This is a genomic window from Rhodococcus sp. T7 (assembly GCF_009872365.1).
Lineage (GTDB): Bacteria > Actinomycetota > Actinomycetes > Mycobacteriales > Mycobacteriaceae > Rhodococcus_F.
Genome location: NZ_WXYH01000033.1, coordinates 1 through 57,504 on the forward strand (window position 1 = coordinate 1; position 57,504 = coordinate 57,504).

A 57,504-nucleotide genomic window follows, 5' to 3' on the forward strand; every position below is an offset into this window, starting at 1 on the left:
ATCACTCACGGCGATGATCTATCTCAATCTCGGCGGAATCGAGGTAAAACTGCCCACACAAACGTAAGGAGGGGCACGGGCGTTCGACATCCTCATCTGGCGCTCCCAGGAGACCAACACCCGGCTCCGCATCCTCGCGGAACTACTCGTCGCCGGATTCGGGCAGTGCGACTCCGGCGCGAGTTTGCGCATCCAGTTCGATCATCTGTTGCTCACCGCCCACGAGGGCGCCCTGTCCCCGCAGTAGGCGGCCGCGCTGGAGGTTGGTCCCTCAGTGCGGTGGAATTCGTTGTCGGCCTGGCATCATAGCGACACGCCACCCACCCAGGCCCGACACGACGGTGCGGTGCCATGCACCTCGGTACCGGGTAACTTCACCCGACGTGACCCGCATCGTCGAGCAGACCAGCAGCAGAGCCGAGCGCACCGCGAGCCTGGTCGGTCACCACTACCGGGTCACCGACTTCTACGAGGTCGGCCGCGAAAAGGTCCGCGAGTTCGCCAGATCGCTGCAGGACCGGCATCCGGCGCACTGGAGCGAAGACGCCGCGAAGGGGCACGGCTACGACGGCCTGATCGCCCCGCTGACCTTCGGCTCCGTCATCGCCATGATCGCCCAACAGCACCTGTTCGACGAGATCGTCACCGGCTACGACCCCCGCGAGATCCTGCACACCGACCAGCGCCTAATCTTCCACCGCCCCATCGCCGTCGGCGACCGGCTGATCTGCGATGTCTACCTCGACTCCTACCGGCAGGCCGCGGGCAACGACATCCTGGTGACGAAAACGATCATGCTCGACCAGAACGACGCCCCGGTGCAGACCATGTGGACGACGCTGGTCGCCTACGCCCGCTGAACCCAACACCCCTGGATCCGGCCCGGGCCCAATTCAGGGCGAGTCCGGCGCGGGGCCTGTTCCGGGGTTCGTCAGTAAGTGATCGTGGGCGGCTTGGTCAGGAACGGGCGCAGCTCGAGCCATTCGTGGATCGGCTTCCCACCCGCACCCGGCGCCGCGGACAGCTCGCCGGCCAGTTCGAGCGCCCGCTCGTAGGTCTCGACGTCGATCACCATCCAGCCGGCGATCAGGTCCTTGGTCTCCGCGAACGGGCCGTCCGTGACCGGCGGCCGCCCCTCGCCGTCATAACGGACGAACGTCCCCTCCGGAGCAAGCGCCTGACCGTCGACGAACTCCCCGGTCCCCTCCAGCTTGGTCGCGAAATCCTGCATGTACTGCACGTGGGCCGAGATCTCCTCCGGCGTCCACTCGGTCATCGGGACGTCGTTGACCGCCGCCGGTGCGCCGCGGTAGTGCTTGAGCAGCAGGTACTTGGCCATCATGTTCTCCTCGGTACGGGTGCGACCCATTCTGGCCGCATTCACCACAGGGACGGAGCCGATCACCGGTTCTCGCGGGGTCGCGCCGTCACCCGAACAACTCGCTGAGCAGGTCTTCGGCGGCCGCGGGGGCGGATAGTCACGGTGAGCCGATCCACCGTCAGCTGCATCGTGAAGTCGAAGAAGGTGCAACAGCTCTGCTCCGCGGCGGCCAGGCGCGCCACCTCGGCGACCAAATCGGGGTCGGACGGGAACCACACCCGCAGGCCGCCGTCGATCTCCTCACGGCCTGTCGCCGCGGACAAAACCTGCCGCCACTGCCGGGCGCGTTCGTCGTACTCGCCACTGCCCAGGGTGCAGACCACCGGCGCGTTGCGCCAAGCCTGCTCCGGCGGCCGGGTCGGCCGGCTGCGTTCGAGAGGCACCGGCACCGGTGTCGCCGTGGTGGCGGTGAGACAGCCACAGTCCGGGCCGCAGGCCCCGGCCGGGGCCGATCCGGTCAGCTCCTCCCGGACACCCGCCAGCCGCGCCGCGAAGGCCGAGAGTTCCGCGATCCTGTTGTCGGCGTGGGCAATCCGGTCGGTGACCATCGGAAGCATCCGCTGCCGGACCTGCGCACAGACACCCCGCTCCCAGACCTCGAGCAGATCCCGGATCTCCTCCAACGGCAACCCGAGATGTTTGGCCGAGGAGATGAACGACAACCGTTCCACCGCCTCCTCGCCGTACACCCGCCGCGAGATCTCCGCCAGCTGCGAGATCCGATAAGCGCTCATGACACGACGGTAAACCTTCGAGTCGACTCCAAGGTCAAGCACGGAGAGACGAGTACCGAGGCTCCCTCGGCCAATCCTGACGATCACACCGTCGACGGTGTACCCGACCGTGGCTCCGAAACCTCGGACGCGCCCTGTGAACGTCCGCTGGGTCACGCTGTCTCAGATCAATCGGTATCTGCGGCGCGCACAGGCGAAACCCGTGACTGCCCCGAGGACGGCGCTGACGACCAGATCTACTGATTCTTGGCCACTGCCCCGATTCGTCGGAACGTCTGAGGCACAGCGGTCCATGAACGACACCGCAGCGCAACCCGCACACCGCGGCCCGAGTCGATATTTCGATGATTCAGCCCTACCCGTCGAACTTTCACGACTGTGGCACAAACGATTCAGTTGTACTGCCACGTTTCACGGGGCAGTTGCGGGGCGGAGATCGAGTCGGTCCTCGCCGATCGACAAGGTCCACGGCTGCACCGACTTTTCCTCAACGATGAGGTGCGCGTGGAACGGGTCGTACGTCCCACACTGAAAACTCGATGTCAGTTGACCTGACGTCCGTGCCCGTCCCAGTACGGGCTCCGCAGCTTGAATTTCTGCAGTTTCCCGGTTGCGGTGCGGGCCAACTCATCCCGGAACTCGACTGAGGTCGGTGCCTTGTATCCGGCCAGGTGCTGTTTGCACCAGCCGATCAGCTCGGCCTCGGTACTGTCGCCAGGTTCTACATCCGGGTGTAGTACCACCAGCGCCTTGATCGTCTCCCCCCACTTCTCGCTCGGCACGGCGATCACGGCCACCTCGGACACGGCCGGGTGGGAGAACAGGCAGTCCTCGACCTCGATCGAGGACACGTTCTCACCGCCGGTGATGATCACGTCCTTCTTCCGGTCGGCGATGGTCAGATACCCGTCGTCGCCGATCGCGCCGCCGTCGCCGGTGTGGAACCAGCCACCGTCCAGCGCGGTCTCGGTTTCCTCGGGCTTGTTCCAGTAGCCGTCCATCACCACGTTGGAGCGGGCCAGCACCTCCCCCGCGCCTTCCTCGGCCTCCTCGATCTGCAGCCGGACACCGAGTGCCGGGGCGCCGGCCCGGATCAGTTTCGCCGCGCGGGCTTCGGGGTCGAGGTCGTCCCATTCGGCGCGGGTGCGGTTGACGGTCAGCAGCGGGGAGGTTTCGGTGAGGCCGTAGATCTGGATGAATTCCCAGCCAAGCTCTTCCTCGACCCGGACGACGGTCTTCGTCGGCGGCGGCGCACCGGCCATGATGATCCGCACCCGGTCCCGGCCGGGGATTTCCCCTTCCCAGGTCTGCGCGGCCTCGAGGACCGCGGACGCGACCGCCGGCGCCGCACAGAGCACCGTGACCCCGTGGTCGCGGATCCGGCGCAGGATCTCGGCGCCGTCGACCTTGCGCAGGATGATGTGCTGGGCGCCGACGCCGGTCAGCGCGAACGGTTGACCCCAGCCGTTGCAATGGAACATCGGCAGCGTGTGCAGGTACACGTCCCGGTCACCGATCCCGGCGTGCAGCCCGAAGGTGACCGCGTTGACCCAGATGTTGCGGTGGGTGATCTGCACACCTTTCGGGCGGGCGGTGGTCCCGGAGGTGTAGTTGATGGTGGCGGTGGCGGATTCGTCGGGCTCCCACGGATGCGGGACCGCTCCGGGGGCGGCGTAGAGGTCGGTGTCCGAGCCGAGGACGAACTTGTGCTCACAGTCGACGTCCTCGAACGAATCCTCGAGTTCGGGGTCGACGTAGAGGACGCGGGCACCGGAGTTCTCGACGATGTAGCGGACCTCGTCGGGGCGCAGCCGGAAGTTGACCGGGACCAACACCCTCCCCGATCCGCTGACCCCGAAGAACGAGGTCATCAGCCGGCTCGAGTTGTGGCTGACGATCGCGACCCGCTCACCGGCGCCGATGCCGAGTTCGTCGAGCTTGGCGGCCTGGCGGCGGGCCAGGTCGGCGATCTCGGCGTAGGTCAGCGCCCCCTGAGACGGGGCGGGTTGGTCAGGTTCGTCGACCACACCGATCCGATCCCCGTACACGGTCGCCGCGCGGTCGAGAAAATCGTTGACACTGAACGGAACAAACACAACTCCTCCTACGGGTTCCTCTTACGCATTCGATGACCAGTGTCGACCTGTGGTGTCGGAGACTTACTGCATCCCTGCCGGGGTTTGTGGCCCGGCTCGGGCCGGGTACGGGCGCTGCCGCAAGGGTCGGGCACGCCGACGACGCCGCGGACTTCGCATCTTCGGCATGTGTCCTCCTCCCACGAGGTCATTACATCTTGGCCTGTGCCGAGTTCTGCGTCGAGATGCGACTGTGTCGATGAACAACGCGGGCGCCGTCACCCCGGTGAGGAATTCATGACCGTCGCTCTGCGACTTCCTCGCCATCTGCGTTCTACGATCGAGACGACCACCGAAGGGTACGGGGCATGATCGACTCACCACGTCCGGATCTATTGGCCGCCTGTTGGACTTCCGCCGGCGATGTGATGCCGGCGCGAGGCTCGGACCTGAGCCCGGTCCCGATCCGCGAGCGCATCGAGGCCGTCGCCCGAACCGGCTACACCGGGTTCGGATTGACCCGCCCCGACCTGGTCGCCGCGAGAGAAACGGTGGGGCTCGGCGAGGTCGCGACAATGCTCGCCGACAACGGCATCACCCACGTGCAGCTCGAGTGGATCACCAACTGGTGGACCACCGGCGGCGCCCGCGCAGCCTCCGAGCAGTTCGTCCAGGACCTGTTCGACGCCGCCCCCGTCCTCGGTGTCGACAACATCAAGGTCGGCGCGGACGACGACGGCGTCCGGGTCTCCCGCGACCTGCTCTGTGAGCAGTTCGACGCCCTGGCGACCGACGGTGCGGCTGCGGGCGTCAAGATCGCGTTCGAGAACACCCCTTTCTCGCACCACGTCAAGACGACCGAGCAGGCGGCGCAGTTCGTCCAGGACGTCGACAACCCCAACGGCGGACTCATCCTCGACATCTGGCACGCCTTCCGCGGCGGCACCGACTACGACATTCTGCCGCAGCTCGTTCCATCGCGGTTCGTCTTCGGAGTCGAACTCGACGACGGCTGGTCCACTGTCCGGGGAACCGACCTCGAGGACACCTTCGACAACCGAGTTCCCTGCGGTGAAGGAGAATTCGACGTCCCGAAATTCATCCACGCGGTCCGCCGGATCGGCTTCGACGGACCGTGGGGAGTCGAGCACATGTCGCAGGAGTTCCGGCAGCTGCCCGTCGTCGACGCCCTCACCCGGGCACGGGACGGTGTTCTGCAATGCTTCGCGCGCGCCGACGGGTTGGCCGCGAATCGGGACAACATCGGATCTCCCGTCGCCATCCCGCCCGCGGCGATGAGGCGAAAATGATGGAAATACCGTCTTGATTGAGGCCTGTGTCACAACAAGACTTACAAGGGCACACAGACAGCAACCGCCGACGCTGTCGATACGCGGACCGGACGTGTGCATGACCGACCCACCGGCACTGATGTCGGTAGGGACAGATCGAAAGGAATCCAGTGGCCACCCTGTTGGAGGGGAAAGTCGTTCTGATCAGCGGAGGGACGCAAGGTGTCGGCGCAGGCGTCGTGCGAGCCGCGGCCCGTGAAGGCGCGAAGGTCGTGTTCACCGGCCGCCGCGCCGAGGCCGGTAAGACCCTCGCCGCCGAACTCGAATCCGAGGGCGCGCAGGTCCGGTTCGTGCAAGCCGACCTCGCCGACCCGGCCGAGGCGAAAAACTCGGTGACGCGGACCATCGAGGAGTTCGGCCGCATCGACGCACTCTGCAACGCGGCCGGCCTGACCACCCGCGGCACCCTACTCGACACCACGCCGGAGTTGTTCGACCAGCACATGGCTGTCAACCTGCGGGCCCCGTTCTTCACCATGCAGGCCGCCGTCGCGGACATGGTGGCGCGGAAAGCGCCGGGAACGATCGTCAACATCATCTCCATCGCGCAGCACGGCGGGCAGTCCTACCTGGCCCCGTACGTGTCGGCGAAGGCCGGGCTGGCGGGGTTGACCCGCAACGCCGCCTACGCGCACCGCTTCGACCGGATCCGGATCAACGGCCTCAACATCGGCTGGACCGAGACCGAGGGCGAGACCGCCATCCAGCAGCGCTTCCACGGCGCCGACGACAACTGGGCCGCCGAGGCCGCGGCGCAGGTGCCGATGGGCAAGCTCGGGCAGGTCGACGAGATCGCCGACATGGTGGTGTTCCTGCTCTCGGATCGCAGCGGCGTCGTCACCGGCTCGGTCATCGACTGGGACCAGACCATTATCGGAGGGCAGGACTGATGGGATCGACACTCGGCGTGATCGGCCTCGGCCGGATCGGCGCATTCCACACCGACACCCTGGCTCAGTTGCCGGGGGTGGACGGCCTCGTCGTCACCGACGAGCGTCCGGACGTCACCGCGTCCGTGGCCGCCAAGTTCGGGGCGCGCGCGGTCGAGGACGCCGCCGCGGTCTTCACCTCGGGCGTGGACGGGGTGGTGATCGCGGCCGCCACCCCGGCGCATGCGCCGCTGATCCTGGCCGCCGTCGATGCCGGGATTCCGGTGTTCTGCGAGAAGCCGGTCGCGTTCACCGCCGACGAGAGCTATCAGGTCGTCGAGCGGCTGAAGACCTCGACGGTGCCGGTGCAGATCGGGTACAACCGCCGGTTCGATCCCGCGTTCGTCGCGGCCCGCAACGCCGTCGTCGGCGGGGAACTCGGCTGGCTGCACACGGTGCGCTCGACCACCCTCGACCCGGCGCCGCCGCCGGCGGAGTACGTGGCCGCGTCCGGCGGGATCTTCCGCGACTGCAGCGTCCACGACTTCGACATCGTCCGCTGGGTCGTCGGACACGAGGTGACCGAGGTGTATGCCGCCGGCACCAACCAGGGCGACTCGATCTTCGCCGACCACGGCGACGTCGACACCGCCACCACCACCCTGACCTTCGAGAACGGCACGCTGGGCGTCGTCTCCAACACCCGCTACAACGCCCGCGGCTACGACTGCCGCCTCGAGGTCCACGGCTCCGAGGACAGCGTCGTCGCCGGCTGGGACGCGAACGCCCCGGTGCGCAACCTCGAACCCGGCCTCACCTTCCCCGACGGCCCACCGCATCAGTTCTTCATGGACCGCTTCACCTCCGCCTACCGCGCCGAACTCGGCGCGTTCCTCGACGTGATCGCCGGCACCGCACCCTCACCGTGCACCGCCGCCGACGCCCTCGAGGTGGCGTGGATCGCCGAGGCGGCCACGCTGTCCCTCTCCCACCACCGACCCGTCCAGATGAGTGAGGTTCGACGATGATTCGTATTGCAGGAGCACCTATTTCGTGGGGTGTCTGTGAAGTTCCCGGCTGGGGTCACCAGCTCGGCCCCGAACGGGTGCTCTCGGAGATGCGCGACGCCGGCCTCGAAGCCGCCGAGATCGGCCCCGACGGATTCCTGCCCGCCGACCCGCAGGAACTGGCCGCCACCCTGGCCTCCTACGACCTGAAGGCCGTCGGCGGTTTCACCCCGGTGCTGCTGCACGACGCCGGCCACGACCCGGTCCCCGACATCACCGGCACCCTGGCCGCGTTCACCGCCGCCGGCGCCGAGGTGCTGGTGCTGGCCGCGATCACCGGCACCGACGGCTACGATTCGCGGCCCGACCTCGACGACGCCGGCTGGAAAACCTTGCTGTCGAACCTGGACCGGCTGCACGACGTCGCCGCCGAGCAGGGCATCCACGCGGTCCTGCACCCGCACGTGGGCACCATGATCGAGCAGAGCATCGAGGTCCAGCGGGTCCTCGACGGTTCCTCGATCCCGCTGTGCCTGGACACCGGGCACCTGCTGATCGGCGGCACCGACCCGCTCGAGCTGGCCCGCGCCGCCGCGGACCGGATCACCCACACGCACCTCAAGGACGTCGACGCCGAATTCGCCGCCCGCGTGCAGGCCGGCGAGCTGAGCTACACCCAGGCCGTCGCCCAAGGCATGTACACCCCGCTCGGCACCGGTGACGTCGACGTCGCAGGCGTGGTCCGGCACCTCGTGGGCTCCGGCTTCGACGGCTGGTTCACCCTCGAGCAGGACACCATCCTCGCCGGCGAACCCGAGGGTGAGGGACCGGTCGCGGACGTCAAGACCAGCGCTGCATTCCTGCGGAGCCTCGAGCTGTGAGCGAGCTGCGGATCGGCATCCTCGGCGCCTCCCGGATCGCGGAGCAGGCGATCGTGAAGCCGGCCCAGATCCTCGGGCACCGGCTGGTCGCGGTCGCCGCCCGCGACCGTGGCCGCGCCGAGACGTTCGCGCAGACGCACGGCGTCGAGCGGGTCGTCGACTCGTACGCCGAGCTGATCGCCGACCCCGAAGTCGACGTGATCTACAACCCCCTCGCCAACGCCTTCCACGCCGAATGGAATCTGAAGGCGATCGAGGCCGGCAAGGCGGTGCTGACCGAGAAGCCGTTCGCCCGCAACGCCGCCGAAGCAGATCAGGTCCGCCGCGCGGCCCGCGAACGGGGTGTGCCGATCATGGAAGGGTTCCACTACCTCTTCCACCCGATCGTCGGGCGGATGTTCGAGCTGCTCGAGGACGGCACCCTCGGCACCCTGCAGCGGGTCGAAGTGGTCATGCGGATGCCCGAACCCAAACCCGACGACCTGCGGTGGAACCTCGAACTCGCCGGCGGGTCGGTGATGGACCTCGGCTGCTACGGCCTGCACGTGCACCGCCAGTTGGGCCGTTTCGCCGGCGGCGAACCCACCGTGGTCGCGGCCCGCGCCGTCGAACGCACCCGGGGAGTCGACGAGGCCTGCGACATCGAGCTCGTCTTCCCCAGCGGCGCAACGGGATCGAACACGAACTCGATGACCTGGGATCGGTTCGAGATGACCCTGCGCCTCGTCGGGGACCGCGGTGAAGCCCTCGCGCACGACTACATGCTCCAGTCCGGCGACGACCGGATCACCGTCACCACCGACGCCGGGACCGCCGTCGAGCACCTCGGCACCCGTTCGACGTACACCTATCAGCTCGACACCTTCGCTCGACACCTTGCCGACGGGACCACGTTCCCGATCGACGCCGACGACGCGGTCGCCACCATGGAGCTCATCGACTCCGCGTACCGCGCAGCGGATCTACCTCTGCGGTAGTCCCATTCACCCCGCCGGGCCGTGAAAACCGTCTTCGGACGTCCGGCCCGGCGGGCCTCCACACCCTTGCCTCACCGTGTTACCCCCTCCCCCGCTGCGTCGCCATGCCTGCATGGTTGCCGCTTCCCGAAAGGTCCACGACATGGACACACACCGGCCCGAACGCCTCACTGCCGCCGACGACCACCCGCCGGACAATGACCCTGACACTGGGCGTCGCCGCGGCCGTGCTGCTCGCGGGTTGTTCGAGCTCCGGCGGGAAACCCGAATCGACCGGTAGCGGAATGGCATCAACTCGGTGATGTACTACGGGACCCAGCTACTCGCGGACGCCGGTTTCTCCTCCAGCGCCGCCATCATCGCCAACACCCTCAACGGTCTGGTCAGCGTTCTCGGTATCACCATCGCGCTGAAGGTGATGAACGAGGTCAACCGTCGCACCTTGCTGTTCGTCGGTTTCGCACTCATCACCGTCTTTCACCTGCTGATCGGTCTCTCGGCGGTCCTGCTGCCGGATGGCACCGTCAAGGCCTACTGCATCCTCGTATTCGTCGTCCTGTTCGTGTTCTCCATGCAGGGCACGATTGGACCACTGGCCTGGCTCATGCTCGCGGAGATCTTCCCACTGAAGATCCGCAGCTTTGCCATCGGTGTCTGCATCTTCGTCCTCTGGATCGCCAACGCCCTCGTGGCGCTGCTCTTCCCGCCGGTCGTCGCCGCGATCGGCATCGCGATGACCTTCTTCATCTTCGCCGGACTCGGCCTTCTCGCACTGATCTTCACCACCCAGGTTCCCGAAACCCGCGGACGTTCCCTCAAAGAACTCGAAGACCATTTCCGCGCGAAGTACTCATGACAACGCTTCGTCCAGAAGGATCTGGTCATGACAGTGCTCGTCGTGGTAACCGACACCCCCGAGGGTTCTCGAGCTCTGATCGCAGGAAAAGAGGAACTGAACGCCTCGGGACCACACTCTGCCGTCGCCGTTCTCAGCACGGCCTGCCTGATTGCGCCGAGCAACGCGTGATCGCCGACCACAACACCGACATGCGAGCACGGCCAAGCCTATCCGGCCGTGGAGCCTTTCGCGGAGCCGACGACCTCGACGAGCTGGGTCGCCAGTTTCTCCGAGGACTGAGGGTTCTGCCCGGTGTACAGGTTGCGGTCGACGACGACGTGCGGGCGCAGCGGGATCAGTCCCTTGGAGTACTCGATGCCGGCTTCTTTCAACCTGTCCTCCAACAACCACGGCGCTTTCTTGGCGAACCGGTTCAGCAGTTCTTCGCGGTTGGACAGTCCGGTCATCCGGTAACCGGCGAAGGCTGAGGTGCCATCCGGGTTGGTCGCGGCCAGGACCGCCGCCGGCGCGTGGCACAGCAGCGCCAGCGGTTTGCCCGATGCCAGACGGTGGGTCAGCAGATCCCCTGAAGTCTTGTCGTAGGCGAGATCTTCCATCGGACCGTGACCGCCTGGATAGAACACCAGGTCGAATTCGTCTGGGTCCACCGAATCCAGCGATGCCGGGTGGGAGAGCACATCGGCGATGCTGTCGAGGTAGCTCTTCACCTCGCGGCGCTTTCCCGGCATCCCTCCGGAGATACCGAGGCTGAGCTGATCGAGGGTCGGCGTTGTGCCGCCGGGGGTGGCCACGGTGATCTCCCACCCAGCTTCCGAGAAGATGCGGTGCGGCACCGCGAGTTCCTCAGCCCAATAGCCCGAGGGATGAACGGTGCCGTCGTTGAGAGTCCAACGGTCGGCTGCGGTTACTGCGAACAAGACCTTCGTCATGATGTGTTCCTCCAAAAGGACGCCTACGGGCCCACAGTGATGGGTTTTTCAGTTCCAGGCGCACGCTCAAATGTGCACACTGCATTCATTATGTGGGGCGTGCGTGCGCGTCAACCGCTTACGTGGCGACTCCACCTGGTCTTTGCCCGGGTAGTTGCGAGTGCTCGTTCCCCTCCGCCGTATAGGCGGGTTCACACGCGAGACGCACCGATCTCGCTGTGCGGCCGGGCAGCAAGCCATTTCGAGTACTGCCGAAGCGCGCGCCGTTTGACCAGTTGGTCGGCAACCAGTGCGCGGGCCGGGCCGATGTTGACGGCGGGCTGCTTTCCGCGGGCCAACCGGCGCAGTTGATAGCGCACCATGCCCATCCCGGCGAGGGACGCCAGCGGCTTGTCCTTCCATGTGACCGGTTTGAGCGAGGTAGTGGCGTCGGTTCCCGCGCGCCAGCGGGCCGGGAGATCGGGTGTCACTGCAAGGGCGGTGCCGATTCCGACGAGTGCGACGTTGTTGGCGAGCACTTGTTCCGCGGTTTCACGGCGGGTGATTCCCCCCGTCAACATGAGTGGCACGGGGGTGTTCTGGGCAAGTTCGGCCGCTAATTCCAGGAAGTAGGCTTCCCTGGCCGTGGTGCGCCCGTCCACCGGGCGTCCGGACATCGCCGGGCTTTCGTAGCTGCCGCCGGACACCTCGACCAGGTCGACGCCGAGTGGCGCCAGCATGGCGATCACGCTGCGGGCGTCATCGGCGTCGAACCCGCCCCGTTGGAAATCAGCGGAATTGAGTTTGACCGCGACCACGAAGGTCGGCGATACCCGTGCGCGCACCTCTCGCACGATGTCCAGGAGGATTCGCGCGCGGTTCTCCAGCGAGCCACCCCACCCGTCGGTGCGGGTGTTGACCAGCGGCGAGAGAAATTGCGAGAGCAGGTAGCCGTGCGCGGCGTGGATTTCGACCCCGTCGAATCCGGCCGCTTCCGCGCGCTGCGCGGTGGTTGCGAACCGGTCCACGGTGGCGTGGATCTGCTGGGTAGTCATGGCGGTCGGGCGACCGAAGTTCTTCGAGTGCTTGCCGACGTCCACGGTCTTGTCGGACGGCCCCCAGATCACGCCGGGCATGTTCGCCTGAATCTGCCGACCGGGATGGCTGATCTGCATCCACATGGCGGCACCGACAGCCTTACCCGCCTTCGCCCAGGCGGCAAACGGCCCCAGCGGCGAATTCTCATCGAGCACAACACCCCCGGGTCCAGTGAGCGCCTCCGCGTGCACCATCACGTTCCCGGTGATCAGCACCCCCGCACCACCGGAACCCCAGCGGCGGTACAGCTCGATCAGTCCATCGGTGGGCAGCTGACCCATGGCAGCCATTCCCTCCTCCATCGCAGCCTTCGCGATTCGGTTGGGCAGCATGTGCCCGGACCTCAACGTGATCGGCTGGAACAAGTCGGTTGCGGATATTTTCTCGGACACCTCGAACCCTTTCGGCCAGAAACTTCCGGTTGACCCAGAAGCAAGTAAGCACCGCTTACACTATGCCCGAATGTAAGCGGCGTCAACAACCCGGAAAATTGAGCTGGTGACCAGGTGTTGACATTGCTTACATTGCCGTTCTAGCCTCATGTAAGCAGTGCACACATACCGATTGGTGAAGGACCACACATGACTTCAACCGAGCAGAACACCATCGAGGTCGACCTGGGTGGGCACGCCGTCACAGTCCCCGCCGGCGGCCTGTTCGAGCGCTTCCGGATGGACACCGACCTGGACGAGGTGGCGCGCGATCCGCGGGTCAGCGGAGTCGACTTCTTCCGGACACTTCCCAAGACCCGGGTCGAGTCCCCTATCGGGCCCACCTCGACTCCGAACTTCTATTACGCGATGTCGTCGGCGCGTCTGACCATGATCGCTCCCAGCAGGGCGATCCGGAACCGGATCCCGCGCGAGCTCGCCCCACTGGAGATCGTTCCTGGTATGGGTCTGGTGTCGGTGATGTTCTTCAGCTACGACGTCTGCGACATCGACTTCTACACCGAGGCTGCAGTGGGGGTCGCGGTGCGCCCCGCCCGTCACGGCAAACTCCCGGTTGCAGACGTGGCCTCCGCGCTGGCGAACGATCACCTCCACTCGTACGTGCTCTCGCTGCCGGTGAACACCGACATCGCCCAAGTGCGCGGCCACCACGGCTACGGCTTTCCGAAATGGGTCACCGAGCTGGACGTGAACATCGACGACAGCCGGACCGCCGCCCGCATCGCCAACGCCGACAGCGGCGTCGACCTCGCTTTCTCCGCACCGACACCGACCCAGAAGCACACCCGGAGCGGCGAGAAGGTATCAGCCCTGACCTCGTACACGAAGGTCGATGGCGCCTGGCACGCCACCCTGAACCAGACCAACGTACTGGCTACCGGAACGTCGATGTTCCCGCGCGGCCTCGACCTGACCGTCGGCGACGGACGCATGGCCGACGACCTGCGCGCACTCCAGCCGATCCGCACCATCCGGTTCGACGTCAGCACCGAGGCGCAGGCCGCGCTGCACATGCCGGTCCCGTTCTCGGTCCGCCACCGGTAATCGGCATCGCATCCGCTTCGACATCCGACACCACTCGACGGAGTCCCCCACCATGACAGGCAGCACGCCCAACCAGATCATCGTCTTCGGCGCAACCGGATACGCCGGTGGCCTCGCCGTCGACGCGCTCGTCCGTCGAGGCTTGCGACCAGTGCTCGCCGCCCGATCGGAGCACAAGCTCGCACCTTTGGCGGCCGAGCACTGTGGCCTGGAGTACCGGGTCGCCGACGTCTCCGACCCCACCGGCATGCAGGCTCTGATCGGGCCGGGCGACGTACTCGTCACCGGCGTCGGGCCCTTCGAACGCGTGGGGTGGGTAGCCGCCGAGGCCGCCGCCCGTTCCGGTGCGCACTACGTCGACTCCACCGGCGAGATCGGAATCGTGCGCGAACTCCACAGTCGCCACGACGTACGTGCTCGCGAGACCGGATCGGTAATGCTTCCCGCGTTCGGCTACGACTACGTTCCCGGAGTGCTCGCCGGGGCGTTGGCCGCCGAACAAGGCGGCGCGGCAACGGGGTCCATCGATATCGGCTACTTCGCTACCGGACTTCTGTGGAAGGGGCTGAGCCAGGGAACCCGGAAAACGGTCGCCGTAGGGATGACCCTGCCGATCACCGGGTACCGAAACGGGGCACTGGCGAACCGGCGCGCCGCGCAGGAGATCGAACGTTTCACGGTGCGCGGCGTCGCGCGCAACGCGATCCTCGCATCCGGCACCGAGGTTCTGCAGCTTCCGGCTCGATACCCGCGGCTGCGCCAGGTGCGGGTGTTCAACGGATGGTTCCCCGAACTCGCGCGACCCATGCAGGCCGCCTCACTCCTGGCGACCACCTTGTCCCGTAGCCCCCTCGGACGCCGAGTGCTCGACGGCGCTCTCACACGGATGGCCGGCCCGCCCGGCGGCCCGGATGCCGCAGAGCGCGCCAAGACCCGCGGTCTCGCGGTCGCAATCGCCCGTGCGTCGTCCGGGAAGGTCCTGGCCGAGGTGGAGGTGGAAGGCCCATCGCCGTACACGGTCACGGCCGAACTCATGGCCATGGCAGCACATCGCCTGGCTCTGGGTCTGGGACATACCCCCGGTGTCGTCGGCCCGATCGACGGATTGGGAGCTGACGAGTTTCCCGCAGCCTGCGCCGAGATCGGTCTCGCGCGAGTCTGACTGTTCGGCTCCGGATCCCGCTGGGCACGCCGCTGACCCAGGCGGATATGTAAGCGTTGTCAACTCTTGCTAGATTGAGATTATGGCCACGAAGACCCAGCCGTATCACCACGGCGATCTACACAACGCGCTGGTGCGCGCGGCCGTGGAACTCCTCGAGGAGGACGGAGCCGCCGAACTCTCGCTCCGCGCCGCCGCTCGACGCGCCGGCGTGTCCACTGCCGCGCCCTATCGGCATTTCTCCGACCGCGATGCCCTGCTGTCCGCCGTCGCCGCGGTCGGCTACCGCGACCTGGCCGACCGGTTGGCCGCCGCGCATCCGGCTCCGACCACCGCCGATGACCTTGCGGCGATCGCCGTTGCCTATGTCCAGTTCGCTCTCGCACGACCCGGACTGTTCCGGGTGATGTTCGCCGAACCCTGCGACCCAACAAATCCCGAACGGGTGGCCGCGACAACGGCGATCCATGAATACGTCAAATCTATTGTGCAGCAGGCATTTCCTACTGCTGACCCAGATTCGATGGCAGATGCGGTGTGGGCGCTGGTGCACGGCTTGGCGTTTTTACACCTCGACGGCAAGTTCGACGCAATCTCCGCCGACTCCGTTTCGGACCGGGTCCGTGCCGCGGTCCACGCCATCCTCGGGGCATCAGGCTCGTTCGCGGCCCCGCCCGACACACAGCCCTGACGCCGCCCACCCACGGCCGAATGGAGACGACAGGTTTTCCCGTTTCGCGTGATCGCGTTCCACCTCGGCGCCCCCTCAAAGGGTCTACCTGATGATCGAGGACACCAACGGCTCGGCCGACGCCGACGCCATCTGCGCAACACCCGGACTCGACGGGATCCTGATCGATACCGCAGACCTCACGCTGTCCCTGGCCGGTTCAGCCTCGGATGTACCGGGGGGAGCTACTTTCGATGCCGTTCGCCGAATCGTGGACGCATGCACACTGCACGGACTGGACGTCGCCGCTTACCGGCGGAAGCCAGGGCATGACATTGGGGTACAACGACACGAAATCCACACCGTCGCCCTCGCCGCCGACTACGAACTGGTCCACGAAGGAGCACAGGCGACCTTGGCTCAGGCCCGCGAATCATATGCAACTCGAGGGCTCATCGGCGAACCGCTCACACGACCTCCGATTCGACTGTGAGGCAGCGAAATTAATACCGCCTGCTCGTCGCACGGTGTATCATCCATCGCCATGGGAGTCGCAGGCGCAGCACGAGCGTTCGGCCGCCTCCAATATCGGCTTACGTGTGCGCCCTTTCACCTGTTCGACGACGTGGTGATGCCGGCGCTCTTCGACGACGACGCCCCCACCCGGCTGGCGTACGAGTGGGTGCTGATCGAGTGCGACACGGCCGCAGCGATTCTGTTCGATGACGACGTGGCGGCCGCACACGCAGAGAAGTTGCGACAGCGCAGTGCCGCCGTGCGATACGCCATCGCCCGAGGGCAACGGCAGATCCTCCGCGATACCGAGGTCGTCGCCCTCGAGCGGCACCGCGCTCGTTTCCGCGAGCGGCACCGCCGGCACGCCAGAAACACCGATTAGTTCTCTGCGCAGCCTATTGCCGCAGGGTCCGACGACCGGGACGGCGGCTGGACAGATCGCACGCGTCGGGCTGAGGGTCAGCTGGCCTTGGTGGTGAGGATCTGCACGATGTCGTCGAGATCGCTGAGAGCGGCGTCGCTATCCCGGTCGACGAGCCAGCGCAGCACCACCCCGTTCATGCACGTGAGCGCGAACCTGGCAACCTGATCGACCGGAGTGGTCCAGCTGACGTTCGCGCGCGTCGCGCACAGGGTCAGGAACGCGACGGCCTCGGCGTCCATGGTGCGGTACTGCCGCTCGGCAATCGCCCCGGCCGACACGTTGCCGGCGCTACGTTGGCGGAGCGCGTGGGCGGTGATCTCAAAGGTCAGCAGTTGATGGTGGGGGGTGGATTCGATGATCGGCCACAGTCCTCGCATTCCGGCACGCAGCAGGTCCCCGAGGGCCAGGATCCCGGTCAGCCCGGCGGGTACGGTGTAGTGCCCGAATGCCAGCCGCATCGCGTCGTTGACTTGCAAGATCTGGGTCTCCCCGAGGTGAGTGAGGAGGGTGTCCTTGTCGTGAAAGTGGTAATGCACGATCCCGAGGGACGTTCCGGCTGCGGCGGCGAGTGGGCGCATAGTCAGCGCGTCGACGCCCTGCTCGGCCGCGATTGCCAGCGCCGCCTCGAGAAGTTGGGCGCGACGCTCATCGGCGGGGAGCTTCTTCGCCATGTGCCGAGCGTAAATGTTCGGACGCTCGGGCCGGGGGCTTATCCCACAATGATCAGCGGCGACCACGACTGAAGAGGCGATGCACCGATCACCCGCGCCCGTATCGCAACCCTGCGCCAATCCGATCGCGGTCACCGCCGGCCCTCGCCCTGTCGTGCATTGCCGGCAGGGCTCACTTTGTTGCGCCAGTCGATCACCGAAATCTTTCAACATTCTGATCAGTCGTCCAATTTTCTATTTTGATCACACGTCCAATTGAAATGGGCTTCGTTCAGTTTGCGGGAAAAATTGTTTGGCATTCCATGAAACGCTTGGGGCGCGCACAGCCGATATAGGAGTAAGCGGGTTCGGTGCCCGTCGATAACAAAATGCAAGAGGAGTGAAGGGTTCATGGGTTCTGCAGGTGTTGACATCGCCGTCGCCTTCGGTGCGTTCCTGAAGTGGTTGAGTATCACGTTCGGAGGCGGTATCGGAATTGGCTGACCAGCAATACGGCCTGGACGGCGGCGGCTCGACTCGCCAGGTGGGAGCCGAGCCACTCCGTCTCGACAGCGGGCGACGCGTTCGTCCCAATCATCGGATCCAACTGCATCGGAGTGGCTTTCGATGGTCCGCTCGACAAACAATTCCTGTGGGTCGATCCGGCGGTTCCCGCCGCCGATTAACCTATCGGAAGGCAGATCGAGCCTAGATTGAGTCCCGTCGCGACGGTGACGGTCGCGCTGCCCGTCGAGCCTGTGAACTCTCCTGTTCCTTTGAAGTTGGCGTCGATGACGTGCACGCCTGTCGCATTGAAGGTGTGGTTGGCTGTAGCGGTGCCGTTCGTGACGACGGCCGCGGCAGCGATCACGGTATTGCCTTCTTTGAAATCCACCGTGCCAGTCGCGTTTACGGGCGTAATCTTCGCGGTCAGCGTGACCGGACAGGTGGTCGCGACGGTACCCTGCACGGACACTGCCGTCGTGGTGGTAACAGCGGCTGCAGCGGGTGTGGCCATCAGGACCATCGCGCTGGCCGCGGCACCGAGTGTGAACATCGGGGTCCTGAACCGTCGCGTCCGCTGACGCCGAAAGCGCACGCCCTGGCCTACCGATCCCGGACCGGTACCTGGACTTGCAAAGGTGATCATGGCCGCACTCCTTTGATTCGCGCCTGAGGTGAAACGCGAAGCGGACGACCACGCATCCGATAGTTCCCGACGGCCGCCCGGCCGCTAATTATTACGCTACTCGTGGCAGGCATTCGTCATCAAGACCCCAACACAGACCGATTGGTTGCCCGGGACTTCTCATGCATTTTGATCAGTCGTTCATTTTCCATTTTGATCCCTCGTCCAACAGAATTGTTCGTTCGTTCAGTTGAAAGGGTGTCGGCTCTCTGGTTTCGATGAATCGCCAGAGGTACCCCTGCGATTACTCGCTATACGCGAACACGCCTGCTGTGTCCTGCTTCCGGATTGACCAGTCCTGCCCAACCGCCCGGAGTACATCTTCGCGCTCTTCGGCACGGTGATGGCCAAGCGCGGCAGCGTGCACTCCACCGGTCTGCGCAGTCGCCCTGCTCACGGGCCGGGCGGCAAACCGCAGATCGTGCAGGAAGTCGTCAAACACGTGTGGCCGATGATCTCCGAAGCCATCGTGCGCCCGGTCGTCCACGCCGCAATCCCCATCGACCAGGCCCCTGCCGCGCACCGGATGCTCGGCGCGCCGGGCACGATCGGCAAAGTACTACTTGCCGTTCGATAGTCGCGGTCCCGGCAGATGATCCGATGGAGGTCTCGTTGTGATCCGGCGCCGGTGGCAGGAGAAGCTCGGCTGGTCCGACAGCATGGGGACGGGCGGAGCGCCACCCGATCGCGGTACCCCTGGTGTCGGTGTGGGGATAGTCTGGGATCACTGTCCGCCTGCGACGGGATGACTCGAGCCGGCCACCGGTGTCACGCCGACCGGGATGGGGCGTGCGATGGCCGAATTCGATCCGCTTGCCACCCAGCGTGACGACGCCGGGGACGTCACGGCAGAGCTGGAGGCCGCCGGATTCACCGACCTCGAAGAGATCGGCCGCGGAGGGTTCGGGGTCGTCTACCGATGCCGTCAACCGCATTTGGACCGCACGGTCGCGGTCAAGGTACTTGCCGTGGACCCGGCCCCCGAGGATCTGGAGCGGTTCCTGCGCGAGCAGCGGGCGATGGGCCGGCTGTCCGGGCACCCCCACATCGTCACCGTTCTGGAAGCGGGCACCACGCCGACGGGCCGACCGTACCTCGTGATGCCGTATCACCGGTACGGCTCGCTCGATGCCACGATCCGCCGCACCGGACCCCTGAGCTGGGCCGATACGCTGAATATGGGGATCGCGTTGGCCGGGGCGCTCGAGGCGGCCCACCGGGCCGGGGTCGTGCACCGCGACGTGAAACCGGCGAACGTCCTGCTGACCGAATACGGCGACGCGCAGTTGGCCGATTTCGGGATCGCCCGAATTCCGGGGGGCTTCGAGACCGGTACCGGTGTGATCACCGGTTCGCCCGCGTTCACCGCCCCCGAGGTCCTCGCCGGGCAGAGCCCCACCCCCGCGTCGGACGTCTACAGCCTGGGTGCGAGTTTGTTCTGCGCGCTGACCGGGCACGCCGCGTTCGAACGCCGCAGCGGCGAACAGCTCGTCGCCCAGTTCGTGCGGATCACCACCGAGCCGGTACCGGACTTGCGGGATCCGGCCATTCCCGATGCGGTGACGGCGGTGATCGGACACGCCATGGCCGCCGAACCCACGGCGCGGCCACGCACGGCGGCGGAGTTCGGGGACGAGCTGCGCGACGCTCGGACCCGGGCCGGAGCGCGTGCCGAGGAAGACCCGCCACTCCGCGGGCCCGCAGAGGTGTACGCGGGCTCGCCGAAATCGGTGTCCGTGCCGGCCGAGCCTCTCGCCGGCACGCAACGGACGCGGCTTGCGCCGCCGACTCCGGCGACGAAGTTCCGGCCACCCACCGCACCGAAGGCCCTGGTGCCGCGGGCACGGCTGCTCGAGGCCTTGCGGGCCGCGAGGCGGCGTCGGCTGGTGCTCATCCATGCGCCCGCCGGATACGGCAAGTCCACCCTCGCGGCCCAGTGGCGGGGTGCTCGTCGAGGGAGGCACGGTAGTGGCGTGGCTCTCCGTCGACAACGACGACAACAACCTCGTGTGGTTTCTCGCGCATCTGATCGAGGCGATCCGGCGTGTGCAGCCCACTCTGGGTCACGATCTCGGTCAGGTGCTCGAGGACCGCGGCGACGACGCGGACCGCTACGTGCTGACCTCACTGGTCGACGAGGTGCACGACCGGGGACTGCCGGTGGCGGTGGTGATCGACGACTGGCACCGGGTCACCGATTCCGCGACCCTCGCCGCCCTGGGCTACCTGCTCGACAACGGCTGCCACCACCTCCAGCTCATCGTCACCAGCCGGACGCGATCCGGACTGCCGCTCGGTCGAATGAAGGTTCGCGACGAACTCGTCGAGGTCACTGCCGCGGACCTGCGGTTCGACCTCGACGAATCCACCCGATTTCTCGTGGACGTGAACGGTCTCGCACTGGAAGCCACCGAGCTCGCGGCGCTGACCCGCTCCACCGACGGATGGGTTGCCGCTCTGCAACTCGCGTCCCTGTCGCTCCGCGGCAGATCCGGAGCAGGAGAATTGATCGCGCACCTGTCCGGCCGACATCATGCCATCGGTGAGTTCCTGGCCGAGAATGTGCTGAATGCACTCGAACCCGAACTGCTCGACTTCCTGATGGCCACTTCGGTTCCGGAACGAATCTGCGGCGAGCTCGCGGGGATCCTTGCGGACACGACTCGCGGGCAGGCGCTGCTCGAGGAGGTCGAAGAGCGGGATCTGTTCCTGCGCAGCCTCGACGACGACGGGGACTGGTTCCGCTATCACCACCTGTTCGCCGAGTTTCTCCGGCGCCGGCTCGAACGCGACGCACCCGAGCGGCTCGCCCGGTTGCACCGGAAAGCGTCGGACTGGTTTGCCGGCCACGACGCGCTCGGTGAGTCGGTCGATCATGCACTGGCCGCCGGCGACGACGACCGTGCCGTGGACCTGATCGAATCGCACGCGATGCCCTTGATCGAAAGCTCGAAGATGGGCACGGTCCTCGCGCTGGTCGCGAAACTGCCCGCCTCGCTCGCACAGAACCGGGCCCGGCTCCAGTTGATCGTGGCGTGGGCCAACGTCCTGCTGCATCGCCTCGAGCCGATGCAGGTAGCCCTGGCGCGGGTCGAGGCCGCCCTCGACGGGCACACCGTGACCGAGGCGCAGGCGATCGATCTGCGGGTGGAGGCAGCGGTCATCGCGGACGTCGGTCGGTGTCACGCCGACGTCATCGAGGAGGCCGTCGATCAGGTCCGTGAATGCCTCGAACGACCGGACACCCTGCCGCCCTTCGTCGTCGCCGCCGCGGCCGACGTCACCTCGTTTGCAGAGATCTGCAGCTTCGAGTTCGCCGCCGCCCGTCGCCGGCAGGCCTGGGCGCGGCGCTATCACGAGCAGACCCGCGGCCCGCATTTCGGGATGATCGGGTACTGTTTCGCCGGCATCGCCGACAACGAACTTCTCGACGTCACCGCCGCCGAGGGCCACTTCCGGGCCGCCTGGGACCTCGCCGTTGCCTCGGTCGGAGTCCACTCGTATGCGGCACAGCTGTCCGGTGCGTTGCTCGGTGACCTGCTGTATCAGCAGGGCAGGATCGAAGAGGCCGAGCAACTGCTGGATGCCAGTTACCGACTCGGCGCCGAGGGCGGAGTCGTCGATTTCATGCTCGCCAGTTACGGCACCGGAGCCCGGATCAAGGCCTTGCACGGGGACATGCCCGCGGCTGTGCAGCGGTTGGACGAGGGCGCCGACACCGCCCGGAAGTTGTCACTGCCGCGACTCGCCGCGCGGATCGACAACGAGCGGATTCGCTGCGGATTGGAACCGGGCACCGAATTCCGCACTCGCACCGAGCGATCGACGGCACAACACCAACCCGCCGACCTCGGCACACGGACAACCGAACTCGACGAAGACTCCCAGATCCGGCTGCTCCTGACCGCACACGCCGACGACCAAGCCTGTGCGCGTGCGGAAGCGGTGGTCCGGGCACTCGACAACGCGGCGACCGCGGGCCCTCCTCGAGGCCAGCATGCTGCTCGCCCGGTGCCTCGCAGCCGCGGGACGGGTCACGGACGCGAAACAGGTCCTCATTCCCGTTGCCGCCGACTGCGCCGAATACGGACTGCCCCGCCTGGTGGCCGACGGCGGCGAACCCGTCACCGGGCTCCTCACCGAAATCGCCGACGATCAACGCCGCGGCCGCTGGCAGCCCGAATGGCCGTCCATCCCGGAGACCTTCCTTGCCCGGACGCTCCCAGCCCAGTGAGTTGGTTACGGAAGAGTGTGCGGGACTGTCGGGATAACGGTGGAACTGGATCTGGCCGACAGTCCCCCAGTGCGTGCAACGGCTGGCGACGACACAAGCGTGCACCTCAGCGTCGGTGACAAGCCACCGCGCCGGCGTACCGGCTTCTTCGAGTCGGTGGAGGTTGTGGACGCCGCCGCCGACTTTCAGCGCTCTTTCAGCTGCCACCGCGCATGATGGCGATCATGTCGACCGAGTACCGAGCACCCAAATCTCGAGAGTGGTGCTCGCGGATTGCGGTGCGTCCTGCCAGCTTGTTCCCAGCCGGCAGCCAGGTTGCTGTCGGACAGCGAAAGTAGGTTGATCACCATGACGAAAAGAATCGTCCAGTTCGGCATTCCGGTCTTGTTCGCCGCCGGCCTGCTCGCGGGGTGCGGCTCCAACGACGCTGACACCGCGCAGTCGGCGAGCCCGACAACGTCGGTGGTCGTATCCTCCACCGTGGCCCCGGGCGGCAGTACCGCGGAGGTCGCTCAGGTCGATCCGAACACGGCAAGCCAGAGTCAGATCCAGGCGGCGTTCGAGGCGGCCGGCGTCAGCAACGCAGGAAAGTGGGCGAAAGAGGTCACAGAGTACGGCCCCTACAGTCCCGACACGATCTCCGACACCCTGACGAAGGAATTGGGCAAATACGGCATCGACGAACAGACGCTGAACACCATTCTCAGCGTTTTGGCCCCCCAGTAGGAGCGGAGAGGTGGCCACGCAGGATGAGGTTGCCCCGGGCCGCGGCGATGCGCGTCACGCGCGGCTCGTCGCGCGATTCCAGGCGGCACTACTCGCGCTGTCCGCGCTGTCCTGCGTATTCGTCGCGGTCGAACTGGCCTCGTTGAGGCACTGGAAGAGCACCGAGCAGATCGTGCCGTGGATTGTGCTGGGTGTGCTCGTCTGCTCGGTGCTGATCGTCGTGTTCACCCGCTCACGGATCGCCATCGCGCAGGCCCGACTGGTTGCGCTCTGTGCCATCCCCGCGGCTCTGTTCGGCGTGTATGAGCATGTGAGCGCGAATCTCGAGACCGGGATCCTCAACCACCGATACGACTGGGCGCAGCTGTCCGGCTGGAAGCATCTCTGGCTGGCGTCGACCGGGGCGGTCGGTGGTACCCCCGCGACCGCTCCGCTGGTGCTCGCGTTGGCGGGGGTGCTGCTGGGTTTGGCGACTGCCGGAATGACACCCTCCGCAGCCCGGGGCAACGTCGCGACGTTCACGGCGGTAGACGAAGACATCAGGTGACAGTGGCTGCGGTCGACTGACGAGCGTCACGGGCGGCGGCCGCGACGTCAGTCGTACCGTTGGTCCACTGGTTGCGAGGATGTGGTGGAGGAGGTTGCGGTGCGGGTGTTGCTGGTCGAGGACGAAACACGACTGGCCGAGACGGTGCGCCGCGGTCTGACGGCCGACGGATTTACCGTGCAGGTCGAACACGACGGCGTCGCCGGGCTGGCGGCCGCGGCAGGTGGCGGTTTCGATGTGGTTGTCCTCGACATCATGTTGCCCGGCAAACACGGGTACGACGTGGTCCGGGAGATGCGCCGGCAGCAGGTGTGGACGCCGGTGCTGATGCTGTCGGCCAAGGACGGCGAATACGACCTCGCCGACGCCTTCGACCTCGGTGCCGACGACTATCTGGTCAAACCGTTCTCGTTCGTGGTGCTGGTGGCGCGGTTGCGGGCGCTGGTGCGGCGAGGTGCGCCGCCGCGGCCGCCGGTCTTGAGTGTCGCCGGGCTCGAGTTGGACCCGGCCATGCGGCGGGTCACCCGCGGTGACACCCGCCTTCAGCTCACTCCGCGCGAGTACAGCGTGCTGGAGTTCCTGATGCGCCACTCCGGGGCGGTCGTCACCAAACACGATATTCTGCAATCGGTTTGGGACTCCAACTACGAGGGTGACGACAACATCGTGGAGGTCTACATCGGCTATCTTCGGCGGAAGATCGATGCCCCGTTCGGCACGACGAGCATCGACACGGTGCGAGGTGTCGGTTATTCGATGCGGTCGGAAGCATAGGGGTCGTCGACGATCGGCAGTGTGACCACGAAGTGTGCACCCCCACCCTTCCGGTCGTCGATGTCGATCGATCCGTGATGGGCGGCGGCGATTTCCGCGGCAATAGCGAGGCCGAGTCCCGAGCCACCGGATGCGCGGGTGCGGGGAGTGTCGAGCCGGACGAACCGTTCGAAGATCCGGGCCCGGTCCGCCGGGGCGATGCCCGGGCCGTCGTCGGTGATCTCCACGACGGCGTTCCCCTCGCACCGTCGGCATCCGAGGGTGATGCGGGTATGGGCGTGGCGGACGGCGTTGTCGACGAGGTTGCGGACCAGTCGCGCCAGCTGCTGCGGATCGCCTGCCACCCGCACCGGTTCGACGGTGGCAGTGACCACGACGCCAGGAACACCCCGGAGTCGGGCGCGTTCGGCGAGAATCAGATCGTCGATATCGACGTCGACACGGTTCTGGAACAGGGAGTGTTCGTCGGCGCGCGCGAGCAGGAGGAGATCTTCGAGCAAGGCGTGCATCCGGCGGGCTTCGGGCAGCAACGACTCGTCGACCAGCGCGGTGTCGATCAGGTCGGGGCGGGTGTGGGCGAGTTCGAGCGCGGCGGTGATGGTGGCCAGCGGGCTGCGCAGTTCGTGGGAGGCGTCGCTGACGAAGCGCCGCTGGGCGAGGTGCCCGGCCTCGAGCCGCGCGAGCATGCTGTTCATGGTGACGGCGAGATCGGCGATCTCGTCCCGGGCCGCGGGCACGGGCACCCGTTCGTCGAGTTGGTCGGGCGAGATCGCCGACACCCGGGCCCGGATCCGCTCGACGGGGCGCAGGGCCGCGCCGATCAGCCTGTAGGTGGCGACCGCGACGAAACCGATGACGATGGGGGCACCGATCGCGAGGAGCACCGCGACCGTGGCCAGGACACCTTCGACCGGTTCGCGGTCCGCGCCGGTGACGACGGTGACGGGACCGTTCGGGGCGGTGGTGCCATGGGCGGCCACCCAGTAGTCGCGGTCGTGCCCGAAGTGGAGGTTTCCGAGGTAGGCGGTGTCGCCGGGTGGGAGTGGGGAGGCGAGGACGGGTGACGTCGGGATGCCGGCCGAGGCGGCGACTACGTTTCCCCGGTGGTCGAGGATTTGGATGGCCCCGACTTGGCCGTCGGTGGCCAGCAGCGATGAGTCGAGTTCCTGGGGTGTCTGGGTGTGGAGTTGCTCGATGATCTGGCGGGCTCGTGAGTCGGCGGCGTCGCGGGCGGAGTGTTCGAGCGTGCGGTAGAGCACGAGCAGGAGTGCCCCGCCGGCGAGGGCCAGGCACAGGGTGACGACGAGGACCGCGGCCGCGGTGGACCGCACCCGCACGTTCCAGTTTCCGGGGTGCAGGCTGCGGCGGTCCATGGTGTTCAGTGTGACCGACACCGCCACCGCTGCCCTGGCGTCGGTGCGGTGCCGGAGGTCATGCGATGCCTTCGGCGAGGATGGCGCGCAGCACGGGGAGGAATCCGGCGACGGTGTCGTGGTCGAAAAGATCGGCCGCGTACACCAGTTCGCCGCTGACGCCGGCCGGGTCGCCTTGCGCGTTGTGATGGTCGGTGAAATGGAAGTGCAGATCGCATTTGGCGATGTCGAGCGGTTGCGGCGCGATCGCGAATTCGAGTCCGTCGCAGTCGAGTGTGGCGGCGGTGAAGTTGTTCAGGGACAACGCCACCTGGAAGAACGGGTGCAGCGACTCCGACCGGGGCGGGTCGAGCACGTCGACGAGGCGCTCGAATTGGACGTCGGCGTGCGCGAACGCGTTGAGCTCGGTCGTACGCGACTGGTCGAGAAGCTCGGCAAGGGTGGTGGTTGGGTCGATCGTCGAACGGAGAACGAGAGTGTTGACGAACATGCCGACGACGTCGTCGAGGTCGGGGTGGCTGCGGCCGGCGGTCGGTGTGCCGATCACGATCGTGGTTTGGGAGGACAGGCGCGCAAGGAGCAGGGCCAGCGCGGAATGCAGCACCGTGAACAGGGTCGCGTGCCGGGCGTGGGCGATGGTCAGCAGTGCTCGGTGCGTGTGTTCGTCGACCTCGAAGCCGATGCGGCCGGCCGCATACGTCCAGCGCCCCGGGCGGGGTCGGTCCACCGGCAGCTTCAGTTCCCCGGGTAGCCCCGCCAGTTCTGCTGTCCAGAAGTCGATTTGACGGCCCGCGAGGCTGTCGGGGTCGGTGTCGTCGCCGAGCAGGTCGTGCCGCCAGAGGCTGTAGTGCGCGTACTGCACCGGCAGCGGCGCCCAGTTCGGTGCCGTGCCGGTAGCGCGGGCCGCGTACGCCACCAGCAGGTCCCGGGCCAGGACCGCCAGCGACCATCCGTCGGCGGCAATGTGGTGGATCACGCAGGCGAGCAGGTGCTCCTCGGGCCCGGTGGTCAGCAGTGCGGCCCGCAGCGGTGGTTCGGTGCGGACGTCGAAGCCACGGTGCAGCAGAGGGCGGATGTGGGCCGAGGCGGCGGGTGCGCTCACGTGTGTCGGCGTGAGGTCCGGGACGGCGTCGGCAACGCCCAGGAGCTGCTGGGAGGGGCCGTCGGCCGAATCGGGGTAGATCGTGCGCAGCGGGTGGTGCCGCTCGAGGACGTCGGTGGTGGCGCGGCGCAGCGCCTCGATGTCGAGGGTGCCGCGGATCGTGACGGTGAAGGGCAGGTTGTACAGGGCAGGGTGGGTGGCGGTGCGGTCGAGGAACTGCTGGGCCGGGGCCAGCGGGATCCGCGCGGGCAGCGCCTGTGTTGCGAACTCCTCCAGCGTTGGGAGAGCACTCGACTCCGGGGGTCCGTCGGCGAGACGCTGGGCGAGGGCGGCGACGGTGGGGACCTCGAACAGGTCGCGCACACCGAGCCGGGCGCCGAAATCGGTGTTGAGCGCCGCGACCGCCCGGGTGGCGGACAGTGAATCGCCGCCGAGGTCGAAGAAGGACGCTTCGGCGTCCACCACGTCGGTGGACAGGACCCGGGCGAGCACCCTGGCCACCGCCCGTTCTTCCGGTGTGCGTGGGGGTCTCGTCGAGGCGGTGGCGGAGCCGAAATCCGGGGTCGGCAGAGCCGCCCGGTCGAGTTTCTTCGTCGGTGTCAGCGGCACATCGTCAAGGACGGTGATCACGGCGGGCACCATGTAGTCCGGCAGGAGCTGGGCCACCGCCGTCCGCAGGCTCGCCGGGGTCACCGTCGACGGCGCCCGCAACAGCACATACGAGGCCAGCAGGGCATCCCCCGACCTGTCGTGGACCACGGTCGTCGCGAACTCCACATCGGGATGCTCGCGTAATGCGGTGTCGATCTCGCCGAGTTCGATCCGGAACCCTCGGACCTTCACCTGGTCGTCGCTGCGGCCGAGATACTCGAGAGTCATGTCCGGTGTCCATCGGACCAGATCGCCGGTGCGGAACAGGCGCGAGCCGGGTTTCCCGAACGGATTTGCGACGAACCGGCCGGCGGTCGTCCCGGCTCGGCGCACGTACCCGCGGGCCAATCCGGGGGTGTCGAGGTACAGCTCGCCGACCGTCCCGGGCGGGACCGGCCGCAGGCGCCGGTCCAGCACCACCGCGTCGACGCCGCGCATCAGCGCCCCGATCGTCACCGGCCGATCAGGTGCCATCGGGGAGCTGAGGGTGACACTGCACGTGGTTTCGGTCGGCCCGTAGGCGTTGCGCATCGTCCGCCCGCTCGCCCAGCGCGTCACCAACTCCGGCGGGCACGCCTCGCCGCCGACCAGGACCACTTCGACGTCGTCGAGACCTGCGGGGTCCAGCGTCGCCAAGGCCGACGGCGTCGACAGCACATGGGTGACGCGTTCGCTGCGCAGGAGATCGGCCAGTTCGTGGCCGCCGACGACATCCGGTGGGGTCACCACCAGGGTGGCACCGGCCAGGGCCGCGGCGAGGACTTCGACCACCGCTGTGTCGAAACTCGGCGAGGCGAAATGCAGGACGCGGGAGGCGGCGGACAGGGCGTAGCTGTCGCGGATTTCCTGCGCGAGATTGGCCAGTCCCTGGTGAGTGACGGCGACGCCCTTGGGCGCACCGGTCGACCCGGACGTGTAGATCACGTACGCGGGGTTTCCCGTGTACACGGGGCGCTCCATACGTGGACGCGCGAAGGCGGGGATGTCCAGGTCGACGGTGAGCCATCGCAGGGTGTCCGGGAGGTCGCCGGTACCGGCGGCGGTCAGCCCGATTGCCGGCGCGCAGTCGTCGAGCATGTACTCAATGCGTGCGCGTGGATGCGTCGGATCGATGGGCACAGAAGCCGCGCCGGTGGCCGCGACCGCCCACACGGCGACCACCGACTCGTACGAGCGCGGGACGGCGACCGCGACGAGATCTTCCGGACCGATGCCGGCGCCGAACAGCCTGCCCGCCAACGCGGTCGCATGGTGGTCGAGGTCCCGGTACGAAAAGGATCGCTCACCGTCACGGACCGCGACGTGGTCACCGCAGTCACCGACAGAGGTGGTGAGCAACTGTGCGAGGGTCGCCGGTTCGACGTCGACCGGGCCGCACGCCGGTGTCAGGACCTCGCGTTCACCGGGCAGGAAAATCTCGAGGTCCGCCACCGCGCAGCCCTGGCCGATCTCGGCCACGAACATCTGCAGAAACTGGGTGAACCGGCGGTGGTGGGTGCGCAGTTCCCGCTCGCTGTAGAGGGCGGGATTGCCTTCGAAGTCGATGCGCGGCATCAGCTCCGTGCTGCCCGGGTAGATATTCACCGCCAGATCCGCGGTCGGACCGGTCGTGAGAACGTGTACGCGACCGGTGACCGAACCGAGGCTGATGTCCGGTTCGAACAGCATCAGATTCAGCACCGGCCCGAACGAGGTGAGCTCGCCGGTCACCGTGCCGCCGTCGCGGCCGATGTCCTCGCGCCGATACCGTTGACGCCGTAGTGCCGCGATCACCGCCGACCGGGCGACGTCGATCGCCACCTCCACCGTGGTGGCCCCGATCCCCGGCAGTGCCAGGGGCACCACATTCGAGACCGAGCCCGCCGCAGCACGCAACAGTCCGGTGGTCCGCGCCGTCACCGGAAGAGACACCACGACGTCGTCGACGTCTCGCATCCGTGCCAGGTACGCGGCGAACGCCGCCACCAGGACTGCGGTGCGGTCGAGCACCGACCGACCCGTGAGTACCGGTGGGCAGGGAACCCGCATCGGCGGACCGGTGACCCGGACACCCGGACCTGGCAGGGCGGCCCGGTCGGCGAGGCTGACCGCGGGTGGCAGATCTTGGGCGACCCGGGTCCAGTGTTCCCGATCGGTATCGAACCGACGAGACGATCGATAGTCGCGATCCTCGCGTTCGACCTGCTCGGGCCCCACCTCGCGGTGCGGGCTCGGCTCCTCGCCGTCGAGTACTGCGGTGTACCACTGGGCGGTCCGCTGCATCAGCAGCATCGCCGCGTACCCGTCCAATGCGATGTGGTGCGCACGGGAATACCAGAACACACGGTCGTCATCGACCCGCAGCACGCACGAGAAGATCAGCGACTGCCCGTCCATCTCGCGCGGGACCGTGCAGTCCCGGCGCATCCACGCGCGGGCGGACTCGGCGGGGTCGTGCTCGGCGCGGAAGTCCAGAACCCGGACCCGGCCAGCCGGTGAAGGTTCCGCGAGTTGATGCGGTAGTCCGTCGACGTCGGCCAGGACGACCTCCGCGGCGAGTTCGTCCCTCGCCCGCCCATGCGCCTGCACCAGCGCCTCCACCTGGACGGGACCACTCAGGTCCACATATTGGGCGATGACGTAGGGCACGTCGGGAGTCAGCTGCTGGGCGAACCAGATCGCCCGTTGCGCCGCAGTCAGGGGAACCACGCGGTCGGGCGGACCCGGGGGTCTCATCGGCCGCCTCGGTCTCGCTCGGCGAGCACGCCCGACCACATCTGCCGGGTGCTCATTTGACCGCCCGGAAGACCACGAGCTCCTCGGTGCTCTGCTGCGGCGAGATCACACCGCGTGCAACGAGAAGGCTTCGGCGTTGCTGCAGTACCGGCCCGAACGGGACACGCATGCGGCGTGCTATCTCGACGCGTAAACCGCGTTCCCCCAGCATTGCTCGCGTCTTCTCCACCCCGCTCAGCGTCGATTGCACGACCACCAGCCGCCCCCCGTTCTCGAGTAGGTCCGGGGCATCAGCGCAAATCCGGTCCAACAACGCCCGCCCCTCATGTCCGGCGTCCCAGCACCGCGCCCGACCCCTTGCCGGCAGCTCGTCGTGCTCGGCAGGAACATACGGTGGGTTCGCTACGATCAAGTCGAATCGCCGATGACGTACTCGGGACACCAGATCGCCGCGAACAACGCGCACACGGTGCCCGCGAACTGCCGTGTTGAGCCAGGTACTGACCAACGCTCGGCGCGAGATGTCGACCGCGGTCACATGGCGAACACCGGACTGCGTTGCCCACACACTGACGACCCCGGAACCCGCGCACAGATCCAGAACCCGCGTACCCGGATGCACCCGCTCGACGGCAAGTGATTCCACGAGAATCTGCGAATCATGCTGGGGGCGATAGACACCCGGAAAACGAATGATCATCAACGCCCCCTTCTTCCCAGCCTCTTGTCGGCGCGGCGACCGAACCTGATCACACGGACGAATTCTGCTGTCACAGTTCTGATCGCCATGTCGGACGGGAGCAGTGCATGGCGCGCGAGACGATCCCGCAGTTGCTGTTCGGTTGTCGATGGTCACTTTGCCAGATCGTCACACACGCAAGCTGAAAGAACACTGAAAGCCCAGGTAACTGGCCCTCCCGCCACCACGGATCCGATCAGTACCGAGACCGGCCGGCGTCCGCTGTTCACCGACCAGCGGCCAGCACTGCCGCGAGGCCGTCCTGCAGGTCCTTGACGAAGTACTCGGGAACCTCCAGCGACGGGAAATGTCCCCCGGTTTCGGGCGACCTCCATCGGACGATCTGCCGGTATCGCTCCTGCGCCCAGGGGCGCGGGCACTTCTCGATGTCGCGGGGATACATCGTGATTGCCGACGGGACGTCGACCCGAAGTTCGGGATCGAGCGAGTTGTGGCTTTCGTAGTAGATGCGAGCCGACGATGCGCCGGTCCGCGTCAGCCAGTACAGGGTGACGTCGTCGAGAATTCTGTCTCTGGAGATGGTCTCGAACGGGCTGTCTTCGGTGTCCGACCACTCGGCGAACTTGTCCAGGATCCAGGCGAGCAGCCCGACCGGTGAGTCGACGAGCGAGTAACCGATGGTCTGCGGTCGGGTCGCCTGCTGCTTCGCGTACGCCGCGCGGTGGCGCCAGAAATCGCGGGTTTCCTCGGTCCACCTGCGCTCGACCGCCGTCAGACCGTCCGTCGTCAACCCGGGTGGTGCCTCCGCGAACAGTGTGTGGATGCCGAGAACGTGCGCCGGGAACCTGCCGCCGAGGACCGTGGTGATGTTGCCTCCCCAATCGCCGCCGTGGGCTACGAACTTGCCGTAGCCGAGCCGTCCCATCAGTTCCACCCATGCGGCCGCGATCTTTTCGGTTCCCCATCCGGTGGTGGCCGGCTTGTCGCTGTAACCGAAGCCCGGTAGCGACGGGACCACGACGTGGAACGCCGGCGCGTCCGCATCTGTCGGATCTGCCAGTTCGTCCACCACATCCACGAACTCGGCAATGCTGCCGGGCCAGCCGTGCGTCAGGATCAGCGGAGTGGCATCGGCGCGCGCGGATCGGCGGTGCAGGAAGTGGATCCCCAGATCGTCAATGATCGTGCGGAACTGGCCGATCCGGTTGAGGCGCTCCTCGAACGACCGCCAGTTGTATCCGGTGCGCCAGTAGTCGCCGACCTCGACGAGGTCGGCGAGAGGAACGCCCTGCTCCCATCGGCGAGGGTCCGGCGCGGCGCGATAGACCGTCTCGGCCTCCGGTAGTCGCGCCGCGGCTAATCGCGCGCGCAGATCGTCGAGGTCGGCGTCAGTTGCGTGGGCTGCAAATGCTTGCACGTCGCTGGTCAGGCGGGGCATGAGACCTCCTGGTCACCGTCGAACCGCTCCAGACTAGCCAGGTATGACGGCTACGGGAACCTTTTCAGGAACTGCCGATGAAACCGCGAATGATTTCACTGGTCAGTTCCGATGCAGACGCAGCCCCGGAGATCAGCCCACCGTCAACGACTTCTGGTCACGCCCGGCCTGTTGCACCATATCGACCGTGCGGTCCAGCGACCGGGCAATTCGCACCGCCGAAAAGGCCCGTTCATTCCGCATAGAGGAAACCCCTACGTCGGTCACATCGCATTGGCTTGCACTGTAGGCCGGTTGTTGGTCCCAGTCGACCTTCGTAGATACACACGAGAGGGTCATCAATGAGTCAAACGCACACCGTCAAATCGACTACCAAAAATCATGTTCCATACTCCGGCGAGCTGTTCATCGGGAGCGAGTGGGTCGAGCCGGCGGGGACCGGCATGGCTGACCGGCCTGCTGAGTTTTCTCGCCGGTGAGGCCGACGTGAGTTGCTATCTGGTCGCTCACCCAGACGTTGCAGCTGTGCACTTCACAGGCGGAACCGAGATCTCGGCCAACGACTGTTCCGCGCGGAGAATGAGCAGCTCGTGGCGGTGGGCGGCGGTGCCGGTGCGGAAGTCGGTGCCGTGGACGTTCACGGACAGCCGCGCGGCGAGGCCGGCTAGAAGGTCGTCCAGGTCGCCCAGGTAGTGAAGGGTGCGGCGCAGTTCGGCGTTGGCCGTGCACGGTGTCAGTTTCCGGTCCATCCGCCAGATGCGGTCGGCGCTGCGAATCCAGGGCCGGTCGGGAACCGCGGTGGACGCGGTGAGATTGCCCGATACCGTCTGGGCGAGAACGTCGATCGATCTGGCCAGGTTGGAGGTGATGTCGAGCAGATGCGCTCGCTGCCAAGAGGTTAGCGACCACCCGCCACTGCCCGCGATTTCCCGGGCGTAATAGGCGGCACGGCGCAGGGTGATACGGACGTCCTCGGCGCGCGCCCCATGGACGCTGCCCGGCAGACGGACGAACGACTGGGACACCCGGTGCAGTTCATGTGCCGCCTGATCCACCGCTCGGGCGTGCTCGCGGGTGCCGGCGGCCCCGGCGGGACCGGTCCACGCCTGACCGCACTCGCGTACCAGCGTGGCCAGCGAGCGCAGGTGGTCGGACTGGGCGCGGCGCAGCAGGGTGACCGCAGCCAGGGGCAGGATTACCAGTGCGACGGCGGTGGCGGCGACCGCACCGATCACGTTCTCCGCCAAGCGGATGACTGCCAGCGAATCGTGGAATTCTCCAATGTAGGCGTAGAGCTGAAAAAGCGAGACGACCAGGCCGATGACCCAGATCGTGTAGTAGGTGCTGATCGAGTAGGCACCGATCGACAGAGCCACGCAGACCAGAATCACCGTGGCCTCGGGGTGCGCTGTCCCGAGAAGGTCGACGAAGCCGATTCCCAGGAGGCCGCCGATGACCGTTCCGACGATGCGTTTGGCCAGCTTGCGCATCCGCTCGTGTACCGAGTTGGTACCGGTCAAAATGATCAGCGCGCCGATGGCGGCCCAGTAGGACCGGTCACCGCTGACCGCGTCACCCACCGGCACGGCGACCACCAAAGCAGCCGTGACCTGGATGGCGCTGCGCAGCGAGGCATTGGGCCGCCAGGCGCGCCGGGTCCGGTGCCTGCCACCGGAGGCGTGAGTCCGGTGCGACAACAGGGTGGTGCCGGAGAGATCACCCGCCACCAGGGAGATCGGCGTGGTGAAGGCGCACCGTCCGTCGCGGGGGCCGATGCCGTCGGCTTCGGGTGCGGCGTCGGGCTCGGAGCCGGAGGTCCACGCCTCACAGGCGCGGTGAAGATCGCCGAGTGCGGCGACAAATTGGTAGAGCAAGGACACGAGCGGCTCGTCCGCCGGAATCGGACACCGCTTCTCGTGCCGGGCGAGCCACTCCAGCAGCGGCGTGACCGAAGCCGGGACATCGTGGTGGCAACCGTCGTGTCGGACGTCGGCGAGGGCCGCCGCCAGCAGGGTGCGCGCCTCGTCTGGCAGCGGTCCACGGCATAGTTCCAGGACCGCATGTCCCAGCGCCTGCACGGCCAGCTCCGTGTCGAAGACCAGTCGGTGCAGGTGTTCGGCGCGGCCCGCCGGTAGCGTGGAGGCCGGCTGGGAGAGGTAGCCGTCCACCAGCATGGCCGCTTCATTGAGGCTGATCATCTGGTTGCTCAGCCTGCTCGCCGCGCGAGTGTTTCGGTGCCCCGTCACGATCAGCCGTTCGGCGCCCCGTACGACGTACCGGGTACGGGCCAGGAAGCCGCGTTCGACATGCGCCAGGAAGTGCCGAGGGCGCGGTCGGCAGAGCAGCACCTGTACCGCGGCCACACCAAGGGCCGCCGCCACGCATATCGGGCCCAGGTACTCGAACGCTGATACCGGAAGGGGCGCAAGAAGTCCGCCGAGGTATCCGGCGAAGAGGAAAAGCCCCATGTCGTGCCCGAAATCGCCGAGATGGCCGCGTCCCGCCACGTGCAGTCCCAACATCACGGCCAGAACGCAGAGCGCGAGTATGCGATAAGGGTGGAGCGCGGAGGCGAGCAGCATTGCGGCCAGGAAGGCCGGCAGACCCCAGACGCAGCGGACCGCCAACCACAGGGGTTTGGGATCGGAGATGGTCAATCCGACCAGCATGCCCAGCGTGCCGCCGAACATCAGACCGAGCAGGCCCGGCTGTCCTGATGCCACCGCCATTCCGTGGCCCGCTGCCATGCCGGCCGGGAGCGAGACCAGCATTCGCCAGCCGGCGCGCAGCCGGCCGAAGGTCGGATCGGTGGCCTTCAGATAGTCACACACACGTCGGGGCCAGGGCGGACGGCAGGTGGGGCACTTGCCCACACGGCAGCCGGATGCTCTCGTCACAGCGTGTCCTCTTCGCTCGTCAGGCCAGTACTTAGCGAGTCTAAACTTTTCTTCTGCGCTGGTGCAATTTTGCACTAGTGCATATTGGTGGTGAGCATGGGCACTAGCATGGTGGGCGTGAGCAGTGTGGACGCCGGCGCCGGCGGCGGATTGAGGGAGCACAAGAAGCAGCAGACCCGTGAGGCCCTGCACCGTGCGGCAGTCCGCCTGTACGTAAAGCGGGGTCCGGACTCGGTCACCGTGAACGACATCTGCAACGCAACCGGAGTCTCCCGACGCACCTTCTTCAACTACTTCGAGTCCAAGGACGAAGCCGTCCTGGACTGGGACGAGGACCTTCCCGGCGCGTCGCTGGCGGACCGCATCGCCGCCCGGCCGGGAGAGGAGGCACCCCTGCGGGCGGTGCATCAAACTCTCCGCGCGGGTATCCAACGACTCCTGGGACACGACACCTGGCGCGAGCGTCAACTTCTGGTGCGGCAGCATCCCCGGCTACTCCCGAGGATCACCGCCAGAAACCGCCGTACGAAAGCCTCGGTCACCGAGGGAATCGCCCGGCGGACCGGTCTTGACGCCGACAGTCTCTACGTACAGACCCTCGCCGGCACCGCACTCGCGGTCATGCAGGCCGCTCTGGAGGAGTGGAACCCCGAGGACTCCGCATCCGATCCGCTGGCCATTCTGGACACCGCGTTCGACATGGCCGTATCGGGCTTCGTCGCCACCTGACAATCTGCCGCCTTCACTGGCGGGCCCTCGGGTTCGCCCTTGGTCTGAGCGGCCCGGCCGCACCGCGTGGCAGAGCAACGGAAAAGTTCTTCGAAGAAATCCGGGAGACGGTGTCCGATCGGGGCGGTGGCGTTCGTAGAAGGGGTGAGGCCACCCACAAGGGGCGGCGCCAAGGCAAAGGAACCGCGACCATGAAGCTCACCACCATGACCCAGGTAACCCTCGACAGAGTGATGCAGGGAAACGGCGGCGGGTCGGACGAGGACCGCAGAAACGGATTCGAGCGCGGCGGATGGGCCCGGGGCAAGGGCGACAACGACACCCACGCGTTCATCAACCAGTCCTACCAACGCGCCGACGCGTTCCTGCTCGGCCGCCGGACCTACGAGCTGTTCGCCGGCTCCTGGGGGTCCTTGACGGAGCAGGATGTCCCCGGCTGGGAGCCCGTCCTGCGGGCATTGAACACACAGCCCAAGTACGTGGCATCGACCACGCTCGCCGATCCCGAATGGTCCGGCACCACCGTCCTGTCCGACGACCTCGCCACCGCCGTCGCGGACCTGAAGGCCACACCGGGAGGTGAGCTGCAGGTACACGGCAGCGGCACCCTGACCCGGTGGTTGCTGCAGAACGATCTGATCGACGAGATGACCCTGATCGTCGTCCCCGTGGTCCTCGGCCAGGGTACGCGGTTGTTCCCCGAGTCCGGACCTGACCTTGCGCTCGACCTGGTCGAGTCGCGAGTCGACTCCAAGGGCGTGACGATCCAGGTCTACCGGCCGGCCGGGCGCCCTCACTACGCAACGGCGTGAAATCCCCAACCGATACACCACACAGTCCGACACCACAGGAGAGGATCTTTGAGATGCAGTATCTGGTTTCCGTGATCGATGACAAGAGCAATCCCGGCAGCACGGACCGGCAGCCCGACATCAGTGCGTTCAACGAGCGACTGATCGCCGACGGCTACTGGGTTTTCGCGGGCGGACTCGCCGACACCACCACGGCCACGGTCATCGACTACCGGGGCGAGCAGGCGGTGTTCAGCGACGGGCCGTTCGTGGAGTCGAAGGAGTACCTTGCCGGCGTCTGGGTGTGGGAGGCCCCCGACCTGGATGTCGCGCTCGAACTCGCCACCGAGGCGTCGAAGATCTGCGACCGCAAGATCGAGGTGCGGCCATTCCAGTGAGCGAGGTCCGCGAGGCGATCACCCGGGCCCACCACGACGAGTGGGCCCGGGTAGTCGCCGCCCTGACCCGACGTTTCGGCGACCTCGACATCGCCGAGGACGCGGCCGCGGAGGCGTTCGCGACCGCCGTGGAGCGGTGGCCGGCCGACGGCGTACCCCCCAACCCCGGCGCCTGGCTCACCACCACCGCCAGCCACAAGGCCATCGACCGGATCCGGCGCGAGAACAAGCGCGACGACAAACACAAGGAGGCTCACATGGTGCACGACGACGACCCGCCCGAGCCTCTCGGCGCCATCGACGACGACCGGCTCCGGCTGATCTTCACCTGCTGTCACCCGGCGCTGGCGATGGAAGCCCGCGCAGCACTGACGTTACGCATGGTCGGCGGTCTGACCGTCCCCGAAATCGCCCGCGCGTTCCTGGTCACCGAGAGTGCCATGGGGCGGCGGATCACCCGCGCGAAGGACAAGATCAAGGCGGCACATATCCCCTATCGGGTGCCGTCCGCCGACGATCTCCCCGCACGGGTGTCCGGCGTCCTCGCTGTCCTGTTCCTCGTGTTCAACGAGGGCTACCTGGCCACCGGCCCCGATACCGATCCGGTCCGTCACGACCTGACCGCCGAGGCGATCCGGCTCACCCGCCTGATCCGAGCCCTACTCCCCGACGATGGCGAGGTGACCGGGCTGCTGGCGCTGATGCTGCTCACCGAATCCCGCCGCAACGCCCGGGTTTCGGCCGGCGGCGAACTGGTCGCCCTCGACGAGCAGGACCGCGGGGCCTGGGACACGACGCTGATCACCGAGGGCCATCGACTGGTCCGCGAGCGCCTCGCCGCTGCCGCCGCCGGGATCGCGCCGGGTCGCTACCAGATCCTCGCCGCGATCAACGCCGTCCACACCTCCGCCCGCGACATGCGCGACACCGACTGGTCGCAGATCCTCGCCCTCTACGACCAACTCGTCCGCGTCGACCCCTCGCCGATCATCGCCCTCAACCGGGCCGTCGCGGTCGCCGAACTCGACGGCCCGGAGGTGGCACTGGCAACCGTCGACCGTCTCGAACCCGCGTTGGCCGGCTACCACGCCTTCCATGCCACCCGCGCCGACCTGCTGCGCCGACTGGGCCTCAGTCAGGAGTCGCGCGCCGCCTACGACAAAGCAATCGACCTGGCGGGCAACACCGCCGAGACCGCCTACCTGACACGCCGCCGCGACCAACTGCGGTAGCGCTCTCGACACGACGCGCGCATGTTCAGCGTTGACCGTGCGCCGTAGGTCCGAAGAAGTCCGCGAACGTCCGGATCAGCTGGGCCGAGGCGCGGTTGATGCCGTCATGGCCCCCGCGGACCGCTGCTGCACGGCCGTGGGGCAGTGCGGCAGCAAGGGCATCGTTGAGTTGTTCGTAGTAGGGCGGTCCGTCCGCACCCCTCACCAACAGAACCTCCGCAGTCACTCCCGCCCAGCGACTCGCCGGACCGTCGGCCCGTGCGATTGCCTGCGACTCGTCCAACGTCATGGGCAACAAGGCACCCATGGTGCGCCCGACGGGAGTGCGCAACAACAGTCGACTCATGGCGATCTGCACCCCCAGTGGCAGGGTGCTCGTCCGCGACTGGGTGTTGATGCCGGCCCCGGTGATCGCCATCGCGCGGGCAACGTCGCCGTCCCGGGCCGCTGCTCTGGCGCCTTCCAGCCACTGCGCAGGGAAGAGACCGTTCACGGACACCGCTGCGTCGTAGAGAGCGAGACGCGCGATGGGCAGTTGCAGGGCAGCCGTCAGGGCGATGAACCCACCGCTGCTGTGGCCGATAACGTCAGTTGCGCCGGTGTTTTCGAGCACCGTCCGCAGGTCGTCGACGTCCTCCTGAACGTCGTAGGGTTCCGAACGGGGCGGCGCATCTCCGCGTCCGCGTCGGTTGTAGAGGTGCACGGTGAACCTGTCCGACAGTTTGCGCGCCAGTCGGCTATAGGAATCAATCGTCACCCCGCCACCATGAACGACCACCACAGCGGGGCCGTCACCAACTGTGTGCAGGACGACGTCGCCCGCTCGTTCAACCCGCTCTTGCATCGCTGCCTCCCTGAGTGCGTACACAAACAATAGCAAACAGTGTTCGCAGTTTAGGATTGTGAGGTGAGCGATCCACACCGACCCCGCAAACGCACAGCCTCCGCCGGGGAGACGCCGCGGCGTCGACGAGGTCCGGTCCCCACGCACAGCCGTGACGACATCGCCGTAGCCGCAATAACACTCACGGACAACGAAGGACTGGCCGGCCTGTCCATGCGGGCCGTTGCCGCGGCGCTGGGTACCGGCGCAGCGTCGCTGTACCGGTACGTGGCATCACGCGACGAACTTCTCGCGCTCATGACCGATCACGTCATGCGCGAGCTCCGCCCGTACCCAGCCGGCCACGATCAGTGGCTGGACGCCATGGTCGAGATGTCCCGCCGACAGTTGCAGCTGTATCGGCGTCACTCCTGGCTCGTCGACGTCACCCAGCAATCGCCCGCCCTCGGCCCCGAAGCCCTGGCCTGGCTGGACCACTGCCTGCAGGTACTCGAACCGGTCACGGCCTCCGGTCGGGCAAAATTCGAAGCGATCGCGATGGCAACGGGGGTCACGACGTTGTTCGCTCGCAGCGAGCTCGCGTCGCAGCCCGCACTACCCCCGATCGACAGCCATGCCTACCCGCACGTGGCCAGGGCGATCTCCGCGGACGCCACCCCTGCGCCCACGGATCGGGACCTCTTCGAGGATGCCTTGCGCAGCCTGCTGGTCGGTCTGCTGTCCTGAGAACGGAGCCGTTCGCCGGACCGTTTACGGGATGGTGAGCGGCGCTGCCAGAGGATCGCCCGGTGCCGGCGCGCGGCGGTTGGCCGCGACGAGGTCCCACGCGGTGTGGCGCGGCGTCACGCCGTCCAGCATCCATTGCCCGAGCAGCAACGCGATCTTGGCCAGCATCTCGGTCCGCAATCGCAGGAACGAGTCCTCCGGGTCGGCGCCGACGTGACCGAGCAGTACCCACCAGGCCCAGGCGACTGCTCCGGCATTGGCGACGAAGTCCGGGACCACCGGAATCCCCCGGCCGGTGAGCACCGCCTCGGCCTGCGGGGTCGTCGCGGCATTCGCAGCCTCGATCACGACCTTCGCGGCGACGAGGTCGACGTTGTCCGCCGTGATCGCATAGGAGATCGCGGCCGGGACGAGGATGTCTGCCGCAGTGGCGATTACAGCCGCGCGCGGCAACCGCTGAACATGCGAGGGGACGCGGGAGCGGTCGATCTCGCCGTAGCCGTTCCGCAGGTCGAGCAGCGCGGGAACGTCCAGGCCGTCGGGACAGTACAGCGTGCCGACGGCGTCGGCGACGGCAACCACGCGCATTCCGGCCTCGTGCAGATACCAGGCCGCGCCGCCCCCCATGGTGCCGATCCCCTGGATTGCCACCGTGGTGTCGGCCGGAGCCCATCCACAGGCATTCACCGTGCCGATGCAGGCCTGCGCGACTCCGTAACCGCCGATCACGTCGCCCAGCAGAAACCCGCCGGGCACCGGGGCGTTCAACGCGGCGTGCACCCGGCGCAGAGTCCTCTGCGGATCTTCCGCACGCCTGATCGCTGCATGATACGACTGCTGAAGGCCGAGCCGCGCGAAGACGTCGTCGATCAGATGCTGCGGCACCCCCAGATCCTCCGCGGTCACCCAGTGCGCGTCCAGCCACGGGCGCATCGCCTGACAGAACCGCTCCAGCACACCGACGGCGCGGGGGTCCTTGGGGTCGAAGTCGATGCCGCCCTTCGCGCCGCCGACAGGCAGGTCGAAAACCGCGGTCTTGGCGGCCATGCCGGTGGCCAGGTCCTCCACCTCCGACATCGTGCAGCCTGCCCGCATGCGGGTGCCCCCGGTGGCCAGGCCGGACACCAACGAGTGCACGACGAGGTAGCCCCGAGCTCCGGTGGCCGGATCAGTCCAGGTCATACGTAGCAGGGGCTCACCGCTGCGCACGGTCGCCACGTCGACCCGACGCTGCGTCGCAGTGTTCTCACGGTGGTCGTACTCACGGTGCTCGGGGATGCGCCCGAACCCGGGTTCCGTCGTCGTCACCTCGAGTTACCCCAATCGTCCTCGGAAAAACTTCGCCGTTTTCGCCCATTCAGCCGATGACGTCAGAGTGCGCGCCCCGGTGACCAGGCGTCCAGTTAAGAATCTTGAATGATTGCGTTCACGCTTTCTACACAGCGCGCCGCGTGGTCCGATTGACGGTTCGGACCGGATGCATAGGGTGGGGGCATGGAGCTGTCTCTGCGCCGGTTGCGGATGCTTCGGGAGTTGCATCGCCGAGGCACCGTGACAGCCGCCGCGCAGGCCCTGCACTACACCACCTCCGCGGTATCGCAACAGCTCACCCAGCTCGAACGCGACGTCGGCGCAAAGCTATTCGAGCGGCGCGGTCGGCGGGTACAGCTCACCGAGATCGGCCTGCTCCTCGCCGAGCACGCCGAGGAGATCATGCGGTCGGTGGACCGCGCGACCTCCGCCCTCGAACGAACGCAGGAGGGCGTCACCGCCCGATTGACCGTCGGCGTGTGGGCGTCCGTCGCGTCGGGCCTGCTGCCGAGTGCGCTGTCGTTGCTGGCCGCCGAACATCCCGGCATCGAGGTGCGGACGAAGGAACTCGCGCCGGAGGACACCGCGGTCGCAGTCCGGGACGGCTCGCTGGACTTCTCGTTCGTGATCAACTATTCCGACTACCCGATGCCGTGGGACCCGGAGTTGACCCGAGTGGTGATCGCCGTGGAGCGACTGCACGCAGCGCTGCCTCCGGGAACGGTGTCCGCCAGAACCATGGCGCTGGCGGACCTCGCCGAGCATCCCTGGATCCTCGCGGGACCCACGTCGCATTTCGGCCGCGCGGTGCGCTCCGCCTGTCAGCGTTGCGGATTCGAACCGAAGATCAACCACGAGGTCGGCGAGCAGGCGACGGCGCTCGCAATGGTGTCCGCGGGTCTGGGGGTCACCCTCGTCTCCGATCTCGGACTGACGCTGCGCCCGCCCGGCATGGATGTCGTCGCGCTCACCGAACCGGTCATGCGAACGATCTCCATCGCCCATCGCGGGACGGAAGCGCACCGGCAACCACTGCAACTGGTGATCGACGCCGTGCGTGCCGCGGCGGCTGCACAGGGGCTCGCCGCGGGGTCGCCGTACCCCTAGCCGACGACGACACACCACGTGGATCAGCGTGGACCCGAAGACACGGGCACGCCCCACGCGCTCCCCTGTTCGCGATCGAGCACGGTGACCGCCTTGTTCTTCAGCCCGAAGATGTAGACCAGCAGGCTGATCCCGATCACGACCGTCACGTAGACGATGAACCAGGTGACGTGGCCGCCCGACTTGGACGCCTGATACAGGAGCGGCGCCGTACCGCCGAAGACGGAGTTCGCGAGCGCGTAACCCAGCCCCACACCCAGGGCACGGATGTCGGCGGGGAACAGCTCCGCCTTCACGATCGCGTTGATCGAGGTGTACCCGGTGAGGATGATGTAGCCGACCGCGACCAGCGCGAACGCCGACAGCGGCGAGGTGGTCTTCGGAAGGTAGGTGAGCAGGACATAGGTGTAGAGGACGCCACCCACACCGAAGAAAATCAGCAGCGGCTTGCGCCCGACGTGGTCGCTGATGATGCCGCCGACCGGCTGCAGCAGCAACAGCAAGATCAGTCCGATCAGGTTGATCCACGTTGCCGTCAGCGCCCGGTCGTCGCCGAAGGTCGACTTGACGATCGCCGGCGCGTTGACACTGTAGGTGTAGAACGCGACCGTGCCACCCGCGGTAATGAGGAACACCAGCAGCAGCGGACGCCAGTGTCGGGTGAACAACGCCTTCAACGAACCCGCCGTCCGGTCCTCACCGGCACGGATGGCCTTCAGATGCGACTCGCTGAGCGACTCGTCCATCGAACGCCGAATCCACAGCACGACCAGGGCAGCGACGCCGCCGATGAAGAAGCCGATCCGCCATCCCCAATCGTGCAACGCGTCGACGTCGAGAACGCTGAGCGCGATCAGGAGCGTGAACTGCGCGAGGACGTGACCGCCCACGAGAGTCACGTACTGGAACGACGACAGGAAGCCACGCCGATTCGCCGTCGCTGCCTCGGACATGTACGTCGCCGAGGTGCCGTACTCGCCACCCGTGGCGAATCCCTGCACAAGCCGGGCGAGGACCAAAATGACTGCCGCCCAATACCCGATGGTTTCGCGTGTCGGCATGACCGCCACCAGGAAGGAACACGACGACATGATGGTGATGCTGAGCATCAGGGCAGCCTTGCGACCACGACGGTCGGCGAACCGGCCGAAGAACCAGGACCCCACCGGCCGCATGACGAAGGTGACCGCGAAGATCGCGTAGATGTACACCGTCGAGTTGGAGTCGTTCTCGTCGAAGAATTGCGCCTCGAAATACGTCGCGAAGACCGTGTAGATGTACACGTCGTACCACTCGACGAGGTTTCCTGCCGAACCCTTCATCGTGTTGAGCACCGCCCGCCGGGTGCTCGTCGGAGCGCGGGTTGGACCAGACCGAGTCACGTCATCGCTCATCCGTAGACGATAACGGACCGACCGACCACACCTGGGCGAGTCACATCAATGACTGCTCCGGCAGCGTCGTAGTTGGCTGGACAGGTACCGCCTGGCACGCCGATGACCACCCACGTTCTCGAGTTCGATGTCCAACGCGTTCAGCAGCGTCGCGAGCAGGGTCGCCTGTGGTGCCCATCCATGGCGACGCCGGCACTGCGCGAGCCAGTCGACCGGACCGATGTGGCCACGGTCCGCGTTGCACCGCCGGCACGCCGCGGCCTCATTGGCCACGATGCTGGGCCCACCCTTGAGCCGCGGCACCAGATGTTCGGTGGTGGGCGGAATCAACGGCCCGAAACGCCGACCACACCACAGGCATCGCCCACCCTGCCGGTCGACGGCGAGGGCAAGTCTGGCGGCACGGTCCACCAATCGATCGTGACCGAATGGCTCGGCGAGCGCCAGGGCTCCCACCGCCCGCGACGTGCCGGACGGCAGTGCCAGGCCGAGAGGGGCAAACCGCACCTCGCGGTTTCCAAGACTGGGGCACATTGGTGTAGCCGCATACCGGGTCCCGAATGAGAGTGTTCTACTTCACATTCGCTGTCCCGGAGCTGATCTGCCGTACCCGGCCCTCACCACTCCACGACTGCACCGCGCACGTCGGAAACCGGCAAACGAGTCCGGTTCCGACGTCCTCAGACGCCGGAAGGAGTGCCCGATGACCCAGTGCACCACAACGAACCCCAACACCACGACCAAGCCGTCCGCGACACGGTGGGCGGTGATGGCCGCCTACGCTGCGGCGCTCACCGCCAGCACCACGACGGTGCTGGCCTACGCCTCGGTCACACCGAGTGTGCGAGAGGATTTCGGAGTCACCGAGGCGACGGTCGGGAACCTCACGCTGCTCTCTCCCCTCTTCCTGGTGCTCCTGGGCCCCCTCTCCGGCAGATTCCTGGACCGACGGTTCGACGCCACGCTCGCCGTGGGCGCCGCGATGATCGCCGTCGGGCCACTGCTGCGCGTCGTCGATCCCTCGTCCTACAGATGGGCCCTCGCCGGACAGATACTGCTCGCCGCCGGCACGCCGTTCGTCGCCAACGCGATCACCAAGTACCCGGCACGGTACTTCTCCGCGCAGGAGCGGCCCACGGTAATCGCGCTGCTCTCGGCGTCGTTCTACGCCGGTGTACTCCTGGCCGCCGTCACGGGCCAGCCGCTGTACGACCGCGGGGGAATCGACCTGCTGGTCGAAGTCCACGGGGCATTGGGCGCCGCGACCGGCGCGGCACTGCTGATCATGGTTGTCGTGGTTCGGGTGCCGGCGGTAGTGATGGACCCCGAGCCTGCCTTCGTCCGGGGACACCTCCGCCGGACCCGGGAGCTCTGGCTGCTCGGAGGAGTGATGTTCGTCCTCTTCGGCCTGTTCAACGCGTTCATCACGTGGATCGAGACGGTCCAGGACCACCTCGGCAATGCCGGGTTCGGCGGACCGCTCGTGATCGCTCTGACGCTTGGGGGCATCACGGGCGCCATCACCATCCCCGGTCTCGCAGCCAGGCGTGACGCCAGGCGCACCGCCCTGATCGTCATCAGCGTCGTCCAGGTCTTCGGATTCCTGGCATTCGCGGCGACGGGCAACAGCGGAATTCTGCTGGTGCTCGCCGTCGTTGTCGGCTTCTTCATGATGGCGGCCATGCCCGTCGTCTTCGAGTGGTCGGAGATCCACGCGGGCATTGCGAATGCCGCATCGGCAACCGCATTCCTCTCGATCGCCGGCAACCTCGGTGGTGTGGTCTTCGTGCTCGCCCCGCAACTGTTCCTCGACACACCGAGGGGCATGCTCGTCCTGCTCGCCGCGATGTCGATTCCCGGCGCCCTCGCGGCGCTTCGACTGCCTCGGACGCCGACGGCCCATCGCATCGCCGACTGAATCTCAACTCGACCGCCCCACCGTTCAGCCCTCTCCCCCAACCCTCACGATGGAGAACCCATGATGTTGACACGCCTCATTGCGGTGACAGCCTTTGCCGTTACGGCAGCGGTCGTCACCTCTAGCACCGCCAGTGCCGCCCCCGCACCGGTCGACCCCCACACTGCATCGACACTCGAAACGGACATTCTTCCCGGGATCCACTACACCGCGAGCATCGTCGACAAGTCCGTCGTCCTGACCACCGATGCCGGCTCACTGACCATCCAGGGCAACCAGTTCCAAGTACTCGATGCTGCCGGAAATCTGGTAGCCGGCTTCCCGCTGACCTACTCCCGGGACGGAAAGGAATGGCCGGTTGCCGCTCAAATCGACGGCAGGAGTGCCACACTCACACCAAGCACCGACCCCGCAACCGCCACGCCACTCGAGGATGCGGCACTCCCACTGCAGCCGATCGCGCTGGACGTCCAATCACCGGAATTCACTGCCGCCATCGTCAACTTCGGAACCGAAGTGGCGCTCGGCATCGGGATGGGCAGTCTGATCGGAACGGCGATCGGTGCCGGCATCGGATGCATCGCCGGAGGAGCACTCGTCGGAACCGCGGTCGGCGTCCCGTCAATCGGCACCCTCGCGGTCCCCGGATTCCTCGGCGGATGCCTGGTGACCGGTGCCGCCGCAGGCGCCATCGGAGCCGTCGCCGGAACCATCGTCGTGGGTGGGCCCGTCGCTGTTGCCAGCGCACTCCAGTTCTACGACGCCTTCAACGCCCCCGTCGCCGAACCTTTGGCGGGCTGACGACGACGCACACTTCAGGCACCTTCACGCAGCGCGCCGGGTTCGACCGGCTAACGGTCCTCCGCCGGGACCGTGGCCGGCGGAGATTCCAGCAAGTCGCGCGGTAGTCGCTCGGCGTGCACCCGTGGTAACGAGAAAGATCAATCAGCCATCGACGTGGAACACCGCACCCTGGGCGCGGCCCAGGCGGCGATCGGCGGAACGGCGGAAAACGGCTTGAACGGCGGCTGTACCACCTATTCCGCCGGCGAGGAGAAGGAACAGCAGGGCGACATTGAGGTTCACGGGGAAGATCCTTTCCTCAGGGTGCAGCGAATACAATGGTGGGTGCGGATCGCAATGTGGTAGAGCCCAGTTCGCTCTTCACCTTCAGCCCATGGTCACGCGTTCATCGGTGAGTAGCTGGACGAACCTTTCGCTCATTCACTCGACTACCGCCGTCGCCGTCGCTGCGGATGCCTCTGCGAGCGGAGCCGGCAGACGCCGGCGCAACTTCGCTCGCCGAGCATCGTCCTTGTACCTGAGAGGTTTGCCGGCCTTGGCCACCCGACGTCCCGCGACCGTCAGTATCGGTCGTGGAACTCCGATTCCCATTACCGGCACGCCGGTGACGTAGGCCTCCTTGAAGAGAAACATCGAGGCGTCGGCCACCTCGTCGTGAGTGAGCGCCGAGGCTACCCACCCGACTTCCGCGCCGATGGCATCCGCGTCGAGAATCGGGCTGCGATAGCCCTCGTTTGTCATCGCGAGAAGCCAACTCAGAACAGCGTCACGAACCGCCCACTGACGGTCGGTAGCTGCGTTCACATTTCAGTCCTCCAAATAGATGCGGCATCCTGACCTGCACCATAGCCATCGGCAAGAAATAAGCAAGTCGTGAAATCTCCTGCGCGCCTTACACCCCGGGATCTGGACTTATTACTTTTGTTGGGTATGGTCGAGGTCGGTTCGCGGTTGCCGATTCGGAAAGGACCGACAATGGCTGACAAGTCCGCCGTCAAGAGTTCGAAACAGTCCGCACGGGCACTCAAGGAGCGCCGTGCGGAGAAGCGAGAGAAGGCGCTCGAGTCGACTCAGATCGTTCGAAAGCGTAAGAGCTGATGCAAAACTGGGCATCGCTACCACATCCGACCACCTTCTCAGCCTCCCAAAGATCGCCGGCATTGCGGTTCATTGGAAACGCACCACCGCATTTTGGTCTGCACCGCGTGTGACGACCTGATCGGGGGGCCAACGTCCAGCCTCTGGACCACCCGCCCCGACCCCTCTGCGGCCGGGGCGGGCGTGGCGGCGACAGGTACGGGTGTCGTGCCCGAATTTTTCTCGAGCCCAGAGGGTTTGACGACTAGATTTCAGGCCTAGTCCGACGGACATGGGCACCGATCGGGGAGCGTTGTCCGACCAGAAACCTGCGACGAAGATGAACAGCAGGAAGACCGTGGTCATGTAGTAACCGGCCTGCACACCCATGGGCACCAGGATCGATTTGAGCACCTGGACCGGGCAACTACGGAGCATCGCGATGAACGGCACGTCCTGCGCCGACTTCGCTTCGGTGTCCGCCTTCTCCTGGAGTTCCTTGAGTGCATCGGACTCCTCGAGCTTGATCCGAATGTACAAGCCGATGCCCACCATGATGGCGCTGGTGAGGAAGGGGATGCGCCAGCCCCACGCGGCCATCTGCTCGTCGGTGGTGGCGAGGGTTGTCAGGGCGATGACTGCGGTCGCAAGCAGGAATCCCATCAGGAGCAGGGCCAGGACCAGCGTCGAGCGCCGGCCGAATTTGTCCCCGAAATGCCCCAGCACGACCGCCCCCAATGGGCGGAGGAGCGCTCGTCGGAACCGCGGTCGGCGTCCCGACAATCGGCAGCTTCGCGGTCCACGGATTCCTTGGCGGATGTCTGGTTGCCGGAGCCGCCGCAGGCGCCATCGGAGCCGTGGCCGGAACCATCATCGCGGGTGGGCCCGTCGCCGTTACCAGCGCACTTCAGTTCTACGACGCCTTCAACACCCCGCCGCCGAACCCTGGGCAGGCTGACGACGACGCACGCTTCGGGCACCTTCACACAGCGCGCCGGCTTCGACCGGCTAACGGTCCTCCTCCGGGACCGTGCCCGGTGGAGATTCCAGCTCGAGTCGGCCGACGAGCGCCCTCTGCGTCGCCCGGTACTCGCTCGGCGTGCATCCGTGGTGTCGCTGGAAGGTGCGGGTGAGATGCGAGCTGTCGCAGAATCCCCACAATGCAGCGATCTCGCTGATGGTGACGGACTCGGGTGCGACGGCGAGCTCGTGGGTGACACCGCGCAGACGTTCCTCCCGGACGCAGTCCGTGAACGTGGTACCGGCCGCCTGGAACAGGCGGTTCAACGTGCGCACCGATATGGCCGCATCCCGCGCGGCCGCCTCGGCTGTGACCCGCCCGAGCGGGACCGCGGACCGGATGTAGTGACGAACCACCACCCGTAGTGCGGCGTCACGGTCCTCGGTCACCGTGTGGTCGGTGATTCCTGCGGTCGTTGCTGCGGACAGCACATCGGCGAAAGCCCGCTCCATGGTCCGCACCGTCAGCGGGTCGAGGTTCGGCCGCTCCTTCCACAATGTGGACATCATCATTGCCACGACACTGCCCGCACCGGTGCTCGTGTCGACAGCACGCGCCGTGGCACCGTCGGTGCGCAAACCTGCAGCCCACTGGTCGCGGGGCACGCGAAACGACAGAACACGCCAGCTGGCGTCGTTCTCGGGCTCTCGGAACTCGAGCGAGTACGGGCGGGTTGTATCGAAGACGGCGTAGCTCCCGGCTCGAACGATGCACCTCCGACCGTCCTGCTCCGCGTAACAGGCCCCAGACAGCTGCAAGTTCACGAACAGCGCCTCCATCGGAGCGCGACGCACCTCGATCGGACCATGCGTCAACAGCTGAGTGCACGAGGCGATTTCCGCGCAGTTGGTGTCCACCAGGGGTTCCGAGCGCACCCAGCCGGGTACTCCCTCTGCCGTAGCGCTGCGGGCGAGGTGGGCTCGCCTCCGCGTCGGGGACAGCGGTGTGAACGCCTGACAGACGACGTCGCCCCAGTAGTTCACCTGCTCTCGCGCACTCAGGCCCGAGGTGGACCAATACGGCACATCAACCTCCGAGTCGACCTGGGAACGGCAGGCACCTGCCGCTCCATATGCCCCAAATTCTGCGCTTCCGCACGCTCCTGTCAATCCCTTCGCCAACCACCCGTTACGCCATCGCGCCGCCGACAGTGTGGCGCATCTGTCCTGACGGGTCGGCGCTGCAGTCCAAGCCGACCGCGTCGGATCCGATCAGTATTGGTACCGAGATCGAATGTGTGCGCGATCACATTCACCACATGCGAACAACGGAGGACTGATTCCAATGGCAATCGATTTCGACCTGAGTCCCGAACAGGCAGGCCTGCAAAAAGCAGCTCGGACGTTTGCGGATGACCGGCTCGCTCTCGTCGAGAGTGTCATCGCGCCGTTCCCGACACCGCAGGAGAGATTCGCGGCGATCAAACCGTTCTACCAGGACATGGTGGATGCGGGCTTCCTCAAAGCCCTCATCCCGGTCGAGTACGGCGGTACCGCGATGACGTCACTCGACTTCGCGGTGGCGGCCGAAGAACTCGCGCGCGCCGACGTCAACGTGCCGAGCGCGCTGCTCGGCACCGGCCTCGGACTGCAGCCGATCATCCATTTCGGCACGACCGAGCAGAAGGATCGCTTCCTGCCGCCGTTCTCCGGCAGTGCACCACTGCTTGCGGCGTGGGCATTCACCGAAACTGCCGGCGGCGCGAACTTCGACACGACGGACACATCTGCCGGGGTGCAGACGTTCGCTCGACGGGACGGAGACGAATGGGTCATCAACGGCGACAAGCATTTCACCACCAACGGCTCGGGTTGGGACGGCAAGGGTGCCGAGTTGATCAGCGTGTTGTGCCGCACCGACCCGGCGCTGCCACCCCAGGAGTCGCTGGCAGTGATCGTGGTCCCCGGTGACACGCCGGGAATCACGGTCGAGTCGTATATCGACACCATGGGCCACCGTGCGACGGCATCGCCGCGCATCACGTTCACCGACGTTCGGGTCCCGGTAGGGAGTATGATCGGAAACCCCGGAGACGGCTTGGAGATCGTGCGCCGGACATTCAACTGGACCTCGGCGATCATCGGCGCCGCCTGCGTCGGCCGGATGCGCGCAGCCTTCGACTACGCCTATGCATTCGCCAAGACCGACAACAGGTCCGGCCCCGCCCCCATCATCGACTACCAGAACGTCGGTTACATGCTCGTCGACATCAAGACACGGATCGAAGCCGCCCGGTACTTCACCTGGAAGGCCTGCGACCTCTACGACAAGACCAACGGCGCCGACGAGGAACTCGGCCACATGGTCAAGATCTACGCATCCGAACTGTCCGTGCAGGTCGTCTACGACGCGATGCGCCTGGTCGGGGTGAACGCCTACGGCGACCAGACACCGATCGCCGGGATCATGGAGGACGTGCTGTGCTTCCCGGTGTACGACGGCGGAAACATGGGGGTGCGCCGACGCCAGTTGCACGCACTGCTGAAGCGCCCCGATTACGACCCGATGCAGTCCTCGTCCGGCATCGTGACGGACTGAGCACGACATGACAACTACCGCAACTGCACCCTCGTCCAGGGTCACCAGCTTCCTGACGAATCCTGTCCTCCACATGATCGATGGACGAAATACTCCGTCCGCCTCGGAGGAGTTCTTCGGGACATTCAATCCCTGCAACGGTGACGAGCTCGCACAGGTCGCGTTCGGCGGCGAGGACGATGTCGATCGCGCCGTCACCGCGGCTCGGCGCGCGCTCGACGGCCCCTGGGGCCGCATGACACCCGCCGAGCGAAGCAAGATCCTCTGGCGGGTCGGCGACCTACTCGAGGAGCGAGTGGAGGATTTCGCCCTGGTCGAGGCACTCGACAACGGCAAGCCGTTGACCTATGCGCGTCTGGTGGATGTCCCGCTGTCCGCCGATTGGTTCCGATACATGGCGGGCTGGCCGACCAAGCTGGAGGGCAGCACGATCCCCGTCACCTCGACCGCCGCGCCGGGCGACTACTTCGCCTATACGGTCCGGGAACCGGTCGGCGTGGTAGCGGCCATCGTCGCGTGGAACTTCCCCCTCCTACTCGCCGCATGGAAGCTCAGTCCCGCCCTCGCCGCCGGCAACACCGTAATTCTCAAGCCCGCCGAGCAAACCCCGCTCAGCGCAGCGCTTCTCGGTGAGGTTCTTCGCGACGCCGGGATCCCCGACGGCGTCGTGAATATCGTGCAGGGCCACGGCGACTCCGTCGGCGCCGCCCTGACCACCCATCCAGGCGTCGACAAGGTTTCGTTCACCGGCTCGACCGAGGTCGGACGGCGTATCGTGGGCTCCGCCCGCGGCAACCTGAAGAAGGTGACCCTCGAACTCGGCGGGAAGTCACCGAATATCGTGTTCGACGACGCCGACATCGACGCGGCCATCCAGGGTGCCGCGATGGCAATCTTCTTCAACCAGGGCGAGGCATGTGAAGCGGGTTCACGGCTGTTCGTGCAGTCGAAGGTGTATGACCAGGTCGTGGACGGCGTCGCACGAATCGCAGCCGAGTTGAAGGTCGGGGACAGCCTCGACCCAGACTCCCAAATCGGCCCGATGGTGTCGGAGAGGCAACTGCACACGGTCCTCGGATACCTCGACAGCGGCCGGGCCGAAGGCGCGATCGCCGTCACGGGCGGAGGACGTAAGGGCGACATCGGCTACTTCGTAGAACCCACCGTCCTCGTCGACACGAAGCCGACGATGCGCGTGGTGAAGGAGGAGATCTTCGGGCCTGTGGTCACCGTGATGCCGTTCGACAATGCCGACGACGTCGTCAGCGCCGCCAATGACACCGAGTACGGCCTCGCCGCTGGGGTCTGGACGTCCGACGTGTCGAATGCACACACCATTGCCGCGAAGATCAAGGCCGGCACCGTGTGGATCAACAGCTACCACGTGCTCGACCCCGCGTTGCCCTTCGGTGGGTACAAGCAGTCCGGTTGGGGGCGTGAGCACGGTGCCGCCGTACTCGACGCGTACACCGAGACGAAGACCGTCATCATCAAGAAGGGATAGGACCTCAGGACTGAGGGGAGGCCGCGGAGCGTGAATCGCCTGCGGCCTCCCCACCTGCACGCGCCGAGATGCCCATGCCACCCACAGACAACAACAGACTGCCGCGCGAGTACGCAATGCGACAGGCGATCTCAGGAGCATCGCGAAGCAGCCACCTCGACGACGACCACATGCTCGTGACCCTCGCCATCGCTTGGCTCCCCTACGAAGGGCCCCCACAGGAGCGAATCTGGGAACAGTTCGGGATTAGTTCCGAGCGGTACTGGCACCGGCTCGATTACGTCGTCACACTCCGCCGATGGAGTCGATTCCTCGACGCGACCACGATTGCCGGGATCCGAACACAAGCGACCGCACAACTCGGCCCGCCCAACCAGAGGAAAGAACCACCCCGACCCACCCTTGACGGTTCCCGCGTCCGAGTGTCGCCGCCCTCAATCAGCACTAGAACTGATTCCACCACTGGGCGAACATATTCCATTGAATAGTTCCTGGCCACAGGTCGCTGGGGTTCCAGAACGCTGGGAGGTCGAACACGATGCCGATCATGATTTATACCTCCACTCCATCCAGGCCTGCAGCAACGGTTTCCATAAGGGCGCTGTGTGGAGTGACAGCCACTGAACGGCGTCACCGATTGGTCCGAACATCATGATCCACCGAGGAACGGCGCGATCAACGCACCGATCCAATAAAAGAGGTTGTACGGGAAAATGTCCCATGGTGAATTGGGCATCATGACTCCTCAGAAGTAACCGTAGCCAGTCATCCAGCCGGTGATAACCCACATGAATTGATTGAAGGCATCGCCCATTTCCCGAGTCGGGAACCATGAATACCAAATCGGGTCAGGGCTGGGTGGGCTTGCCGACGCCGTGCCGGCCATCAGGAACATCATCAATGCCGTGGTTCCCACAACGGCCATGGTGCGAATCGAACGCATACCGCGACTCCTGGTCCTCCCCGACCATGTCCCGTGTATCGCTGACGATACGACTCCCGTTACCTGCTCACCCAGTACAAAGCATGCGACTGGTAAGCGCACCAACTGCGCCCGGCATCAGGCCTTGTCCCAGTTGGTCCGGTTGCGTTGCAGCATCAGGCCGGCGAATGCGATGCCCATCATGACGGCCGCGTAGCCGGCGACGGGAATATGCGACCCGGTCTGCTCGAGTAGGGCGACGGCGAATACGGGGGTCAGTCCCCCGGTGATGGCCGAGGCCGTCTGGTATCCGAAGGAGACCCCGGTATAGCGAACACCGCCGGCGAACAACTCGGCCATGTAGATGCGCATGGGCCCGTAGAGCAGGCCCACGAACGCCAGGCCCAGCACGAAAGCCGCTGTGGCCAAGACGAAATTGCCGGACTCGACCATCGGGAACATCACGAAGACCGCGACGGCGAACCCGCCCAGACCGACGGACATGGGCACCCAACGGGGAGCGCTATCCGACCAGAGACCTCCGACGAAGATGAACAGCAGGAAGAACAGTGCCGCGATCATGACCATCGAGTTCGCTTGCCCGACGTCGAAGCCGCCGAAGTCGCGCGCGAAGGACAGCAAAAAGACCGTGGTCATTTAGTACCCGGCTTGCACACCCATGGGCACCAGGATCGACTTGAGCACCTGGACCGGGTAACTACGGAGCATCGCGATGAACGGCACGTCCTGCGCCGATTTCGCTTCGGTGTCCGCCTTCTCCTGGAGTTCCTTGAATGCGTCGGACTCCTCGAGCTTGATCCGAATGTACAAGCCGATGCCCACCATGATGGCGCTGGTGAGAAACGGGATGCGCCAGCCCCACGCGGCCATCTGCTCGTCGGTGGTGGTGAGGGTTGTCAGGGCGATGACCGCGGTCGCAAGCAGGAATCCGACGGGGGATGCCGCGCTCAGGAAGGCACCGAAGAAGCCACGCCTGTTGCGGGCCTGCGAGTTCTCGACGACCATGAGCACCGCCCCGCCGTATTCGCCTCCCAGCGCGAAACCCTGCACGACGCGGCAGACGATCAGCAGGATCGGCGCTGCAACACCGATCTGCGCGTAGGTCGGAATCAGGCCCACAAAGAGGGTGGAGCCGCCCATCAGGAGCAGGGCCAGGACCAGCGTCGAGCGCCGGCCGAATTTGTCCCCGAAGTGCCCCAGCACGACCGCCCCTAGCGGGCGGACCAAGAACGCGACGGCGAACGTTGCCATCGCAGCCATGGTGCTCAGTGCCGCGTTGTCGCTCGGGAAGAAGACGGGGCCGAGCAGGAGGGCAGCCATCGAACCGAAGATGAAGAAGTCGTACCACTCGATGACGGTCCCGACCATGGACGCCGCAATGACCCGAGAGAGCGCGTTGCCGCTCTTCGGCGGTGCGGCAGTGATTGCTGACATGTGATTCTCCTAATGAAGCACTGGGTGGTCCTCCCATGACCACTTCCCCAACGCTGGAATCGGAAGCTCCGGGACGTCCCAGAAGTTATGAGGACGATCACACTGTAGGGAGGGGCGATTGCGGAGGCCGCAGGCTCTTCCGATGAACGGAAGAAGTCACCCGAGCGTGTGTTGCAAACTCGATTCATGGCCAATTCCCCCACCGGTGATTCGGTGATTGGTCGTGTCGTACGACTGCTGAACGCCTTTGACCGGCAGCAGCCGTCGATGACGCTGTCCGGGCTCGCCCATCGGGCATCCCTGCCGTTGACCACCGCCCACCGCCTCGTGGAGGAATTGGTCAAGTACGGATTGATCGAGCGGGACCCTGACGGACAGTTGCGCGTGGGGCTGCGGTTGTGGGAACTGGTGGCACGTGGTTCCCGGGCCCTCACGCTGCGTGAAATCGCATTGCCCTTCATAAAAGGACGTTCAGGCCGCAGTACACCGGTACACCACACTTGCGATTCTGGACCACGGGTCCGTCCTCTACCTGGAGCGCCTTTCGACACCGGATTCAGCTTTGGAAAGGGCCTTGGACGCAGGGCACATCGCGCAGCGGGCACCCGTTCATTCCACGTCCTCCGGATTGGTGCTGCTGGCCTACTCCCCCTCCGCGCTTCAGGAAGAAGTTCTCGCCCGCACTGCTGACTGCTGCACACGGCATTTCCCGTGCATTGGGGGCCGACAGTGGGACGGCACGACCGCGGCGCCGGGCATGATCCAACACGTCACCATTCTCGAGTTCAAGCCGTAAACACCGCCCGCAGGCTTCACCGGAAGAGGTACGCGAGTGTTACGTTCACCCCGCTCACCAAGCGCTCACACAGTTCTCGTTCCCGAACAGTGAACTGATCGTCACCGTCGATTACGAAGCGCCCGCCCAGTAGGCAAGATCCAACTACTGGGACTGGAGTATTTTGCGAGCGCGCTCGGCGACGGGCAGATCCACGAACTCGCCGTCCGGAAGCTGGACGGCCGCTCCGCCGGACTCCGCGAAGACGTTCACAATCCTTCGTGCCCAGGCAAATTCGTCCTCGCTGGGGCTGAAGGCGGTGTGAATGATCGGCAGCTGGGAGGGGTGGATCGCGGATTTGCCACCGAAGCCGAGAGAACGGGCGTGGGCGGCCTGCCGGGCCAGTCCGTCGGTGTCCCGCAGGTGGGGGTAGACACTGTCGATCGGGGGTGCGATGCCCGCGGCCCGGGACGCGATGACGAGGTGCGATCGCGCATACTGCAGCGGGGTGTCCCCGTCGCCGATGCCGAGGTCTTTCCGGAGGTCGATGCCGCCGAGGGCGAGGTGTTCGACGCCGGGTTCGGCGGCGATGGCCAGGGCGTTGGCGACTCCCTTCGCGGTTTCGATCGCGCAGATCAGCGGCGTGCCCGGTGCCCGATCCCGCACCCACCGCACGTCGACGACCGAGTCGACCTTCGGAATGCGGATGCCGTGGGCACGGTCGGCGACCGCGGCCAGATCGTCGGCGGCGAGCGCGGTGCCGACGGCGTTGATACGCACCCACGCGCGGTGAGTGGTCAGAGCGTCGGCGACGCGAGCGCGGGCGGTGCCCTTGCACTCGGGCGGGACCGCGTCCTCGAGGTCGAGGATCACCGCGTCCGCACCGGCGTCGAAGACCTTGCCGAGGAGTTTCTCGTTGTGTCCGGGCACGAAGAGGTAGCTGCGGGCCATCAGATGACTCCCTTCTGCCGCAGAGCCTCGACGTTCAATCCGAGTGTGTCGCGGTAGATCTGCGTGTTGTCCTGCCCGAGTCGCCGTCCCGGGAACCGGATCGCGCCGGGGGTGCCGAGCATGCGCACCATGAGGTTCTACATGGCGAGGGGCCCGAGGTCCTCGTCGTCGACGGTGGTGATCATGTCGCGGGCACGGACGTGCGGGTCGTTCATCAGTTGTTCGACGTCGTAGATGGGCGCAAGGGCGGCGCCGACGCGCTCGAATTCGGTGACGACCTCGTCGAACGGGCGGGCGGCGATCCATTTCCCGACCGCCTCGTCGAGGAGGTCGCCGTTGCGGCTGCGTTCCCCGGCGGAGGCGAACCACGGCTGTTCGACGAGGTCCGCTCGTCCGACCAGGCGCATGACCCGTTCGGCGACGGAGGTGGCGCTGGCCGAGATCGCCACCCACCGGTCGTCCTTGGTGAGGTAGGTGTTGCGGGGGGCGTTGTTGGGTGAGCGGTTGCCTTGGCGGCCGGCGATCGCGCCGAGCTGGTCGAAGGCGGTGGGGCCCGGGCCGAGGATGCCGACCAGGGGTTCTAGCAGCGAGAGGTCGATGAC

General features: G+C 66.4%; 50 protein-coding genes and 6 pseudogenes (1 of these 56 only partly in view). 32 read left to right on the forward strand and 24 right to left on the reverse strand.

The annotated features are described in order from the left end of the window. Positions 1-76 precede the first annotated feature (76 nt). Positions 77-247, forward strand: a pseudogene (locus MLGJGCBP_RS51405) (transcription antitermination regulator); the annotation flags it as partial. 136 nt (positions 248-383) lie between these two features. Beyond that, a complete protein-coding gene (gene hadA, locus MLGJGCBP_RS04720; protein ID WP_160094245.1) occupies positions 384-860 on the forward strand; it encodes a (3R)-hydroxyacyl-ACP dehydratase subunit HadA in 477 nt (158 codons plus the stop codon). 71 nt (positions 861-931) lie between these two features. Here the strand turns inward: hadA and MLGJGCBP_RS04725 are convergent, their stop codons facing one another. The 3 genes from MLGJGCBP_RS04725 to MLGJGCBP_RS04735 form a co-directional block, all read right to left on the reverse strand. Next, positions 932-1,339: a YciI family protein gene (locus MLGJGCBP_RS04725; RefSeq protein WP_087555332.1), complete on the reverse strand. Its 408-nt coding sequence runs from the start codon at positions 1,337-1,339 to the stop codon at positions 932-934. Between the two features lie 62 nt (positions 1,340-1,401). Then, positions 1,402-2,115: a MerR family DNA-binding protein gene (locus MLGJGCBP_RS04730; protein WP_236580921.1), complete on the reverse strand. Its 714-nt coding sequence runs from the start codon at positions 2,113-2,115 to the stop codon at positions 1,402-1,404. Positions 2,116-2,657: 542 nt separating this feature from the next. Beyond that, positions 2,658-4,211: an AMP-binding protein gene (locus MLGJGCBP_RS04735; RefSeq protein WP_160094246.1), complete on the reverse strand. Its 1,554-nt coding sequence runs from the start codon at positions 4,209-4,211 to the stop codon at positions 2,658-2,660. Positions 4,212-4,558: 347 nt separating this feature from the next. Here MLGJGCBP_RS04735 and MLGJGCBP_RS04740 point away from each other — a divergent pair, with 347 nt between their 5' ends. The 7 genes and pseudogenes from MLGJGCBP_RS04740 to MLGJGCBP_RS50330 all read left to right on the forward strand — a co-directional run bounded on the left by MLGJGCBP_RS04740 (position 4,559) and on the right by MLGJGCBP_RS50330 (position 10,303). Beyond that, entirely contained in the window at positions 4,559-5,500 is a 942-nt protein-coding gene (locus MLGJGCBP_RS04740; protein WP_160094247.1) for a sugar phosphate isomerase/epimerase family protein, read from the forward strand. Positions 5,501-5,652: 152 nt separating this feature from the next. After that, positions 5,653-6,432, forward strand: a complete 780-nt coding sequence (locus MLGJGCBP_RS04745) for an SDR family oxidoreductase (protein WP_160094248.1) — start codon at positions 5,653-5,655, stop codon at positions 6,430-6,432. After that, complete coding sequence (locus tag MLGJGCBP_RS04750; protein WP_087555141.1) at positions 6,432-7,439, forward strand: Gfo/Idh/MocA family protein; 1,008 nt, start codon at positions 6,432-6,434, stop codon at positions 7,437-7,439. The genes MLGJGCBP_RS04745 and MLGJGCBP_RS04750 overlap by 1 nt, the downstream gene beginning before the upstream one ends. Further along, positions 7,436-8,299, forward strand: a complete 864-nt coding sequence (locus tag MLGJGCBP_RS04755; protein ID WP_160094249.1) for a sugar phosphate isomerase/epimerase family protein — start codon at positions 7,436-7,438, stop codon at positions 8,297-8,299. Before MLGJGCBP_RS04750 ends, MLGJGCBP_RS04755 begins: the two co-directional genes overlap by 4 nt. After that, a complete protein-coding gene (locus MLGJGCBP_RS04760; RefSeq protein ID WP_160094250.1) occupies positions 8,296-9,276 on the forward strand; it encodes a Gfo/Idh/MocA family protein in 981 nt (326 codons plus the stop codon). The genes MLGJGCBP_RS04755 and MLGJGCBP_RS04760 overlap by 4 nt, the downstream gene beginning before the upstream one ends. Before the next feature lie 286 nt (positions 9,277-9,562). Further along, positions 9,563-10,132 (forward strand): annotated as a pseudogene (locus MLGJGCBP_RS04765) (MFS transporter); the annotation flags it as partial. A 27-nt stretch (positions 10,133-10,159) separates the two neighbouring features. After that, positions 10,160-10,303: a hypothetical protein gene (locus MLGJGCBP_RS50330; protein ID WP_201452961.1), complete on the forward strand. Its 144-nt coding sequence runs from the start codon at positions 10,160-10,162 to the stop codon at positions 10,301-10,303. Between the two features lie 38 nt (positions 10,304-10,341). Here MLGJGCBP_RS50330 and MLGJGCBP_RS04775 read toward each other — a convergent pair whose 3' ends face one another. Next, positions 10,342-11,064, reverse strand: coding sequence for a type 1 glutamine amidotransferase domain-containing protein (locus MLGJGCBP_RS04775; RefSeq protein WP_087555137.1), 723 nt, complete (start codon positions 11,062-11,064; stop codon positions 10,342-10,344). A gap of 191 nt (positions 11,065-11,255) precedes the next feature. After that, a complete protein-coding gene (locus MLGJGCBP_RS04780; protein WP_160094251.1) occupies positions 11,256-12,533 on the reverse strand; it encodes an NADH:flavin oxidoreductase/NADH oxidase family protein in 1,278 nt (425 codons plus the stop codon). A gap of 189 nt (positions 12,534-12,722) precedes the next feature. Between MLGJGCBP_RS04780 and MLGJGCBP_RS04785 the strand changes: the two genes are divergently transcribed. The 5 genes from MLGJGCBP_RS04785 (at position 12,723) to MLGJGCBP_RS04805 (ending at position 16,367) form a co-directional block, all read left to right on the forward strand. After that, positions 12,723-13,637: an acetoacetate decarboxylase family protein gene (locus MLGJGCBP_RS04785; protein ID WP_160094252.1), complete on the forward strand. Its 915-nt coding sequence runs from the start codon at positions 12,723-12,725 to the stop codon at positions 13,635-13,637. A 52-nt stretch (positions 13,638-13,689) separates the two neighbouring features. Next, positions 13,690-14,799 (forward strand): saccharopine dehydrogenase family protein, encoded by a 1,110-nt coding sequence (locus MLGJGCBP_RS04790; protein WP_160094253.1) that lies wholly within the window; start codon positions 13,690-13,692, stop codon positions 14,797-14,799. A gap of 82 nt (positions 14,800-14,881) precedes the next feature. Further along, the gene (locus MLGJGCBP_RS04795) at positions 14,882-15,490 is read left to right on the forward strand and encodes a TetR/AcrR family transcriptional regulator (protein ID WP_160094254.1); all 609 of its coding nucleotides are present in this window, start codon (positions 14,882-14,884) and stop codon (positions 15,488-15,490) included. Between the two features lie 91 nt (positions 15,491-15,581). Continuing rightward, positions 15,582-15,962 carry an aldolase/citrate lyase family protein gene (locus MLGJGCBP_RS04800; RefSeq protein ID WP_160094255.1) on the forward strand — a complete coding sequence of 127 codons (381 nt, stop codon included), beginning with the start codon at positions 15,582-15,584 and terminating at the stop codon, positions 15,960-15,962. Between the two features lie 138 nt (positions 15,963-16,100). Beyond that, entirely contained in the window at positions 16,101-16,367 is a 267-nt protein-coding gene (locus tag MLGJGCBP_RS04805; protein WP_236580923.1) for a hypothetical protein, read from the forward strand. A gap of 77 nt (positions 16,368-16,444) precedes the next feature. Here the strand turns inward: MLGJGCBP_RS04805 and MLGJGCBP_RS04810 are convergent, their stop codons facing one another. Continuing rightward, entirely contained in the window at positions 16,445-17,080 is a 636-nt protein-coding gene (locus MLGJGCBP_RS04810; RefSeq protein WP_160094257.1) for a TetR/AcrR family transcriptional regulator, read from the reverse strand. A gap of 661 nt (positions 17,081-17,741) precedes the next feature. Beyond that, entirely contained in the window at positions 17,742-18,116 is a 375-nt protein-coding gene (locus tag MLGJGCBP_RS04815; protein WP_236580924.1) for an Ig-like domain-containing protein, read from the reverse strand. A gap of 475 nt (positions 18,117-18,591) precedes the next feature. On the opposite strand from MLGJGCBP_RS04815, the gene MLGJGCBP_RS04820 reads away from it, so the two are divergent. From MLGJGCBP_RS04820 to MLGJGCBP_RS04840, 5 genes and pseudogenes are all read left to right on the forward strand, one after another. Continuing rightward, positions 18,592-18,825: a zinc-binding dehydrogenase gene (locus MLGJGCBP_RS04820; protein WP_160094259.1), complete on the forward strand. Its 234-nt coding sequence runs from the start codon at positions 18,592-18,594 to the stop codon at positions 18,823-18,825. Between the two features lie 217 nt (positions 18,826-19,042). Next, positions 19,043-22,482, forward strand: a pseudogene (locus tag MLGJGCBP_RS04825) (protein kinase domain-containing protein). Positions 22,483-22,830: 348 nt separating this feature from the next. Continuing rightward, entirely contained in the window at positions 22,831-23,208 is a 378-nt protein-coding gene (locus MLGJGCBP_RS04830) for a hypothetical protein (protein WP_160094334.1), read from the forward strand. Positions 23,209-23,218: 10 nt separating this feature from the next. Then, positions 23,219-23,755, forward strand: a complete 537-nt coding sequence (locus MLGJGCBP_RS04835; RefSeq protein WP_160094260.1) for a hypothetical protein — start codon at positions 23,219-23,221, stop codon at positions 23,753-23,755. A gap of 99 nt (positions 23,756-23,854) precedes the next feature. Continuing rightward, the gene (locus MLGJGCBP_RS04840) at positions 23,855-24,529 is read left to right on the forward strand and encodes a response regulator transcription factor (protein WP_087555328.1); all 675 of its coding nucleotides are present in this window, start codon (positions 23,855-23,857) and stop codon (positions 24,527-24,529) included. Here the strand turns inward: MLGJGCBP_RS04840 and MLGJGCBP_RS04845 are convergent. The 5 genes from MLGJGCBP_RS04845 to MLGJGCBP_RS04865 form a co-directional block, all read right to left on the reverse strand. Continuing rightward, positions 24,505-25,923, reverse strand: coding sequence for a sensor histidine kinase (locus MLGJGCBP_RS04845; RefSeq protein ID WP_160094261.1), 1,419 nt, complete (start codon positions 25,921-25,923; stop codon positions 24,505-24,507). The two genes, MLGJGCBP_RS04840 and MLGJGCBP_RS04845, sit on opposite strands and share 25 nt — an antisense overlap. Before the next feature lie 37 nt (positions 25,924-25,960). After that, complete coding sequence (locus tag MLGJGCBP_RS04850) at positions 25,961-30,370, reverse strand: non-ribosomal peptide synthetase (protein WP_160094262.1); 4,410 nt, start codon at positions 30,368-30,370, stop codon at positions 25,961-25,963. Between the two features lie 52 nt (positions 30,371-30,422). After that, complete coding sequence (locus MLGJGCBP_RS04855) at positions 30,423-31,070, reverse strand: HemK2/MTQ2 family protein methyltransferase (RefSeq protein WP_087555125.1); 648 nt, start codon at positions 31,068-31,070, stop codon at positions 30,423-30,425. A gap of 265 nt (positions 31,071-31,335) precedes the next feature. Further along, positions 31,336-32,508, reverse strand: coding sequence for an epoxide hydrolase family protein (locus MLGJGCBP_RS04860; protein WP_160094263.1), 1,173 nt, complete (start codon positions 32,506-32,508; stop codon positions 31,336-31,338). A 506-nt stretch (positions 32,509-33,014) separates the two neighbouring features. Beyond that, entirely contained in the window at positions 33,015-35,339 is a 2,325-nt protein-coding gene (locus MLGJGCBP_RS04865) for an FUSC family protein (RefSeq protein WP_160094264.1), read from the reverse strand. Positions 35,340-35,501: 162 nt separating this feature from the next. Between MLGJGCBP_RS04865 and MLGJGCBP_RS04870 the strand changes: the two genes are divergently transcribed. The 4 genes from MLGJGCBP_RS04870 to MLGJGCBP_RS04885 all read left to right on the forward strand — a co-directional run bounded on the left by MLGJGCBP_RS04870 (position 35,502) and on the right by MLGJGCBP_RS04885 (position 38,555). Further along, a complete protein-coding gene (locus MLGJGCBP_RS04870) occupies positions 35,502-36,134 on the forward strand; it encodes an acyl-CoA-like ligand-binding transcription factor (protein ID WP_160094265.1) in 633 nt (210 codons plus the stop codon). Positions 36,135-36,325: 191 nt separating this feature from the next. Then, positions 36,326-36,946, forward strand: a complete 621-nt coding sequence (locus tag MLGJGCBP_RS04875; RefSeq protein WP_160094266.1) for a dihydrofolate reductase family protein — start codon at positions 36,326-36,328, stop codon at positions 36,944-36,946. Between the two features lie 53 nt (positions 36,947-36,999). Beyond that, positions 37,000-37,323, forward strand: coding sequence for a YciI family protein (locus tag MLGJGCBP_RS04880; RefSeq protein ID WP_160094267.1), 324 nt, complete (start codon positions 37,000-37,002; stop codon positions 37,321-37,323). After that, positions 37,320-38,555: an RNA polymerase sigma factor gene (locus tag MLGJGCBP_RS04885; protein WP_160094268.1), complete on the forward strand. Its 1,236-nt coding sequence runs from the start codon at positions 37,320-37,322 to the stop codon at positions 38,553-38,555. The genes MLGJGCBP_RS04880 and MLGJGCBP_RS04885 overlap by 4 nt, the downstream gene beginning before the upstream one ends. A 25-nt stretch (positions 38,556-38,580) precedes the next feature. Here the strand turns inward: MLGJGCBP_RS04885 and MLGJGCBP_RS04890 are convergent, their stop codons facing one another. After that, on the reverse strand, positions 38,581-39,399 hold the full coding sequence (locus MLGJGCBP_RS04890; RefSeq protein WP_160094269.1) for an alpha/beta fold hydrolase: 819 nt from the start codon (positions 39,397-39,399) through the stop codon (positions 38,581-38,583). 63 nt (positions 39,400-39,462) lie between these two features. Between MLGJGCBP_RS04890 and MLGJGCBP_RS04895 the strand changes: the two genes are divergently transcribed. Next, complete coding sequence (locus tag MLGJGCBP_RS04895; RefSeq protein ID WP_160094270.1) at positions 39,463-40,125, forward strand: TetR/AcrR family transcriptional regulator; 663 nt, start codon at positions 39,463-39,465, stop codon at positions 40,123-40,125. Positions 40,126-40,149: 24 nt separating this feature from the next. Here MLGJGCBP_RS04895 and MLGJGCBP_RS04900 read toward each other — a convergent pair whose 3' ends face one another. Beyond that, on the reverse strand, positions 40,150-41,433 hold the full coding sequence (locus MLGJGCBP_RS04900; protein ID WP_160094271.1) for a glutamate dehydrogenase: 1,284 nt from the start codon (positions 41,431-41,433) through the stop codon (positions 40,150-40,152). Between the two features lie 186 nt (positions 41,434-41,619). Between MLGJGCBP_RS04900 and MLGJGCBP_RS04905 the strand changes: the two genes are divergently transcribed. After that, a complete protein-coding gene (locus tag MLGJGCBP_RS04905; RefSeq protein WP_160094272.1) occupies positions 41,620-42,543 on the forward strand; it encodes a LysR family transcriptional regulator in 924 nt (307 codons plus the stop codon). A 23-nt stretch (positions 42,544-42,566) separates the two neighbouring features. On the opposite strand, the gene MLGJGCBP_RS04910 is transcribed toward MLGJGCBP_RS04905, so the two are convergent. Both MLGJGCBP_RS04910 and MLGJGCBP_RS04915 read right to left on the reverse strand, forming a co-directional pair. Then, positions 42,567-43,937: an MFS transporter gene (locus tag MLGJGCBP_RS04910; RefSeq protein WP_160094273.1), complete on the reverse strand. Its 1,371-nt coding sequence runs from the start codon at positions 43,935-43,937 to the stop codon at positions 42,567-42,569. Between the two features lie 45 nt (positions 43,938-43,982). Further along, the gene (locus MLGJGCBP_RS04915; protein ID WP_160094335.1) at positions 43,983-44,348 is read right to left on the reverse strand and encodes an HNH endonuclease; all 366 of its coding nucleotides are present in this window, start codon (positions 44,346-44,348) and stop codon (positions 43,983-43,985) included. Positions 44,349-44,640: 292 nt separating this feature from the next. Between MLGJGCBP_RS04915 and MLGJGCBP_RS04920 the strand changes: the two genes are divergently transcribed. The 3 genes from MLGJGCBP_RS04920 (at position 44,641) to MLGJGCBP_RS50335 (ending at position 47,004) form a co-directional block, all read left to right on the forward strand. Then, the gene (locus tag MLGJGCBP_RS04920; RefSeq protein WP_160094274.1) at positions 44,641-45,855 is read left to right on the forward strand and encodes an MFS transporter; all 1,215 of its coding nucleotides are present in this window, start codon (positions 44,641-44,643) and stop codon (positions 45,853-45,855) included. A 60-nt stretch (positions 45,856-45,915) separates the two neighbouring features. Then, entirely contained in the window at positions 45,916-46,656 is a 741-nt protein-coding gene (locus MLGJGCBP_RS04925; RefSeq protein ID WP_160094275.1) for a hypothetical protein, read from the forward strand. Positions 46,657-46,812: 156 nt separating this feature from the next. After that, positions 46,813-47,004 (forward strand): hypothetical protein, encoded by a 192-nt coding sequence (locus MLGJGCBP_RS50335; RefSeq protein WP_236580926.1) that lies wholly within the window; start codon positions 46,813-46,815, stop codon positions 47,002-47,004. A 75-nt stretch (positions 47,005-47,079) separates the two neighbouring features. Here MLGJGCBP_RS50335 and MLGJGCBP_RS04930 read toward each other — a convergent pair whose 3' ends face one another. The 3 genes from MLGJGCBP_RS04930 to MLGJGCBP_RS04940 all read right to left on the reverse strand — a co-directional run bounded on the left by MLGJGCBP_RS04930 (position 47,080) and on the right by MLGJGCBP_RS04940 (position 49,782). After that, on the reverse strand, positions 47,080-47,463 hold the full coding sequence (locus tag MLGJGCBP_RS04930) for a serine recombinase (RefSeq protein ID WP_160094276.1): 384 nt from the start codon (positions 47,461-47,463) through the stop codon (positions 47,080-47,082). 363 nt (positions 47,464-47,826) lie between these two features. Next, a complete protein-coding gene (locus MLGJGCBP_RS04935) occupies positions 47,827-48,474 on the reverse strand; it encodes a hypothetical protein (RefSeq protein WP_160094277.1) in 648 nt (215 codons plus the stop codon). 270 nt (positions 48,475-48,744) lie between these two features. Continuing rightward, positions 48,745-49,782 carry a helix-turn-helix domain-containing protein gene (locus tag MLGJGCBP_RS04940; protein WP_236580927.1) on the reverse strand — a complete coding sequence of 346 codons (1,038 nt, stop codon included), beginning with the start codon at positions 49,780-49,782 and terminating at the stop codon, positions 48,745-48,747. A 259-nt stretch (positions 49,783-50,041) separates the two neighbouring features. On the opposite strand from MLGJGCBP_RS04940, the gene MLGJGCBP_RS04945 reads away from it, so the two are divergent. Together MLGJGCBP_RS04945 and MLGJGCBP_RS04950 are read left to right on the forward strand one after the other, a co-directional pair. Beyond that, positions 50,042-51,295, forward strand: a complete 1,254-nt coding sequence (locus tag MLGJGCBP_RS04945) for an acyl-CoA dehydrogenase family protein (RefSeq protein WP_160094278.1) — start codon at positions 50,042-50,044, stop codon at positions 51,293-51,295. A 7-nt stretch (positions 51,296-51,302) separates the two neighbouring features. Further along, positions 51,303-52,799: an aldehyde dehydrogenase family protein gene (locus MLGJGCBP_RS04950; RefSeq protein WP_160094279.1), complete on the forward strand. Its 1,497-nt coding sequence runs from the start codon at positions 51,303-51,305 to the stop codon at positions 52,797-52,799. Between the two features lie 745 nt (positions 52,800-53,544). Here the strand turns inward: MLGJGCBP_RS04950 and MLGJGCBP_RS04955 are convergent. The 3 genes from MLGJGCBP_RS04955 to MLGJGCBP_RS04965 all read right to left on the reverse strand — a co-directional run bounded on the left by MLGJGCBP_RS04955 (position 53,545) and on the right by MLGJGCBP_RS04965 (position 55,176). Further along, entirely contained in the window at positions 53,545-53,742 is a 198-nt protein-coding gene (locus tag MLGJGCBP_RS04955) for a hypothetical protein (protein WP_160094280.1), read from the reverse strand. A gap of 117 nt (positions 53,743-53,859) precedes the next feature. Then, positions 53,860-54,378 (reverse strand): MFS transporter, encoded by a 519-nt coding sequence (locus tag MLGJGCBP_RS04960; RefSeq protein ID WP_160094281.1) that lies wholly within the window; start codon positions 54,376-54,378, stop codon positions 53,860-53,862. Then, positions 54,379-55,176 carry an MFS transporter gene (locus MLGJGCBP_RS04965; RefSeq protein WP_160094282.1) on the reverse strand — a complete coding sequence of 266 codons (798 nt, stop codon included), beginning with the start codon at positions 55,174-55,176 and terminating at the stop codon, positions 54,379-54,381. A gap of 186 nt (positions 55,177-55,362) precedes the next feature. Between MLGJGCBP_RS04965 and MLGJGCBP_RS54175 the strand changes: the two are divergent. Then, positions 55,363-55,533, forward strand: a pseudogene (locus MLGJGCBP_RS54175) (helix-turn-helix domain-containing protein); the annotation flags it as partial. Between the two features lie 124 nt (positions 55,534-55,657). Beyond that, positions 55,658-55,972, forward strand: a pseudogene (locus MLGJGCBP_RS54180) (IclR family transcriptional regulator domain-containing protein); the annotation flags it as partial. Between the two features lie 144 nt (positions 55,973-56,116). Here the strand turns inward: MLGJGCBP_RS54180 and MLGJGCBP_RS04975 are convergent. Further along, positions 56,117-56,902: an HpcH/HpaI aldolase/citrate lyase family protein gene (locus MLGJGCBP_RS04975; RefSeq protein WP_160094284.1), complete on the reverse strand. Its 786-nt coding sequence runs from the start codon at positions 56,900-56,902 to the stop codon at positions 56,117-56,119. Beyond that, a pseudogene (locus MLGJGCBP_RS04980) lies at positions 56,902-57,504 on the reverse strand (CaiB/BaiF CoA transferase family protein) (it continues 639 nt past the right edge of the window). The gene MLGJGCBP_RS04975 and the pseudogene MLGJGCBP_RS04980 overlap by 1 nt, the downstream one beginning before the upstream one ends.

Coding starts and splice junctions, on each gene's coding strand:
- MLGJGCBP_RS04805 (WP_236580923.1), top strand. CDS start 16,101: ATGCCGGCGCTCTTCGACGACGACGCCCCCACCCGGCTGGCGTACGAG.
- MLGJGCBP_RS04740 (WP_160094247.1), top strand. CDS start 4,559: ATGATCGACTCACCACGTCCGGATCTATTGGCCGCCTGTTGGACTTCC.
- MLGJGCBP_RS04975 (WP_160094284.1), bottom strand. CDS start 56,902: ATGGCCCGCAGCTACCTCTTCGTGCCCGGACACAACGAGAAACTCCTC.
- MLGJGCBP_RS04905 (WP_160094272.1), top strand. CDS start 41,620: ATGGAGCTGTCTCTGCGCCGGTTGCGGATGCTTCGGGAGTTGCATCGC.
- MLGJGCBP_RS04945 (WP_160094278.1), top strand. CDS start 50,042: ATGGCAATCGATTTCGACCTGAGTCCCGAACAGGCAGGCCTGCAAAAA.
- MLGJGCBP_RS04820 (WP_160094259.1), top strand. CDS start 18,592: ATGGCCAAGCGCGGCAGCGTGCACTCCACCGGTCTGCGCAGTCGCCCT.
- MLGJGCBP_RS04775 (WP_087555137.1), bottom strand. CDS start 11,064: ATGACGAAGGTCTTGTTCGCAGTAACCGCAGCCGACCGTTGGACTCTC.
- MLGJGCBP_RS04795 (WP_160094254.1), top strand. CDS start 14,882: ATGGCCACGAAGACCCAGCCGTATCACCACGGCGATCTACACAACGCG.
- MLGJGCBP_RS04755 (WP_160094249.1), top strand. CDS start 7,436: ATGATTCGTATTGCAGGAGCACCTATTTCGTGGGGTGTCTGTGAAGTT.
- MLGJGCBP_RS04815 (WP_236580924.1), bottom strand. CDS start 18,116: ATGTTCACACTCGGTGCCGCGGCCAGCGCGATGGTCCTGATGGCCACA.
- MLGJGCBP_RS04950 (WP_160094279.1), top strand. CDS start 51,303: ATGACAACTACCGCAACTGCACCCTCGTCCAGGGTCACCAGCTTCCTG.
- MLGJGCBP_RS50330 (WP_201452961.1), top strand. CDS start 10,160: ATGACAGTGCTCGTCGTGGTAACCGACACCCCCGAGGGTTCTCGAGCT.
- MLGJGCBP_RS04810 (WP_160094257.1), bottom strand. CDS start 17,080: ATGGCGAAGAAGCTCCCCGCCGATGAGCGTCGCGCCCAACTTCTCGAG.
- MLGJGCBP_RS04725 (WP_087555332.1), bottom strand. CDS start 1,339: ATGGCCAAGTACCTGCTGCTCAAGCACTACCGCGGCGCACCGGCGGCG.
- MLGJGCBP_RS04965 (WP_160094282.1), bottom strand. CDS start 55,176: ATGTCAGCAATCACTGCCGCACCGCCGAAGAGCGGCAACGCGCTCTCT.
- MLGJGCBP_RS04750 (WP_087555141.1), top strand. CDS start 6,432: ATGGGATCGACACTCGGCGTGATCGGCCTCGGCCGGATCGGCGCATTC.
- MLGJGCBP_RS04785 (WP_160094252.1), top strand. CDS start 12,723: ATGACTTCAACCGAGCAGAACACCATCGAGGTCGACCTGGGTGGGCAC.
- MLGJGCBP_RS04830 (WP_160094334.1), top strand. CDS start 22,831: ATGACGAAAAGAATCGTCCAGTTCGGCATTCCGGTCTTGTTCGCCGCC.
- MLGJGCBP_RS04875 (WP_160094266.1), top strand. CDS start 36,326: ATGAAGCTCACCACCATGACCCAGGTAACCCTCGACAGAGTGATGCAG.
- MLGJGCBP_RS04870 (WP_160094265.1), top strand. CDS start 35,502: ATGGGCACTAGCATGGTGGGCGTGAGCAGTGTGGACGCCGGCGCCGGC.
- MLGJGCBP_RS04955 (WP_160094280.1), bottom strand. CDS start 53,742: ATGCGTTCGATTCGCACCATGGCCGTTGTGGGAACCACGGCATTGATG.
- MLGJGCBP_RS04925 (WP_160094275.1), top strand. CDS start 45,916: ATGATGTTGACACGCCTCATTGCGGTGACAGCCTTTGCCGTTACGGCA.
- MLGJGCBP_RS04855 (WP_087555125.1), bottom strand. CDS start 31,070: ATGATCATTCGTTTTCCGGGTGTCTATCGCCCCCAGCATGATTCGCAG.
- MLGJGCBP_RS04920 (WP_160094274.1), top strand. CDS start 44,641: ATGACCCAGTGCACCACAACGAACCCCAACACCACGACCAAGCCGTCC.
- MLGJGCBP_RS04910 (WP_160094273.1), bottom strand. CDS start 43,937: ATGAGCGATGACGTGACTCGGTCTGGTCCAACCCGCGCTCCGACGAGC.
- MLGJGCBP_RS04730 (WP_236580921.1), bottom strand. CDS start 2,115: ATGAGCGCTTATCGGATCTCGCAGCTGGCGGAGATCTCGCGGCGGGTG.
- MLGJGCBP_RS04790 (WP_160094253.1), top strand. CDS start 13,690: ATGACAGGCAGCACGCCCAACCAGATCATCGTCTTCGGCGCAACCGGA.
- MLGJGCBP_RS04860 (WP_160094263.1), bottom strand. CDS start 32,508: ATGCCCCGCCTGACCAGCGACGTGCAAGCATTTGCAGCCCACGCAACT.
- MLGJGCBP_RS04960 (WP_160094281.1), bottom strand. CDS start 54,378: ATGACCACGGTCTTTTTGCTGTCCTTCGCGCGCGACTTCGGCGGCTTC.
- MLGJGCBP_RS04800 (WP_160094255.1), top strand. CDS start 15,582: ATGATCGAGGACACCAACGGCTCGGCCGACGCCGACGCCATCTGCGCA.
- MLGJGCBP_RS04850 (WP_160094262.1), bottom strand. CDS start 30,370: ATGAGACCCCCGGGTCCGCCCGACCGCGTGGTTCCCCTGACTGCGGCG.
- MLGJGCBP_RS04890 (WP_160094269.1), bottom strand. CDS start 39,399: ATGCAAGAGCGGGTTGAACGAGCGGGCGACGTCGTCCTGCACACAGTT.
- MLGJGCBP_RS04880 (WP_160094267.1), top strand. CDS start 37,000: ATGCAGTATCTGGTTTCCGTGATCGATGACAAGAGCAATCCCGGCAGC.